Annotated in this window: 47 protein-coding genes and 3 pseudogenes (2 of these 50 only partly in view); 33 read left to right on the top strand and 17 right to left on the bottom strand. The window is 64.0% G+C overall.

The window, feature by feature from the left end:
• From BXE_RS33375 to BXE_RS33360, 4 genes are all read left to right on the top strand, one after another.
• Positions 1 to 520, top strand: partial view of an efflux RND transporter periplasmic adaptor subunit gene (locus tag BXE_RS33375; protein WP_011492540.1) — the 3' portion only. Its footprint begins 956 nt before the window's first position; 520 of the gene's 1,476 nt are visible here — the last part of the coding sequence; its start codon lies off the left edge, out of view; it ends in the stop codon at positions 518 to 520.
• An 88-nt stretch (positions 521 to 608) separates the two neighbouring features.
• On the top strand, positions 609 to 3,860 hold the full coding sequence (locus BXE_RS33370) for an efflux RND transporter permease subunit (RefSeq protein WP_011492539.1): 3,252 nt from the start codon (positions 609 to 611) through the stop codon (positions 3,858 to 3,860).
• An 11-nt stretch (positions 3,861 to 3,871) separates the two neighbouring features.
• Positions 3,872 to 4,552 (top strand): heavy metal response regulator transcription factor IrlR, encoded by a 681-nt coding sequence (gene irlR, locus BXE_RS33365; RefSeq protein WP_011492538.1) that lies wholly within the window; start codon positions 3,872 to 3,874, stop codon positions 4,550 to 4,552.
• A complete protein-coding gene (locus BXE_RS33360) occupies positions 4,549 to 5,994 on the top strand; it encodes a heavy metal sensor histidine kinase (protein WP_011492537.1) in 1,446 nt (481 codons plus the stop codon). Before irlR ends, BXE_RS33360 begins: the two co-directional genes overlap by 4 nt.
• 83 nt (positions 5,995 to 6,077) lie before the next feature.
• On the opposite strand, the gene BXE_RS33355 is transcribed toward BXE_RS33360, so the two are convergent.
• Complete coding sequence (locus tag BXE_RS33355) at positions 6,078 to 6,350, bottom strand: DUF4148 domain-containing protein (protein ID WP_011492536.1); 273 nt, start codon at positions 6,348 to 6,350, stop codon at positions 6,078 to 6,080.
• A gap of 233 nt (positions 6,351 to 6,583) precedes the next feature.
• Between BXE_RS33355 and BXE_RS44745 the strand changes: the two genes are divergently transcribed.
• On the top strand, positions 6,584 to 6,802 hold the full coding sequence (locus tag BXE_RS44745; RefSeq protein ID WP_081435614.1) for a hypothetical protein: 219 nt from the start codon (positions 6,584 to 6,586) through the stop codon (positions 6,800 to 6,802).
• Positions 6,803 to 7,011: 209 nt separating this feature from the next.
• Positions 7,012 to 7,320, top strand: coding sequence for a DUF4148 domain-containing protein (locus BXE_RS33350; protein WP_011492535.1), 309 nt, complete (start codon positions 7,012 to 7,014; stop codon positions 7,318 to 7,320).
• A 123-nt stretch (positions 7,321 to 7,443) separates the two neighbouring features.
• Here the strand turns inward: BXE_RS33350 and BXE_RS33345 are convergent.
• A pseudogene (locus tag BXE_RS33345) lies at positions 7,444 to 7,707 on the bottom strand (hypothetical protein); the annotation flags it as partial.
• Between BXE_RS33345 and BXE_RS33340 the strand changes: the two are divergent.
• Positions 7,687 to 8,292 (top strand): annotated as a pseudogene (locus BXE_RS33340) (MFS transporter); the annotation flags it as partial. The pseudogenes BXE_RS33345 and BXE_RS33340 overlap by 21 nt on opposite strands.
• A 94-nt stretch (positions 8,293 to 8,386) precedes the next feature.
• Positions 8,387 to 8,818, top strand: a complete 432-nt coding sequence (locus BXE_RS33335) for a response regulator (protein WP_011492534.1) — start codon at positions 8,387 to 8,389, stop codon at positions 8,816 to 8,818.
• Positions 8,819 to 8,968: 150 nt separating this feature from the next.
• Here BXE_RS33335 and BXE_RS33330 read toward each other — a convergent pair whose 3' ends face one another.
• The gene (locus tag BXE_RS33330; protein WP_011492533.1) at positions 8,969 to 9,298 is read right to left on the bottom strand and encodes an ArsR/SmtB family transcription factor; all 330 of its coding nucleotides are present in this window, start codon (positions 9,296 to 9,298) and stop codon (positions 8,969 to 8,971) included.
• Between the two features lie 88 nt (positions 9,299 to 9,386).
• Between BXE_RS33330 and BXE_RS33325 the strand changes: the two genes are divergently transcribed.
• Together BXE_RS33325 and BXE_RS33320 are read left to right on the top strand one after the other, a co-directional pair.
• The gene (locus BXE_RS33325) at positions 9,387 to 10,484 is read left to right on the top strand and encodes an NADH:flavin oxidoreductase/NADH oxidase (RefSeq protein WP_011492532.1); all 1,098 of its coding nucleotides are present in this window, start codon (positions 9,387 to 9,389) and stop codon (positions 10,482 to 10,484) included.
• Between the two features lie 199 nt (positions 10,485 to 10,683).
• The gene (locus BXE_RS33320; RefSeq protein ID WP_011492531.1) at positions 10,684 to 11,361 is read left to right on the top strand and encodes a dihydrofolate reductase family protein; all 678 of its coding nucleotides are present in this window, start codon (positions 10,684 to 10,686) and stop codon (positions 11,359 to 11,361) included.
• 85 nt (positions 11,362 to 11,446) lie between these two features.
• Here BXE_RS33320 and BXE_RS33315 read toward each other — a convergent pair whose 3' ends face one another.
• Positions 11,447 to 12,214, bottom strand: coding sequence for a DUF4410 domain-containing protein (locus tag BXE_RS33315; protein ID WP_011492530.1), 768 nt, complete (start codon positions 12,212 to 12,214; stop codon positions 11,447 to 11,449).
• Between the two features lie 853 nt (positions 12,215 to 13,067).
• Between BXE_RS33315 and BXE_RS33310 the strand changes: the two genes are divergently transcribed.
• The 3 genes from BXE_RS33310 (at position 13,068) to BXE_RS33300 (ending at position 15,813) form a co-directional block, all read left to right on the top strand.
• Positions 13,068 to 13,490: a phasin family protein gene (locus tag BXE_RS33310; protein WP_007178010.1), complete on the top strand. Its 423-nt coding sequence runs from the start codon at positions 13,068 to 13,070 to the stop codon at positions 13,488 to 13,490.
• 599 nt (positions 13,491 to 14,089) lie between these two features.
• Positions 14,090 to 14,539, top strand: coding sequence for a DUF2844 domain-containing protein (locus tag BXE_RS33305; protein WP_011492527.1), 450 nt, complete (start codon positions 14,090 to 14,092; stop codon positions 14,537 to 14,539).
• Between the two features lie 11 nt (positions 14,540 to 14,550).
• Entirely contained in the window at positions 14,551 to 15,813 is a 1,263-nt protein-coding gene (locus BXE_RS33300; protein WP_011492526.1) for a DUF3443 domain-containing protein, read from the top strand.
• Positions 15,814 to 15,904: 91 nt separating this feature from the next.
• On the opposite strand, the gene BXE_RS33295 is transcribed toward BXE_RS33300, so the two are convergent.
• Together BXE_RS33295 and BXE_RS33290 are read right to left on the bottom strand one after the other, a co-directional pair.
• A complete protein-coding gene (locus BXE_RS33295; RefSeq protein WP_040124478.1) occupies positions 15,905 to 17,764 on the bottom strand; it encodes an adhesin in 1,860 nt (619 codons plus the stop codon).
• Between the two features lie 601 nt (positions 17,765 to 18,365).
• A pseudogene (locus tag BXE_RS33290) lies at positions 18,366 to 19,430 on the bottom strand (putative zinc-binding metallopeptidase); the annotation flags it as partial.
• A 323-nt stretch (positions 19,431 to 19,753) separates the two neighbouring features.
• On the opposite strand from BXE_RS33290, the gene BXE_RS33285 reads away from it, so the two are divergent.
• The 4 genes from BXE_RS33285 (at position 19,754) to BXE_RS33270 (ending at position 29,372) form a co-directional block, all read left to right on the top strand.
• On the top strand, positions 19,754 to 23,227 hold the full coding sequence (locus tag BXE_RS33285; protein ID WP_011492523.1) for a DUF2126 domain-containing protein: 3,474 nt from the start codon (positions 19,754 to 19,756) through the stop codon (positions 23,225 to 23,227).
• Between the two features lie 29 nt (positions 23,228 to 23,256).
• Positions 23,257 to 25,920 (top strand): circularly permuted type 2 ATP-grasp protein, encoded by a 2,664-nt coding sequence (locus tag BXE_RS33280; RefSeq protein WP_011492522.1) that lies wholly within the window; start codon positions 23,257 to 23,259, stop codon positions 25,918 to 25,920.
• Positions 25,917 to 26,807: a transglutaminase family protein gene (locus BXE_RS33275; RefSeq protein ID WP_011492521.1), complete on the top strand. Its 891-nt coding sequence runs from the start codon at positions 25,917 to 25,919 to the stop codon at positions 26,805 to 26,807. The genes BXE_RS33280 and BXE_RS33275 overlap by 4 nt, the downstream gene beginning before the upstream one ends.
• A gap of 351 nt (positions 26,808 to 27,158) precedes the next feature.
• Positions 27,159 to 29,372 (top strand): fimbria/pilus outer membrane usher protein, encoded by a 2,214-nt coding sequence (locus BXE_RS33270; RefSeq protein WP_049782307.1) that lies wholly within the window; start codon positions 27,159 to 27,161, stop codon positions 29,370 to 29,372.
• A 76-nt stretch (positions 29,373 to 29,448) separates the two neighbouring features.
• Here the strand turns inward: BXE_RS33270 and BXE_RS46100 are convergent, their stop codons facing one another.
• On the bottom strand, positions 29,449 to 29,841 hold the full coding sequence (locus tag BXE_RS46100) for a hypothetical protein (RefSeq protein ID WP_148223035.1): 393 nt from the start codon (positions 29,839 to 29,841) through the stop codon (positions 29,449 to 29,451).
• Positions 29,842 to 29,864: 23 nt separating this feature from the next.
• Between BXE_RS46100 and BXE_RS33265 the strand changes: the two genes are divergently transcribed.
• The 15 genes from BXE_RS33265 to BXE_RS33195 all read left to right on the top strand — a co-directional run bounded on the left by BXE_RS33265 (position 29,865) and on the right by BXE_RS33195 (position 46,364).
• Entirely contained in the window at positions 29,865 to 30,827 is a 963-nt protein-coding gene (locus BXE_RS33265; protein ID WP_040124481.1) for a hypothetical protein, read from the top strand.
• A 59-nt stretch (positions 30,828 to 30,886) separates the two neighbouring features.
• Positions 30,887 to 32,092, top strand: coding sequence for an HlyD family efflux transporter periplasmic adaptor subunit (locus tag BXE_RS33260; protein ID WP_011492517.1), 1,206 nt, complete (start codon positions 30,887 to 30,889; stop codon positions 32,090 to 32,092).
• A gap of 12 nt (positions 32,093 to 32,104) precedes the next feature.
• A complete protein-coding gene (locus tag BXE_RS33255) occupies positions 32,105 to 34,222 on the top strand; it encodes a peptidase domain-containing ABC transporter (RefSeq protein ID WP_011492516.1) in 2,118 nt (705 codons plus the stop codon).
• Positions 34,215 to 35,519 (top strand): TolC family outer membrane protein, encoded by a 1,305-nt coding sequence (locus tag BXE_RS33250; protein WP_011492515.1) that lies wholly within the window; start codon positions 34,215 to 34,217, stop codon positions 35,517 to 35,519. Before BXE_RS33255 ends, BXE_RS33250 begins: the two co-directional genes overlap by 8 nt.
• A gap of 68 nt (positions 35,520 to 35,587) precedes the next feature.
• Positions 35,588 to 36,010: a MarR family winged helix-turn-helix transcriptional regulator gene (locus BXE_RS33245; protein ID WP_011492514.1), complete on the top strand. Its 423-nt coding sequence runs from the start codon at positions 35,588 to 35,590 to the stop codon at positions 36,008 to 36,010.
• Positions 36,011 to 36,090: 80 nt separating this feature from the next.
• Complete coding sequence (locus BXE_RS33240; RefSeq protein ID WP_007177996.1) at positions 36,091 to 36,507, top strand: MarR family winged helix-turn-helix transcriptional regulator; 417 nt, start codon at positions 36,091 to 36,093, stop codon at positions 36,505 to 36,507.
• A 91-nt stretch (positions 36,508 to 36,598) separates the two neighbouring features.
• On the top strand, positions 36,599 to 37,726 hold the full coding sequence (locus BXE_RS33235; RefSeq protein ID WP_011492513.1) for an HlyD family secretion protein: 1,128 nt from the start codon (positions 36,599 to 36,601) through the stop codon (positions 37,724 to 37,726).
• Between the two features lie 7 nt (positions 37,727 to 37,733).
• The gene (locus tag BXE_RS33230) at positions 37,734 to 39,305 is read left to right on the top strand and encodes a DHA2 family efflux MFS transporter permease subunit (protein ID WP_011492512.1); all 1,572 of its coding nucleotides are present in this window, start codon (positions 37,734 to 37,736) and stop codon (positions 39,303 to 39,305) included.
• Positions 39,306 to 39,315: 10 nt separating this feature from the next.
• On the top strand, positions 39,316 to 40,749 hold the full coding sequence (locus BXE_RS33225; RefSeq protein WP_011492511.1) for an efflux transporter outer membrane subunit: 1,434 nt from the start codon (positions 39,316 to 39,318) through the stop codon (positions 40,747 to 40,749).
• Between the two features lie 46 nt (positions 40,750 to 40,795).
• Complete coding sequence (locus tag BXE_RS33220; RefSeq protein WP_011492510.1) at positions 40,796 to 41,983, top strand: thiolase family protein; 1,188 nt, start codon at positions 40,796 to 40,798, stop codon at positions 41,981 to 41,983.
• Between the two features lie 193 nt (positions 41,984 to 42,176).
• Positions 42,177 to 43,454, top strand: a complete 1,278-nt coding sequence (locus BXE_RS33215) for a NupC/NupG family nucleoside CNT transporter (RefSeq protein ID WP_011492509.1) — start codon at positions 42,177 to 42,179, stop codon at positions 43,452 to 43,454.
• Positions 43,455 to 43,469: 15 nt separating this feature from the next.
• Positions 43,470 to 43,859, top strand: a complete 390-nt coding sequence (locus BXE_RS33210) for a cytidine deaminase (protein WP_007177990.1) — start codon at positions 43,470 to 43,472, stop codon at positions 43,857 to 43,859.
• Positions 43,856 to 44,821 (top strand): nucleoside hydrolase, encoded by a 966-nt coding sequence (locus BXE_RS33205; RefSeq protein ID WP_011492508.1) that lies wholly within the window; start codon positions 43,856 to 43,858, stop codon positions 44,819 to 44,821. Before BXE_RS33210 ends, BXE_RS33205 begins: the two co-directional genes overlap by 4 nt.
• A 244-nt stretch (positions 44,822 to 45,065) precedes the next feature.
• Positions 45,066 to 46,001, top strand: coding sequence for a 2-dehydropantoate 2-reductase (gene panE, locus BXE_RS33200; RefSeq protein WP_011492507.1), 936 nt, complete (start codon positions 45,066 to 45,068; stop codon positions 45,999 to 46,001).
• Between the two features lie 63 nt (positions 46,002 to 46,064).
• The gene (locus tag BXE_RS33195) at positions 46,065 to 46,364 is read left to right on the top strand and encodes a hypothetical protein (RefSeq protein ID WP_011492506.1); all 300 of its coding nucleotides are present in this window, start codon (positions 46,065 to 46,067) and stop codon (positions 46,362 to 46,364) included.
• 86 nt (positions 46,365 to 46,450) lie between these two features.
• Here BXE_RS33195 and BXE_RS33190 read toward each other — a convergent pair whose 3' ends face one another.
• Genes BXE_RS33190 through BXE_RS33160 form a run of 7 tightly spaced genes read right to left on the bottom strand, consistent with a single transcriptional unit; the run spans position 46,451 to position 53,327 of the window.
• On the bottom strand, positions 46,451 to 47,497 hold the full coding sequence (locus tag BXE_RS33190) for an ABC transporter substrate-binding protein (RefSeq protein WP_011492505.1): 1,047 nt from the start codon (positions 47,495 to 47,497) through the stop codon (positions 46,451 to 46,453).
• Between the two features lie 41 nt (positions 47,498 to 47,538).
• Positions 47,539 to 48,666 (bottom strand): NAD(P)/FAD-dependent oxidoreductase, encoded by a 1,128-nt coding sequence (locus tag BXE_RS33185; protein WP_011492504.1) that lies wholly within the window; start codon positions 48,664 to 48,666, stop codon positions 47,539 to 47,541.
• The gene (locus tag BXE_RS33180) at positions 48,659 to 50,092 is read right to left on the bottom strand and encodes an NAD(P)/FAD-dependent oxidoreductase (protein ID WP_011492503.1); all 1,434 of its coding nucleotides are present in this window, start codon (positions 50,090 to 50,092) and stop codon (positions 48,659 to 48,661) included. The genes BXE_RS33185 and BXE_RS33180 overlap by 8 nt, the downstream gene beginning before the upstream one ends.
• A complete protein-coding gene (locus tag BXE_RS33175) occupies positions 50,089 to 50,460 on the bottom strand; it encodes a (2Fe-2S)-binding protein (RefSeq protein WP_040124489.1) in 372 nt (123 codons plus the stop codon). Before BXE_RS33175 ends, BXE_RS33180 begins: the two co-directional genes overlap by 4 nt.
• A gap of 23 nt (positions 50,461 to 50,483) precedes the next feature.
• Positions 50,484 to 51,278: an ABC transporter permease gene (locus tag BXE_RS33170; protein ID WP_011492502.1), complete on the bottom strand. Its 795-nt coding sequence runs from the start codon at positions 51,276 to 51,278 to the stop codon at positions 50,484 to 50,486.
• 50 nt (positions 51,279 to 51,328) lie between these two features.
• The gene (locus BXE_RS33165; protein ID WP_011492501.1) at positions 51,329 to 52,243 is read right to left on the bottom strand and encodes an ABC transporter permease; all 915 of its coding nucleotides are present in this window, start codon (positions 52,241 to 52,243) and stop codon (positions 51,329 to 51,331) included.
• Positions 52,236 to 53,327, bottom strand: coding sequence for an ABC transporter ATP-binding protein (locus BXE_RS33160; RefSeq protein ID WP_011492500.1), 1,092 nt, complete (start codon positions 53,325 to 53,327; stop codon positions 52,236 to 52,238). The genes BXE_RS33165 and BXE_RS33160 overlap by 8 nt, the downstream gene beginning before the upstream one ends.
• Positions 53,328 to 53,630: 303 nt before the next feature.
• On the opposite strand from BXE_RS33160, the gene BXE_RS33155 reads away from it, so the two are divergent.
• Positions 53,631 to 54,509 carry an IclR family transcriptional regulator gene (locus BXE_RS33155; protein WP_011492499.1) on the top strand — a complete coding sequence of 293 codons (879 nt, stop codon included), beginning with the start codon at positions 53,631 to 53,633 and terminating at the stop codon, positions 54,507 to 54,509.
• A gap of 55 nt (positions 54,510 to 54,564) precedes the next feature.
• On the opposite strand, the gene BXE_RS33150 is transcribed toward BXE_RS33155, so the two are convergent.
• From BXE_RS33150 to BXE_RS33140, 3 genes are all read right to left on the bottom strand, one after another.
• Positions 54,565 to 56,145, bottom strand: coding sequence for an OprD family outer membrane porin (locus tag BXE_RS33150; protein ID WP_040124491.1), 1,581 nt, complete (start codon positions 56,143 to 56,145; stop codon positions 54,565 to 54,567).
• Positions 56,146 to 56,299: 154 nt separating this feature from the next.
• Positions 56,300 to 57,346, bottom strand: a complete 1,047-nt coding sequence (locus tag BXE_RS33145) for an ABC transporter ATP-binding protein (protein WP_011492497.1) — start codon at positions 57,344 to 57,346, stop codon at positions 56,300 to 56,302.
• Positions 57,343 to 57,671, bottom strand: the 3' end of a protein-coding gene (locus BXE_RS33140; RefSeq protein WP_011492496.1) for an ABC transporter ATP-binding protein. The gene runs 670 nt beyond the window's last position; only the last 329 of its 999 coding nucleotides appear in the window; its start codon lies off the right edge, out of view — the gene reads right to left on this strand; its stop codon occupies positions 57,343 to 57,345. The genes BXE_RS33145 and BXE_RS33140 overlap by 4 nt, the downstream gene beginning before the upstream one ends.

The following is a 57,671-nucleotide window of genomic DNA, read 5'->3' as shown; positions in this document are numbered from 1 at the left end:
GCCCGGTGAGGCTGTCGCGGCCGATGCCCGGCTCTTCGTGCTCTCCGATCTCTCCTCCGTATGGGCCGAGATGGCGGTGCCGGCCCAGCGCCTGAACGACGTGCGGGTCGGCCGCGCCGCCACCGTCAGCGCCACCGCGTTCGAGTCGAAGTCCAGCGGCCCGATTGCCTATGTCGGCGCGCTGCTCGGCGAGCAGACCCGCACTGCGCCGGCGCGGGTGGTATTGCCCAATCCCGACGGAGCGTGGCGGCCGGGCATGTTCGTCAATGTGTCGGTAGACGCCGGCAGACAGAGCGTGCCGCTTGCCGTGGCGGCCGACGCGCTGCAGGACATCGACGGTTCGCCCGCCGTCTTCGTGCGCTCGCGCAGCGGTTTCGTCGCGCAGGCCGTGCAGACCGGGCGCCGTGACGACAAGGTCGTCGAAGTCGTGACAGGACTCCGGCCGGGGCAACAGTATGCCGCCTCGAACAGTTTCGTCCTCAAGGCCGAGCTCGGAAAGGGCAGTGTCGAGGAAGAGTAGCCGTTCGGCGCCATGAAGCGCATGGCACGTGCCGCAGGCAGGCTGCATTCCCCGGTTTCGATTTAGCCGGTTTCCAAGGACCATTTCCATGTTCGAGACTCTGATACGCTTCGCCATCGCGCACCGCTGGCTAGTCATGCTGGCGATTGCCGCGGTTGCGGCCGTGGGCGTGACCAGCTATCAGAAGCTGCCCATCGACGCCGTGCCCGACATCACCAATGTCCAGGTTCAGATCAATACGTCCGCGCCGGGCTATTCGCCGCTCGAAGCCGAGCAACGCATCACATACCCGGTGGAAACGGCGATGGCCGGCCTTCCCGATCTGGCGCAGACGCGTTCCATCTCGCGCTACGGCTTGTCCCAGGTCACGGTGATCTTCAAGGACGGCACCGACATCTACTTCGCACGCCAGCTCGTCAACGAAAGGATTCAGGAAGCCAAAGACAGGCTGCCGCCCGGCGCCACGCCGGCAATGGGCCCGACTTCCACGGGTCTTGGCGAGATTTACCTGTGGACGGTCGAAGCCGACGCGTCAGCCGTCAAGCCGGACGGAACCCGCTACACGCCGGTGGATCTGCGCGAACTTCAGGACTGGGTCGTCAAGCCTCAGCTTCGCAACGTGCCGGGGGTGACCGAGGTGAATTCCATCGGCGGTTTCGTGAAGGAGTTCCGGGTCGCGCCGAATCCCGCCAAGCTCATGTCCCACGGCTTGACGCTGGCGGACGTGGTGCGCGCGCTCGAGCGCAACAACGACAATGTCGGCGCCGGCTACATCGAAAAACGCGGCGAACAGTATCTCGTGCGGGTGCCCGGCCAGGCTCGCTCGGCCGACGATATCTCCAATATCGTGCTGACCAACGTGAGCGGCGTGCCGGTGCGCATCAAGGATATTGGGCAGGTGGATATCGGCCGTGAACTGCGCACGGGCGCCGCGACCTCGAACGGCGAGGAGGTGGTGCTCGGCACCGTGTTCATGCTGATGGGAGAAAACAGCCGCACGGTGGCCAAGGCTGTCTCCGTCAGGATGGACGAGGTGAATCGCACACTGCCTCCCGGCGTGCGCGCGGTTCCCGTGTACGACCGCACGGTTCTGGTTGAAAAAGCCGTGCAGACGGTGAAGAAGAATCTGCTCGAAGGCGCGGTGCTGGTGGTCGCGGTGCTCTTTCTTTTTCTCGGCAACATGCGTGCGGCGCTGATCACGGCGCTCGTCATTCCGCTGTCCATGCTGATGACGTTTACCGGCATGGTCAACGCGAAGGTGAGCGCCAACCTCATGAGTCTGGGCGCGCTGGACTTCGGCATCATCGTCGACGGCGCGGTGGTGATCGTCGAAAATTGCGTCAGGCGGCTCGCTCATGCGCAGGCGCTCGCCGGCCGGCCGCTGAGCCGCGAGGAGCGTTTCGCCGAGGTGTTCGGCGCGTCGCAGGAAGCGAGGCGCGCACTGATATTCGGTCAACTGATCATCATGGTGGTCTACCTGCCGATCTTCGCGCTCACGGGCGTCGAAGCGAAAATGTTTCACCCGATGGCGATCACCGTCGTGATGGCGCTGGCCGCCGCGATGCTGTTGACAGTCACCTTCATTCCGGCTGCCATCGCGCTGTTTATCGGCAAGCGCGTCGAGGAAAAGGAAAACCGCTTGATGGGCTGCGCGAGACGGCTCTACGAGCCGTTGCTGGCCACCTTCATGACGCGCCCGAAACGCGTGTTTCTCGGCGCGGCGGTGATCGTCACGTTGAGCACGGGGCTGGCGGCGCGCCTCGGCAGCGAGTTCGTGCCGAGTCTGAACGAGGGAGATCTGGCCGTCGCCGCACTGCGCATTCCGGGCACGAGTCTCTCGCAGTCGGTGGACATGCAGAAGTCCATCGAGACAACGTTGAAGCAGCGCTTTCCTGAAATCGAGCGCGTGTTTGCGCGCACGGGCACGGCGGAAATCGCGGCGGATCCGATGCCGCCCAACCTCTCCGACGGCTACATCATGCTCAAGCCGACGGACCAGTGGCCGGAGCGGAACAAGCCGCGCGAGAAGCTCGTGGAGGAAATGGAAGCGGTGCTGGCCGAGTTGCCAGGGAATACGTACGAATTCTCCCAACCCATTCAACTCCGCTTCAACGAATTGATCTCCGGCGTGCGCAGCGACGTGGCGGTGAAACTCTTTGGCGACGACATGGCCGTGCTCAACGGCACGGGCGAGAAAATCGCAGCGGCGTTGCAGAAGGTGCCGGGCGCCGCCGAAGTGAAGATGGAGCAAACCTCCGGCTTGCCGGTTCTCACCATCAACGTGGACCGCGACAAACTGGCGCGCTACGGCGTGACGGTGGGCGATCTTCAGGACACGGTCGCGGCCGCGGTGGGCGGGCAGAAAGCCGGCACGCTGTTCCAGGGCGACCGGCGCTTCGATATCGTGGTGCGCCTGCCGGATGAGCTTCGCTCGGATATCGAAGCGATCAAGCGGCTGCCGATTGCGTTGCCGTTGGCTTTGCCGCTTGCCTCACCGCTCGCTTCACCGCTCGCTGCGGCGGGCAGCGGCGGCATGCCCGTCGCTCAGGCGCCGTACGTGCCGCTCGCCGAGCTGGCCACGGTCGAGGTCGCGCCGGGGCCGAACCAGATCAGCCGGGAAGACGGCAAGCGGCGCGTCGTCGTGAGCGCGAATGTCCGCGGGCGCGACGTCGGTTCCTTTGTGGCGGACGCGCGCGAGCGGATACGTCAGGACGTGCAGGTGCCGCCGGGTTACTGGTTGTCGTGGGGCGGACAGTTCGAGCAGTTGCAAAGCGCGAGCGAGCGCCTCAAGCTGGTGGTGCCGCTGTCGCTCTTCATGGTGTTTGTCCTGCTCTTCATCATGTTTAATAATGCTAAGGATGGCCTGCTGGTATTCACTGGCATTCCATTTGCATTGAGCGGCGGCGTGCTGTCGCTCTGGTTGAGGGACATTCCGCTTTCCATTACCGCGGCCGTCGGTTTCATCGCGCTCTCGGGCGTCGCGGTGCTGAACGGGCTCGTCATGATTTCCTTCATCAGAAATCTGCGGGAAGAAGGCATGGAGCTGGACGCGGCCGTTCGCGAAGGCGCCGTGACGCGGCTGCGGCCGGTGCTGATGACAGCGCTGGTGGCGTCGCTCGGGTTTCTGCCAATGGCATTCGCAACCGGCACCGGCTCGGAAGTGCAGCGCCCGCTGGCCACGGTGGTGATTGGCGGGATCCTGTCGTCCACGGCGCTGACATTGCTGGTTTTACCCGTGCTTTATCGGGCCGCTCATGCTTCATCGTGGCGTGCCGTTGCCGCGGGCCGGCTGGCGAAAGCTTCGCCGGGTCGGATACTGCGCTGGCCCGGCTTTTTCTAGAGGTAGTTTGCATGCGGATTCTGTTAGTGGAAGACGAGCCGAAGACCGGCGCCTATCTTCGCAAAGGCCTCTCGGAGGCGGGATACGTCGTGGATTGGGCCGAAGACGGCGTCACGGGTCAGCACCAGGCGGAAACGGAAGACTACGATCTGCTGATCCTCGACGTGATGCTGCCGGGCCAGGACGGCTGGACGCTGCTGCACAATCTCCGCCGCACGCGCTCCACGCCCGTGCTGTTTCTCACCGCGCGCGACGACGTGGGCGACCGCGTCAGAGGACTGGAGCTCGGCGCCGACGACTACCTTGCGAAGCCGTTCGACTTTGTCGAACTGGTCGCACGCGTCAGGTCGATCCTCAGGCGCGGCAAGCCGCGTGAAACCATGTCGCTGAAAGTCGCCGATCTCGAACTGGATCTGACGCGGCGCAAAGCGACCCGCCAGGGCGACGTGATCCTGCTGACCGCCAAGGAGTTCACGCTGTTGTGGCTGCTCATGCGCAAGGAAGGGGAAATCCTGCCGCGCGCCACGATTGCGTCGCAGGTGTGGGACATGAACTTCAACAGCGATACGAACGTCGTGGATTCGGCAATCAGGAGGCTGCGCTCCAAGGTCGACGACGCCTACGAACCCAAGCTCATTCACACGGTGAGAGGCATGGGATATGTGCTGGAAGTCAGGAGTGGCGGCAATTGATAAAAGACGCGGTCCCACGAACGCTGCAGGCGAGGCTGACCGTCCTGATCATTCTGTCGACGTCGGCCATCCTCGCGTTGAGCGGCCTCGCGCTGCATGAGGCGCTGCGAAGCCGCCTCGAGTCCGCTTCGACCGATCTCATGTCCGGCACGTTGGCCACGCTGCAGACGCATCTGGCCGGGAGCCGGAACACCGAAGATATCGTCAGCGACGCGCAAACGTGGATCGACCTGCTGCATGGGCATCAGAACATGGCGCTCGCCGTCTACGATGCAGCCGGCCAACGCCTGCTGGGTACGCCCGGCTTCCAGTCCTACGAGCCGATTCTCGCCGCCCCCGCGAGCCGGGTGCCGACGAATCTCACGCGCGCCGGCTCGAATCTTCGATACCTCGTCGCGCTCGTGCCGCTCGATGACGCGAGCGGGCGCTCGGTGCGAGCCGCCATTCAGTACGACGGAACCAACGACCGGGTGCTGTTGCGGGCGCAGGCCTATACGGCGGTCATCATCGAAGTGTTCGGCGTGATTCTCGCCGCCGCGTTTGCCTACGGCATTGCCACGCTGGGCCTGCTCCCGCTGCGCCGGCTGGCGGCCCAGGCAGAGGCGATGTCCACCAGCCGCCTTGCGCAGCCGTTGCCCGAACTCGACGCGACGGGCGAATTGAAGGAACTGGAGCACGCCTTTAACGGCATGCTCGCGCGGCTCGACGAATCGTTCACCCGGCTGAGCCAGTTCTCCTCCAATCTTGCGCACGACATGCGCACGCCGCTGACCAATCTGCTTGCCGCTGCGCAGGTCGCGCTGTCGCAGCCGCGAACCGCGGAGGACTATCGCGACGTGATCGAATCGAGCGTGGACGAATATCAGCGACTGTCGCGAATGATCGAAGACATGCTGTTCCTCGCGCGCTCGGAGCAGGCCGACGCGGCCTTGTCCTTGCGTTCGCTCGACGCAGCGGCGGAGGCCGAACGCGTTGCCGGCTATTACGAGCCGATGGCCGAAGACGCGCAGGTCAGGATCGAGGTCACGGGGCACGGTACGGTGCAGGCCGACTTGCTTCTCTTTCAGCGCGCGCTCAGCAATCTGCTTTCGAATGCGCTCGTGCAGGCGCCGAAGGGCAGCACCATCACGATCGACTGCAAGGAAGAGCCGAATTCAACCACACTGACCGTGTCGGATTCGGGGCCGGGAATCGAGGCTCACCATCTCAAGCGCATATTCGAGCGGTTTTATCGCGTCGACCCATCGCGGCAATGCTCGGCATCGGGCACGGGGCTTGGCCTCGCCATCGTGAAGTCGATCATGAACATTCACGCCGGGCATTGCGGATGCGAAAGCCGGCCTCACGTGTGCACCCGCTTCTGGCTGCGGTTTCCGCGGCGCGATTGCCCGGCTAACGGCGCAGGCACGCCCATGACCCGCGGCGCCGTACGCAAAGACTGAAGCGCCGCGTTCACCAACCGTTCGCCGGCACCAGACGCAGACACATAGGCCGCCGGGCGTGTCGCTCCCGGCGGCGCGTGCCGTTAGCGGGCCGCGAGGCTGTCATGGTGATCGAGCGGCGGAGCCGTTTCGCCGGCATGCCACGTAATGGCGTGCAGTTCCTTGTTGCGGGCAATCCGGTCGGCACTGGGCGGGTATTGCGTCTTGCTGTGTGGGATCACGCCGTCGTGCTGGGCTTGAACGAGTTCCTGATTCACCTGCGCGCGGGACTTGCCTTGCGCCTGCGCAATCTGCGAGGCCGAAGCGATCATCGTCAGCGCGACGACGGACAGTGAGATGAGTTTGGCAGCATTCATGTTAAGCGCTCCTTCGTAATGACCGCCGGTCGGCGATTCATGAGCCCAGTATGGTTCGCAGGCGGTGTGCCGTCGTGACCGCAGTATGAGAAAAATGTCAGGTCCGACGGCCTTGGGGAGCGGCAACCTGCATGAGATTTTTGTCATTTCGGCGTGAGGTTGACAGCGGCTTTCGTGGAGCAGGATGACTTCTCCATCCACGAACGACCGGGCGGCGACACATGCGCGCATTCATGCTGAAATCTTCTCTCGCGGCTATCGTTGCTGCGTGTCTCGCCGGATGTGCGGGTCCGGGCAGCAAGCCGTCGGCGCCTGCCAGTACGTCGAGCCCGACACCAGCGGCGCCTCTAGTGGACCTCGCGCCGGGCGAGCAGGTGGATTACGCGGGCCATCGTTGCGGCAATCCGAATTTGTATGTGAAGACGCATCTGTGTGTTTTTCCGCGTCGATAGCGCGGCATGCGCGTCCAGCTCTCCGGCGAATGCACCGTTCGTTGTCGTTGCGTTGCAGGTGGCCCGTCAGCGGTTTACCCACATTCGGCAACAATCCTCCCCACGTGCGGTACTTATTCTCAAGGGCCTACCTTTCTAGACTGTCATTACCGAGTTACGAACAGGGTTGTTCGTAGCAGGACAAAGCAAAATCTGGAGGTAGAGTCATCATGAAGTCCCTTATTCAAGCCGTTGTGGTTGCCGCTGCTCTTGCAGCGCCGGTTGCCGTGTTCGCTCAATCGAATCAGCCTCTCACGCGTGCGCAAGTGCGCGCCGAACTGGTCGAACTGGAGCAGGCGGGTTATAGCCCGGCACGCGGCGAAGATCCGACCTATCCGGCCGATATTCAGGCTGCCGAAGCCAAGGTGGCGGCACGTCATGCCGCGTCGGGTTTCGGCGGTGCGCCTGGCGGGTCGTCGGATGCGGGTCATCCGTCGGTGTCCAAGGCGGACTGGAATGCGATGTACAACCATCCGTGATGTGTGATGCGTGATGCGTGATGTGACACGCGACGCATGGTGCGTGAAGCTGCGAACCCGCGCTTGTTTACGCCGGGATCGCAGTCATCCTGAACAGCACGCCGTTTTCAGCGGCGTGCCCGACTAGACAGCCTCGTCGACCGGTTCGGCGATGTCGTGAACATCCACCGTACAGCCGGCCTTGTTCTTCACGCCGCGTCCCCATGCCCGTACATGCACGCCCGGCGTCAGATACGCGGCGAGTTCGGCTGCGGCATGCGACGGCACGCGCAACGAGGTGCCGTCTTCCAGCAAGGCGCCGCGCAATTCCCCCTTGGGCCCGTGGAGCGGCATGACGACTTCGCCTTGCACGTCCATTGGTTTGCCCTCGTGCTCATGGCCGTGCTCGGCCTGTTCCACCTCGGCAACTCGGCCATGCTACCGCCTTACGGGCTGGCCATCGTCGCGGCCCATCCGGGTGAACCGGGCGCGTTCACCGCGCAGACCATCGTGATCGCGCAACTCGTGATGGTGGTGGCCGCAATGCTGGCGAGCCGGCTGATCCGCTGGCGCGGCTACTGGTGGGTGATCCTGCTGACCTTCCTCGCACTGCCGACGCGCGGGCTGATCGCCGCGTCGGTGATACATGCGTGGGGCGTGTGGCCGGTGCAGGCGCTCGACGGCATCGGCGCGGGATTGCAGAGCGTCGCCGTGCCTGCGCTGGTGGTCAGGTTGCTGGAAGGCAGCGGACGCGTGAACGTGGGGCAGGGTATCGTGATGACCGTGCAGGGCGCCGGCGCCGCGTTGAGTCCGGCTTTGGGCGGCATTCTCGCGCACCGCTTCGGCTATCCCGCGGCGTTCATCGCGCTCGGCGCGGTGTCGACCGGTTCGCTGGTGCTGTGGCGGGGTTTCGGGGCATCGCTCAGGCACGCCTGCGCCGCCGACGGCAACGCGGCGCGAGGTCTGGTCGACGCGCCGTCCGCGGCGTCCTGACGCCGGTATCCGCTCCCGGTGACGTTCCTCGAGCGCACCTGTTGATGGTACGGGGCTTGCTGAGCGCTGGTGTTCTTATCGCAAGCTGCTACCTATGCCTCGAACTCCGACTACCTGCCAGCGGTGGAGCGCCCGCGAAATCCGGATATTGCACGAAATGCCGCGCGTCCTCGTCGTGGACGACAACGTCGGCGCCGCGGAAGCGCTCGCCACCTATCTCTCCTACGAAGGCGTGGACGCTCGCGCCGTCAATGGCTGCGAAGAGGCGCTGCGCTGCGTGCGCGACTGGGTGCCGGACGTGGTGGTGCTGGACATCATGATGCCGGAGCGCGACGGCTATGAAACCGCGAGCGCGCTGCGCAGCTATCTGCCGACGCACAGTCTCGGCATTGTCGCCTTCACGTCGCTCGATGAGGATCACGTCAGGGAAACGGGCAGAGCACGTCACAATTTCGACGGCTATTGTCAAAAGGGCACTCCGCCGACCGCGCTGCTCGCGCTGATGCGCAAGTTCTGGCGCGAATAGCGGTGCCCTTCGCCGGGGAATAGGCGCGCACGAGCGCGCCGCCATGATTCGCGCCGCCGTGGCCTGCGGCGATGCGTGCGCCGGCTTGACGCTGGCCGGCTCGCGCCGCGCCGGAACCCGCGTCAACGACAACGGGCCAGTCCGAAGACCTCAAGCCGGCTCGTGCAGCGCCGGTTCCGCGACGATCTGCTTGAGAATCGCGTCCATCAGGCCCGGAAAGCGGGCGTCCAGTTCCGCGCGCCGCAGCGAATTCTGATGCACGGTGCCGGCCACGCGCGTGCGCACGAGGCCGGCCTCGCGCAGGATCCGGAAGTGATGCGATACGCTCGACTTCGGGCGGCCGCCGTCCAGATCGCCGCAAGTGGCTTCCTCGACCGACGCCAGCCGGCGGACGATCTCCAGGCGGACCGGGTCGCTCAGGGCATGGAAGAGCCGTCCGAGCGTGAAATCCTCAGCGGCGGGGTGGTTATAAGTGCGCATCCTGCAAATGATAAAGGTTTCTGCGATACTGCGTTATTCGATGTTTATCGAACTATCGTACAAGTAGGCCTAAAAGGAGTTTCGCCCGATGTCCGCATTGTTCCAGCCCTACAAGCTCAAAGACGTTTCCCTGCGCAACCGGATCGCCGTTCCGCCCATGTGCCAGTACTCCGCCGAAGAAGGCCTGATCAACGACTGGCATAGCGTGCACCTGGCCGCACTGGCTCGCGGCGGCGCGGGGCTGGTGATCGTCGAGGCGACGGCCGTGTCGCCAGAAGGCCGTATCACGCCAGGCTGCGCCGGCATCTGGACCGACGAGCAGGCTCAGGCTTTCGCGCCGGTCGTTGCGTCGATCAAGGCGGCCGGCGCGGTGCCGGGCATCCAGATCGGCCACGCGGGCCGCAAGGCCAGCGCCAACCGTCCGTGGGAAGGCGACGATCACATTGCCGCCGACGACAGCCGCGGCTGGCCAACCATCGCGCCGTCAGCCATCGCGTTCGGCGCCAATCTGCCCAAAGTGCCGAAAGCCATGACGCTCGACGACATCGCACGGGTTCGCGAAGACTTCGTTGCCGCCGCGAAGCGCGCGCGTGACGCGGGCTTCGAATGGCTCGAACTGCACTTTGCGCATGGCTATCTCGGCCAGAGTTTCTTCTCGACGCACTCGAACCAGCGTGACGACGCGTACGGCGGCAGTCTCGAAAACCGCAGCCGCTTCCTGCTCGAAACGCTGGCGGCGGTACGCAAGGTGTGGCCGGAGCATCTGCCGCTGACGGCGCGTTTCGGCGTGATCGAGTACGACGGCCGCGATGAGCAAACCCTCGTTGAATCGATCGAGCTGGCAAAGAATTTCAAGCGCGAAGGGCTGGACATGCTGAGCGTCAGCGTGGGCTTCTCCACGCCGACGGCGGCGATTCCGTGGGCGCCGGCGTTTCTCGCGCCGATCGCCCAGCGCGTGCGCCGCGAGGCCGGCATCCCGGTTTCGTCGGCATGGGGCATCGATACGCCGGAACTGGCGGACGGGGCGGTGAAGAGCGAGCAGCTGGATCTGGTGATGGTCGGCCGCGCGCATCTGGCCAATCCGCACTGGCCGTACTATGCCGCGAAAAAGCTCGGTATCGAGCGTCCGTCGTGGACGTTGCCGGCGCCTTACGCGCATTGGCTCGAACGTTACGCCGTGGCTTGAGGTTCGGCTTCACGCTTCTGCTTTTGTGTTTGCCGATGTGCCGTGCGCCGCGGGTTGATCCGCCGGGGCGGGCGGCATTTTCGGGGCATCGTGTCGCAGCTGCCTTTGAGCGGTGCCACGATCGATCGCGTTCGGCGGACTGGCGGAACGCCACTTGCTGCAAGGTCTTCTCATTGACCCGAACACGGAGGCTTCACGCATGAAACCCTATATCGTCGCTCACATGATGTCCTCGCTCGACGGCCGCAGTCTGACTGACGGCTGGCACCTCGACTATGCGTCGGACCTGTACGAAACCACCGCCGCCACCTTCGAAGCCGACGGCTGGATCTGCGGACGGGTGACCATGCAGGAGATTTCGCACGGCAAGGACTATCCGGCAGGGCTCGCCAGTGGCGCGGTGCCTCGCACCGATCATTTCGTCGAGCGCAACGCGGATCAATATGCGATTTCGATCGATCCGCAAGGGCGCGTGGCATGGAAGAGCAACACGGCGCTCAAATCGCACGTAATCGAAGTACTGACCGAGCAGGTTGCCGACGATTACCTCGCTTACCTGCAATCGATTGGTGTGTCATACGTGTTCGGCGGCAAGACCGGAATCGATCTCGACAAGGTAGTGCAAACGCTGGCGCGCGAACTCGGCGTGAAGAAGCTGATCGTGGAGGGCGGCTCGCACGTGAGCGGCGCGTTCGTCAACGCCGGCCTCGTGGACGAAGTGAGCGTGCTGATCCTGCCGCTGGTGGACGGCCGCAGTGAACACCCTTCCTCGTTCGAAGTGGCGATGGAGAAGTGGCAAGCGCCGGCGTATCTGAAGCTCACGTCCGTTGAAAAAACGGACCACGATGCAGTGTGGCTGCGCTATACGAAGGCTTGAAAGCGACGCGGCAAAGCTCCTTCGGAGTTCAGTTGCCGCGCTCGCGCCGTTGATGTTCTTTTCGGTTCACGCCGATGACTTGTCATCAACCGTGGCTGTGCTGCGTCGAGAGCCAGCCGCCGCTTACGCCGATCTCTCCAATCTGCCTCGCCACCGCGTCGGCGAGGCGCTTCGCATCCGCTGAAACACCCGCGCGCTGAGTTTCGGATACGGCGTGCAAGCCGCCGCCCGCCGCCGCCGAAGTCGCGACACTGCCGGCCGCGGCGCCCACGCCCGCCGTTTCGACCATGCCGGGCGCCTTGCCGCTGTCCGCGCTGGCGTTGAACGTTTGCACCAGTCGCGGTGCGCCGCCCGCGGGCTTGTACAGAATCCGCACCGAGCCGCTCACCTCGCTCTTCCCGGCGCCGAGGCCGATCAGCATGCGGCGGCGGCGGTTGCCCGAGTCGATCGTATCGAAGCTGCCTTGCACGAGCAGCACGTTCTGATCGGCGGGCGCGGGAATGTCCGAGCGGATGGCGCGCAGCCCCATCGATTGCAATTGATGCACGATTTCATCGGCGACCTGCTCGCGGACTGCGGCGGCGTCGGCGGCTTGCTTCTGCGCCGCGGACGAACCTTCGAGCTGCGTCTTCACTTTCTGCATCATGCCGCCGTCCAGTTTGACCTGGTCCGCACTGGCGCTGAACGTGTAGACATAAATGTTGTCCGGCCGCACCTGGAGCGGCGCGCTCGTCGCGCTTGCATTCTCGATGCGGCCGCTGGCGCAGCCGCTCCGCAGCGCGCTCGCGCAGACCAGCGCCATGCAGGCAAAACGGGCGGCATTCTGTTTGAGGAATTTCACTGAAGTCAACATGTTGATCCTGTCGTCGGCACACGCGGTGCCGGTATGGCCGAACGGTTCCGCCGATGATCGGGCAACCGTAGGATCGTCGATCATCGGCGAAACGTCTCGCACGTGAAGCACTCTTGATCTCATGCGTTCTGTTTCGTACGCACCGGCAGCGAAACGAAGTATGGGCAAGTCGCTTGCCGAACTCCATTCAACAATTATTTCGTCCTGTGTCACGACGGAAAGCGGCGTCGCGCGCGGCTCTCATCCGCCGCGAATGTGATCGGGGCGTGTCAGAAAAAATGACGATGTGGGTAAGGATCGAGCGCGCCGGCAAGCGGCATGAAGGCGTGCAAGGACGCTCGCGGCGCCCTGTTTATCGACATCAACTCAGGGCGAGCTTGATGATGCAGCCAAGGACGAAAATCAGCAGGACGGCGGCGACTGCCATGTTCAGCGGATAGCGCATTCTTCACGAGGACACCAGTGTTGCAGTGCTCATATCCTAATCACCTGACGGAAGATGAACAGGGGGCAGTGAAGCGCCAATGTGGGACAGCCAACGCAGCATGCCGAATGCCCGCGCGGCGCGCCGGCGGGAGCGCTTCCAGTCGCAGGCGAGAGTGGGAATTGCCGCGCGGCTCGCGCGCGCCGCAAGTGCCGCAAGTGCCGCTCATGCTGCGCGGCACGAGCCAGGGTGTGTCCGCTGGCGCATTGTTTCCGGATGGCGCATGATTGAGCGATGTGCCGTCCGACCCCAGAACCCGTAGCCTCTGCGGAACGCGCGGCGCACGCGAAGCCGCCGCTGCATGCGTCACGGAAACACAACGCGGCAATGCACGGCCGGTGGGTACTCAACCGTTAAGGAGGATTTCGCATGGACCGACCTGACGCCGCCAATCCGTTTGGCGATTTCACCAAAATGCTGGAGCAGTTCAAGCTCCCCGGCTTCGACGTACCCGCCATCATGGAAGCGCGACGCAAGGACATGGAAGCACTGGTTCAGGCGAATCAGACAGCCTTCCAGGGAATGCAGTCGCTCGCGCAGAAGCAGGCTGATATGTTGCGCTCGACCCTGAGCGAATTGCAGTCACTAACGGGCCAGCTATCGGCCGGTGGCGCCGCGCCTTCGGGCAAAGCCGCCGAGTTGATCCAGCAGAGCCTGCACAAGTCGCTGGCCGATATGCAACAGCTGGCGCAAGCGGCCTATCAGACACAAGCCGAATCGTATGCGGTGATCGCAAAACGCGTAGAAGAAAACGTCCAGGAGCTTAAGTCGCTCTTGCAGCAGAAAAAGTAGCGGGCCCGGCGCGTCGATTCGCTGGAATCTTTCGAATCGAGCCGGACGCGTTACGTTCGAACAACCAATGCCGCGGCTGACCTTCGGGTCATCCGCGGCATTTTTTTGTGCTGTGAATGGCGCTTGCGCCACCATTTTCCGTTCATACGAACAGCCTTTCGACGTGTCGTATCGTCAGAGGAAAACGGTGGTGTGACGCGATCTTTTCAGTGTTCGCTTACATCGATCCCGTAATGCCACGCGGATGAAATTTTTTATGCGCGGCGCCACGGCAAGTTGCACCGTCGTTCGCTTTAAACGGGCAGCGGCGCGAAAAGACACTCTCAAGCGGCGCCCATCGGCGATCTGGTCCCGAAAAATCAAACGCGCTTAAACGTCACCGCGTGGCGCAAAGGTTTAAATCGTTCGGCAAACGATTGCAGCGCGTCGCCGCGATCCCTAAAGTTTCGCGCCGCCACTCCGTAGACGCATTCACGCAGCTTATCCCGCGTGAATGCCGCACCGGTACCACCGGCGAGGCGCGCCCCTAGTTTTCCGTTCGTGGCCGGCTCGACGCGTGGCCATGAGCGTTTCACCTCGAAGGAATTCTCTTGAAACCGATGCTCTATTCCCGCATTGCTCGCGCAATGCTCGGGGCCGGCTGCGCGCTGTCGTTTGCCGCGCACGCGACGCTCGGCCAGAACGTCAGCACCGTCGACAGCGATCAGTCCCGGTTGCGCGCGGTGGCGCATACGGCCACTACGCAAAGCGCGTATTCGGTCCACCTGATGACGCTGCCTTCCGGCACGCAGGTGCGCGAGTATGTCGCGCATGACGGCATGGTGTTCGGCGTCGCCTGGGAAGGCCCGACGCTGCCGGATCTGAAATCCATGCTGGGGAGTTCGTTCGACACCTACGTCGCCGCCACCGCGACGCGCTGCGGTACGCCGCTCGCGGTTTCCAACAGTGATCTGGTGGTCTACTCGGGCGGGCATCTGCGTGCGTTCGCCGGTCATGCGTATCTGCCGCAAGCGGTGCCTGCGGGCGTCGATGCCGGCGTCATTCAATAACGGAGCGGATCATGCGTGATACGTCTTCGTTCAAAACCCTGTTGTGCGCGGCGCTGCTTGCGTTGCTCGTCGGAGCCTGCGGCGGCGGGGGCGGCGGCTCCGGCGGCACGGCCAGCTCTGCCGGTTCGAACCCGGCCGGTCCCACCGTGATCAACACCTCGCCGTCATCGCAGGTGCTGGCCGCGAACGCGGTGCGCGTGACGGTCGACTCCGGCGTGAGCAACGTGCCGAACATGCCGTTCGTCAGCATCACGATTTGCGCGCCGGGTACGAGCCAGTGCCAGACCATCGACCACGTGCTGGTCGATACCGGATCGTGGGGCGTGCGCCTGTTTGCCTCCCAGTTGCCCGCCGCGATGACGCTGCCGCAACAGAAAGACGCCTCGGGCAATCCGGTCGCCGAATGCATGCAGTTCTTCGACGGCTACACGTGGGGCGCGGTGAAGCTCGCCGATCTGCAGATCGCCGGCGAAAAAGCCGCTTCGCTGCCGATCCAGGTGATCGATCCGAACTACGCGTCGCTGCCGGCCGATTGCGCAAGCTTCGGCGCATCGCGCAACACGCCGGCCACGTTGCAGGCCAACGGCATTCTCGGTATCGGCGTGTTCAAGCACGACTGCGGCGCGAACTGCGTGCAGCAGGCGCTGGCCGGCACGTATTACGGTTGCAACGGCGCGACGTGCACGTCGATTCCGCTCGCCGAAGAACTCCAGGTCGCCAATCCGATTCCGTATTTCGCCACTGACAACAACGGCTCGATGCTGAGCTTGCCGACGGTGTCGGGTGCGGCGCAGTCGGTCAGCGGGCAACTGGTGTTTGGCATCGGCACGCAGACCAACAATACGCTGGGCGGCGCGCAGGTGATCGGCGTGAGTCCGTCGAACGGGACCTTCACGACCGTGCAGAACGGCATCACGTATTCGCGCAGTATTCTGGACAGCGGCTCGACCGGCCTGTTCTTCCAGACCAGCGCGTTGCCGGTATGCGCGAGCCCGAACAATTCGTACTACTGCCCGGCCTCGACCGAGCAATTGAGCGCGATGATCGAAGGCATGAACGGGACCACGAGCGCGGTGAATTTCAGCGTGGGCAACGCCACGGCGATTGCGCAGACATATATCGGCAACTCGGCGCTGCCGCTGCTGGCGGGACCGGCGTTCGTCAAGTCGACGATCTTCGATTGGGGGCTGCCGTTCTTCTACGGCCGCAACGTGTACGCCGCCGTCGAACAGCAGCCGACGCCCGGCGGCACAGGGCCTTACGTCGCGTATTGAATTCGCGTATTGATTCGGCCTCGCCGGATGTGAAACGGGCCGCGCCGGAAAGTGTTCCGTCGCGGCCCGCCAGTCGATGCAGGATAGCTTTCTAGTTGTTGTCGAGACCATTCAGCGCCGCCAACACGGCTTCGCCGAACGCTTCGGGGCGTCCCGTGAAGATGCGCTCGACTGCTTTTGAGTCGATCAGGTGCCGGCGCAGCGCTTCGCGCTCGTCGTGCTGTTCGGCGAGGCGCGCAGCGGCGCGCACGTACTCGCCGGTCGAATGGGCGGTCAGCCATGACGGCAGACCGGCGCGTTCGAAGAGGCCGCTGTCGATATGCTCGAACACTTCCCGTCCGCACAGATTGACGCCGGGCAGGCCCATCGTGAACGAATCGACGATACCGTTGGTGTTGCCGAACGGGAACGGGCTCACGAACATGTCCATCGTGTTGAGCACCTTCAGATACGTCGGATAGTCGAGCGAGCCGTACACGTCCACGCTCGGTTCCGGCAACGTCGCGTGGATCGACTTTCTGACATACGCCAGATCGATGCTTTCGCTCCAGCATGTCATGAAGTGGAATTTGACCGGCACGCGAGCGGTATGAACGATCGCCTTGCAGGTTTCGAGAAAGTGCGGATTGATCTTCATCGCACTCGCGGTCACACCAATGTTGACGACGTCGCCGCGCGCGGGAACGGAAGGCACGATCCCGGTGAGCAGTTTCGACGGCACGTACGGTTGGCCGTCCTTCGGCAAACGCAGCATTTTTTCGCTGAAGCACGCCGGGTCGCCGACGAAATCTTCTTCCACGCTTACATAGTCCATATGCGCCGCGTGCATCGTAGCGGGATGGCCGAGGCCTGCGATCTGCAACGGCGCGACGCGCAGGTTCGACAGAAAGATCGTGTGCGAGAACATGCCGACGCTCGGCATATAGAGCACCTCGGGCTGCTCGCGCGTGGCGAATTGCTGGATCTGGCGAATGCAGTCGCCGATGTATTCCGGATGCTCGAATTCGACGAAACGGTCGAAAATCGCGCGCCCGGTTTCGTCCACGTGCTGCGCCTCGCCGAACGCGACGACTTCGAAATGGCGGCGCGCGGCGAGCATGGTGCGTGAATGCGTGCGATAGATCGAGTGGCCGCCCGTGAACCATTCGAGGACCACGAGCATCACCGGCTTGCGGCCCGGCTCGCGCCGGACGGCCGGCGGGCGTGCGGCATCGGCCTCATGGTCGAGCAGGCCGAGCGTATCCAGCTTCCTGCGAACCAGCTTGTTGATGCTGCGCTTGATCGCGTGCCGCTCGGGCGAGATCGAATAGCTGCAATGCATGTAGGCGCCGCACACGGCGGCGGTCGGCAGGTCGTCGAGGTCTTCGATGGCGTCCAGTGCGCCCGGCAGCCAGGCGAGCAGCCGTTCGCGTTTCGCGTGCGCGGCGGGCGAGATATGCACGGCCGCGCTGACGATCGAAATACCGAGGCTTGTCGCGAGCACCGGGTCGCACCGGTGAAGGTCGGCGAAGTCGATATCGTATTGCGAGCCCGACGTGTAGAGCACGAGTTGCTTGCGGGTGAGTGCGTCGCGCGTGGCGGCGTCGTTGCTCTGCCGCGCGGTGTCGAGGAGCGTGCGTACGATGTGATCGGTCGATCCGTACGACGTCACGGCGAAGATCATGTTGATCCACGGCCGCCCCCAGAACATGATGTTCATCTTTTCCGCGGCAAGCGTGTACTCGGGTGCCGAAAACAGCGCCGTGAAGCCGTCGGCGATGCGCTGCAAGGTACGCAGCGACGCTTCGTCGGCGGGCGAGTTCGGACTGCTGCGGGCAAAGCGCTCGCTGCCGAGCGTGCCGCGCTTTTCGGACAGCGTTCTGAGCAGCGCGCAGAACTCCTCGTGGGCGGCGTCGTAGTCACGGGACTGGATCTGGGATTCGAATCGATCGAGGGAGAAATCTGTGCTCATCGCTAGGGTCGGGGGTGAACGGCGTGCGTCGTTGCGCATGCGCGTTGTGTTCAATGACAGGAAGGCGGGCGGCGGGCACGCGTGACGCCCTCGGCGGGGTGCGACACGTGGCAAACAACGCGTCGGGCCGACCGGGGCGATTGCCACATGCTGCGTGTGCCGCCAACGGAATCCGATTGTCAGAGAATTCGACCGGGCTGCATCTAGGAAGAGTCTTATTTTGAGAAAGGCTTTTGAGACCGATCGCGATGCGAGACAGCGCTCAGCGCCGCCGCGTGGCCCGCTTGGGCGGGGCTGTCGGGACGACGGCCGGCGCCGGCTGCGGAGGGGGTTCGGCTGCCACCGGTTGCAGCGGTGGTGGCGGGGCCTGGGTGGCCTTGGCCGGGGCTGCCGGCTGCGCCGAGGGCCGCGGCGGTGGCGCGTCCGCCGGTAGTGGCGGAACCTGAGAAGGCACAACTTGGGCTGCCGGCTGTGCCACAGGCTGCAGCGGCGGCGCGTCCACCGGTTGCGGCGTAGCCGTTGAAGCCTCAACCGCGGCCGGTTGCGCCCCACCTTGCGCCGCGGCGGCCTGCCCTGGCGGCGTCGCCGCTTCGCGCGGCATGGATTTGTCGCCAGCCGCCTCGATTACGCGATGCACGAAGCGCAGCTTCTCCACTACCGGCGCGGCGAGCGTGAACGGATAACCGTCCGGCATGCCGAGACTCCGGTTCAGGCTGTTCAATGCGTAGGTGAGCGGAAACCAGCGCTTCATCAGATTTTCGAAGCTGGCGTCTTCAACGGGCGTGCGATCGGTCAGCGTCGGCTCGCTGGGGTCGTCGGGCAGCAGCGCAACGCCGTACGAGGTCGAGGTATCCAGCACGTCGACGATCAGCATGTAGTGCGCCCACGTCTCGGCCCAATCTTCCCAGGGATGCATCGTGGCATACGCGCTGATGAACGACGCCTGCCAGTCCGCCGGCGCGCCGTCCCGATAGTAGGCCTTCAGCGCCTCGCCGTAGTCGGCGCGTTCGTCGCCGAACAGTTTGCGGAACGGCTCCAGCCAGCGCGGGTTGTTTTCCACCAGCTGGCTGAAGTAGTAGTGCCCGGTCTCGTGCCGGAAGTGGCCGAGCAAGGTGCGGTAGGGCTCGCCCATCGCGGTACGCACTTTTTCGCGGTAGGCGTCGTCCGCCTCGGCGATATTCAGCGTGATGAGGCCATTATCGTGGCCCGTCATGACGCGCGAACCGTCGCCGCCGTCTTCCAGGAATTCGAAGGCGAGGCCATGCTCTGGATCGGCCTGGCGCGACTTCACGTCGAGGCCGAGTTCGGCGAGGGTGTACAGCAGGCGCCGTTTGGCCATCTCCAGCCGGTACCAGTAGAGCCGGTTGTCCGGCGCGCTCAGATTCGGAATGGTCAGGGTCAGCTGGCAGGCGCGGCACAGCACGTCCGGCGACTCGGCAGGGATCATCCAGTTGCAGACGTTCTCGACGGCGTAGTTATGGCATTGGCGGAACAGCGCGCCTCCGGCGCCCGGATGCAGGCTGCGCCAGCGTCCTTCGCCGGCGTCTTCGAACGCGCTGATTTCCGCCAGTTCAGGCACATAGCCGAGCAATGACTCGCAACGTTCGCAACGGACGTTTTCGTAGAACACAAGGTGCGAGCAATGATTGCAATGGAAGGTTTTCATCGGTCGAGCCTGGGAGGTGGAATGGCAAACATGGGCGAACAGTGCCGCAATCTTCGTGCCGCATTTGCCAGACGTCACTGGTTTAACGCACATTACGTGCATGATCGTGCATGAGCTTTGCGCCGCTTTGGTGCGCGGCCACGGAAATGGCCGGGGAAGGGCGCTCTGTTCGGCCAACCGGACCGCAGCCCAGACGCGGCAAACTTCACGGCACGCGATGATCCGGGCGGTACGGGCGCTTCACACGGTTTTCCGCGCTTCTTCAATAAACGGCATGAAGCTTGCTTTTTGGCGGGCTGCCATCCTTCGTCCAGGAGTCCGGTGTGTCCATACGCGTCGCGTTGCATCATGTCACACATTACCGCTACGACAGGCTGGTTTCACTGTCGCCCCAGGTCGTGCGTCTCAGGCCTGCGCCGCATTGCCGCACCCCGATCCTCGCGTATTCGATGCGGGTCGAGCCGGCTGAACACTTCATCAACTGGCAGCAGGACGCGTTCGCCAACTATCAGGCACGGCTCGTCTTTCCCGAGAAGACGCGCGAATTCAAGGTGACGGTGGATCTGATCGCCGAAATGGCCGTCTACAATCCGTTCGACTTCTTTCTCGAGCCCTCGGCCGAGCAATTCCCATTCGACTATTCGCCCGGCCTCGCGCTGGAACTCGCGCCGTACCTCGTCAAGCGGCCCATGACGCCGCGCTTCGCCGAGTTCGTCGCGAGTATCGACCGCACGCCGGCCGCCACCGCCGACTTTCTCGTCGCGCTGAATCAGCGGCTGCAACGTGAGATCCGCTACCTGATCCGCATGGAGCCGGGCGTGCAGACGCCCGAGGAAACGCTCGTGAGCGCGGCGGGCTCGTGCCGCGATTCGGGCTGGCTGCTGGTCGAGACCTTGCGGCAACTGGGGCTGGCGGCGCGCTTCGTGTCCGGCTATCTGCTGCAACTCGCGCCCGACGTCAAATCCATCGACGGCCCAAGCGGCACCGAGGTTGACTTCACCGACCTGCACGCGTGGTGCGAGGTCTATCTGCCGGGCGCGGGCTGGATCGGCCTCGATCCGACCTCCGGGCTGCTGGCGGGCGAAGGGCATATCCCCGTCGCCTGCACGCCCGAGCCGGGCAGCGCGGCGCCGATCTCCGGCGCCGTCGACGAGTCCGAGGTCGAGTTCGAACACACCATGTCGATCGAACGGGTGCTGGAGACGCCGCGCGTCACCAGGCCGTACAGCGAAGCGGTGTGGGCCGACGTGCTGAACATGGGCGCTCGGGTCGATCAGAAACTCGCTGACATGGACGTGCGTCTGACGATGGGCGGCGAGCCGACCTTCGTGTCGGTGCGCGATCGCGACGCCGCCGAATGGAACACCGACGCGCTCGGTCCGACCAAGCGCGGCTACGCGGTCGCGCTGATGGAGAAACTGCGCGCGCGTTACGGCGCGACCGGTTTCCTGCATATCGGCCAGGGCAAGTGGTATCCGGGCGAGCAATTGCCGCGCTGGGCGATGTCGCTGTACTGGCGCGCCGACGGCGAGCCCTGCTGGCACAACCCGGCGCTGTTCGCGGACGAGCGCGAGCCCGGCACCTACACGGCGGCCGACGCGCGACGCTTCCTCGCGCATCTCGCGGCCAGGCTGGCGCTCGACACGGACTGCATCCAGCCCGGTTTCGAAGACGTCTGGTACTACCTGTGGCGCGAGCGCCGTTTGCCGGTCAACGTCGATCCGCTCGACGCACGCCTCGACGACGAACTGGAGCGCGTGCGTCTGCGCCGCGTGTTCGACGCGGGGCTGGGCGGCGCGACCGGCTACGTGCTGCCGCTGGCGCGCGAACGCGACGTGCCGCACGAAGCGCCGAAGTGGGTCAGCGGCCGCTGGTTTTTCCGCGACGAGCGCATGTTCCTGATTCCCGGCGATTCGCCGATGGGTTACCGCCTGCCGCTCGATTCGCTGCCGTGGGTGTCGAAGACCGACTATCCGTATCAGCACGCGCACGATCCGTTCGCACCGCCCGTGCCGCTGCGTTCGGCCGCGCAGTTGCGCATGCAATACGACGGCCAGCAGCCCGGCATGAGCCCCGCCGATGCGCGGCGCGCGGCGGCGCTGTCGTCTTCGGCGGCGGACTTGCTGAGCGGGATGCCCAGTGGCGGGGTGGTGGGCTATGCAGGTCAGCCCGGCGATCAGGCGGCGCCGGCGCGCGGGCAGTCGTCGAAGGAAACCATTCGCACGGCGATTTGCGTCGAAGCGCGCGACCCGAAGCGCGCGGCCGGTCCGAAGGCCGAAACGGAGGCGTTCGGCAGCGGCCGCACGCTGCTGCATGTGTTCATGCCGCCGCTCACCGAGCTCGACGACTATCTGGACCTGCTCGCCGCCGTCGAAGCGACGGCCGCCGAGTTGCGCATGCAGGTGGTGCTCGAAGGTTATCCGCCGCCGCGCGACGCGCGCCTGAAAATGCTGCAGGTCACGCCGGACCCCGGTGTGATCGAGGTGAACATCCATCCCGCGGCAAACTGGGATCAGCTGGTCGACCACACGGAGTATCTGTACCAGTCGGCGGCGGAAAGCTATCTCAGCAGCGAGAAGTTCATGACAGACGGCCGCCACACCGGAACCGGCGGCGGCAATCACTTCGTGCTCGGCGGCGCGACGCCCGCCGACAGTCCGTTCCTGCGCCGTCCCGATCTGCTGGCGAGCCTGATCGCCTACTGGCACAACCATCCGTCGCTGTCGTATCTGTTTTCCGGGCTGTTCATCGGGCCGACCAGCCAGGCGCCGCGGGTCGATGAAGCGCGCAACGACCAGGTCTACGAGCTCGAAGTGGCGTTCCGCGAATTGCAGCGGCAGATCGACATGCTCGGCGGCCGCGAAAGCGCGAGCCTGCCGGCGTGGATGATCGACCGGTCGCTGCGCAACATCCTGATCGACGTGACGGGCAACACGCACCGCGCCGAGTTCTGCATCGACAAGCTCTATTCGCCGGACGGCCCGACCGGCCGGCTCGGCCTGCTGGAATTGCGTGGCTTCGAAATGCCGCCGCACGCGCGCATGAGTCTCGCGCAGCAACTGTTGCTGCGTGCGCTGGTGGCGCGCTTCTGGCACACGCCGTACACGCAGCGGCTCACGCGCTGGGGTACGGAGCTGCACGACCGCTTCCTGCTCGGCACCTTCGTGAAGATGGATTTCGACGACGTGCTCGACGAGCTGAACCGCGCGGGCTTCGCCTTCGACAGCAACTGGTTCGCGCCGCACTTCGAATTCCGCTTCCCGCTGGTCGGCGAGACCACGGTGAACGGCGTCTCGCTGACGATCCGCAACGCGCTCGAACCGTGGCACGTGATGGGCGAGGAGGGCTCGGCGGGCGGCACGGTGCGTTACGTGGATTCGTCGGTGGAGCGGCTCGAAGTGCGCGCGCTGGGCCTGAACGACAACCGCCATGTGCTGACCGTCAACGGTGTGCCCGTGCCGTTGCAGCCGACCGGCCGCGTCAGCGAGTATGTGGCCGGCGTGCGGTTTCGCGCGTGGTCGCAGCCGTCGGCGCTGCATCCGACCATCGGCGTGGACGCGCCGCTCACTTTCGATCTGGTCGATACATGGAGTAGCCGCTCGGTGGGCGGATGCCAGTATCATGTCGCTCATCCGGGCGGGCGCAATTACCAGACCTTCCCGATCAACGCCTATGAGGCGGAAAGCCGGCGGCGCGCGCGCTTCTTCGCGTCGGGACATACGCCGGGGCCGCTCAAGGTCGATGCGCCGCAGCGCAGTCTGGAGTTTCCTTTCACACTGGATCTGCGCTACTGGTAAAACCAGCACACTCTTAAAACGACACGACCTTGGCCTTTCAATCGACTTTTCCCTTCGAAACGTCCGCGGCGCGCGCGGACGCTTCGTCCCTGCTGCGCCTGCTGCCGGCCCACGAGGGACATTGGGACGAGTTACGCGACGCCTCGGGCGCATTGCGCGAGCCGTGGCGGCAATTCTTCGAACGGCTCGGCGAAGTCGGCATCGCGCGGCTCGACGATCATCTCGCCTCGGTCGCGCAGCAGATCCGCGACAACGACATCAGCTACAACGTCTATGCGGACAACGGCGAGCCGCGGCCGTGGGCGCTCGACTTGCTGCCGTTCCTGATCAGCGAGGACGAGTGGGCGCATATCGAGCGCGGCGTCACGCAGCGCGCGCATCTGCTCAACGCGATCGTCGCCGATATTTATGGGCCGCAAACCTTGCTGGAGCGCGGGCAACTGCCGCCCGCGCTGGTGTTCGGCCATCCCGGCTATCTGCGCTCGGTGAGGGGCTTCACGCCGCCGGGCGGCCAGTATCTGCAAGTGGTCGCGGTGGATCTGGCGCGCACGCCGAACGGCGACTGGACCGTCATGGCGCATCGCACCGAGGCGCCGTCCGGGCTCGGTTACGCGCTGGAAAACCGCCTGATCGTGTCGACGCTGTTCGCCGATCCGTTCCGCGCCCTGCGCGTGAGCCGGCTCGCGCCGACCTACTCGCAACTGATCGCGACCCTCGTGCAGGCGGCGCAGGCCACGATGCGGGACGACAGCGACGATGTCGACCGTTCGCCGCATATCGCCTTTCTCACGCCGGGGCCGTTTAGCGAAACCTATTTCGAGCACGTATTTCTGGCGCGCTATCTCGGCGTGACGCTGGTCGAGGGCAAGGACCTGACCGTGCGCGACGACAAACTCTATCTGAAGACGCTCGCCGGTCTCGAACGCGTGCACGTGGTGCTGCGGCGTCTGGACGACGCGTTCTGCGATCCGGTCGAACTGCGCGCCGATTCGAGCATCGGCGTGCCCGGCTTGCTACAGGTGATGCGCGCGGGCAATGTGATCGTCTCGAATGTGCCGGGCTCCGGCTTTGTCGAATCGCCGGCCTTGCATGGCTTCCTGCCGGGCATCGCCGAAGTGCTGCTCGACGAGGACCTCGTATTGCCTAGCGTGCCGACATGGTGGTGCGGCGAAAAGGCGGCGCGCAACCATGTCTTCGCGCGTCTCGACGAAGCGCTCATCGTGCCCACGTGGCCGGTCGCCGCGCGCGATGCGCCGCCCGGCATCGAGCACGGCCGGCAGCGGCTGTCGACGTGGCGCGAGCGTATCGAAGCCATGCCCGACACCTACACGATCCAGCAGGCGCAGCGCTTTTCCTGCACGCCGCGTTACGAAGACGGCACCATTGGCCGCCGTCCGTCGGTGCTGCGCGTCTACGCGATCGCGGACGTCAACGGCGGCTGGCATGTAATGCCCGGCGGCTTCACCCGCATGGCCGCCGAACGCCAGACCACGGTCTCCATGCAGTACGGCGGCAGCAGCGTCGATACGTGGGTGCTGTCGAGCCAGCCGACTTCGACCTTCACGCTGCTGCCTTCGCCCATGCAGCCTGCCGACCTCGCGCGCAAACACCGCACGGTGTCGAGCCGCGCGGCGGAAAACCTGTTCTGGGCCGGGCGTTACGGCGAGCGGGCCGAAAACAACGTGCGGCTGCTGCGTCTGATTCTAGGCTCGCTGGAAGGCAACGACGCCGACGCGATGTTTCCGACCCTCGTCGAACTCGCCATGCATTGCGGGCTCGTGCAGTCCGGCGACATGTTCTCGCCGCATTCGCCGCAAGCCTTCGAGCGTGCGCTGGTCGCCAATCTGAGCGAGAGCACGGGCGCCGCGAGCATCGGCCAGAACCTGAACTGTCAGGCGCGCTCGAACGGGGAGGTGCGCGGGCGTCTGTCGAACGATCACTGGCGCACGATTCTCGCGGCGCGCAACGACTTCCGCGACGCGTTGCAGACGCTGATGCCGGCGCCGGGGTACAGCGGCGGGGCATCGCAGGGCAATGGCGGCGGTAATGGCAATGGCAACGGCGGCAACGGCAACGGCCGCGGCGAGCGCTACGAGCGTTACGATCGCGTCACGTTGATGAACGCGCTCGAACGCCTGTCGGTGCAGTTGTCGGCAATCAGCGGCGCGCAGGGCGACCGCATGACCCGCGACGAAGCATGGCGCCTGCTGTTCGTGGGCCGTCACATCGAGCGCGTCTCGGCGATGAGCTCGTTCCTGCGCGTAGTCGCCGATAAAGGCCAACTCTCCACGCCCGCCGGTTTCGATCTGCTGCTGCAATTGTTCGACAGCACGCTCACGTACCGCTCGCTCTATCCGGGCCGCTTCGAAGTGCCGGCGTTGCTCGATCTGCTGGTCATCGAGCCGACCAATCCGCGCGGTATTTACGGCGTGTACGAGCGTCTGCGCAAAAAGCTCGACGAGATCGCCGTGGCGGCGGGCGGCTCGCGGCATCGTCCGTTCGCCGAATTGATGGTGCCGGCCGCTTCGTTGCCGTCGCTCGAATCGCTGTGCGCCGTCGACGAAGACGGCGCCTACGGCAATCTGATTGCGGTGTGCGATCAGATCGGCGGTTTTGCCGGTGCGGCCGCGCATGAAATCAGCGCGCGCTATTTCAGTCACGCCAGCACGGTCGCCTCGCAGGTGTGGTCATGAAGAACGCGCCGACCGTGCTGTCCGTCTCGCATCGCACCACTTACCGGTACTCCACTTACGTGGAGACCGCGCAGCATCTCGCGACGATCCGGCCGATCGCGTGCTCGTGGCAACGCGTGGTCTCGCACAGCGAGAAGATCGAACCCGAACCGTCGTATCTGAATAGCCGGATCGACGCATTCGGCAACGACGTTCTGTATTTCGCGCTCGATGCGCCGCACGAGCGCCTGCAACTCGTCAGCGAAACCACCGTGTCGCTCACGCCGCGCTGGACCGACCTCGATCCCGAGGCGACACCCGCATGGGACGACGTGGCCGACGCGCTGCGGTTTCGCGTCGGCGGCCAGTTCCGGCCCGAGGTGGAGTTCTGTTTCGCGTCGCCGAACATCGTGCCGCGGCCGTCGCTGCGCGCTTATGCACTGCCGAGCTTTCCGCCGGGCATGCCCATCGCCGCCGGCGCGATCGATCTGATGCACCGCATTCACGAAGACTTCGCGTACAAGCCTTCCGCGACCATGTTCGATACACCGGCCGAACGCGCGTTCGAATTGAAGAGCGGCGTGTGTCAGGATTTCGCGCAGGTGATGATCGGCTGTTTGCGCTCGCTGGGTTTGTCGGCGCGCTACGTGAGCGGCTATCTGCGCAACGACCCGCCGCCGGGACAGCCGCGTTTGATTGGCGCGGACGCGTCGCACGCATGGGTGTCGGTGCATTGCCCCGGCAGCGGTTGGATCGATCTCGATCCGACCAACGACGTACTCGCCGATGTCGATCACGTCACGCTTGCCATTGGCCGCGATTACAGCGACGTGTCGTTGCTGCGCGGGATGATTCTCGGCGGCGGCGCGCATCGGGTGGAAGTGGGGGTGACGGTTCTCGCGCTTTAGGTGCGGGCCGCGCAGGCCGTTTCCAGCGGATAGCGGGTGTAGTTCTTCCAGTGTTTCATAACGTTCAGGCCGCGAACCGGCGTCGCGGCTGTTTCCGTCACCACTCCGCCCTCGCTTCTGAGAGGCGCGAATCTCCGCTCGGCAGGTGTCGTTACTCGACACGGTGTCAGTTCCATTCAACGTCAATGTCTGACATCAATCTTGCGGCATCTTTGGGAAAGTTCCGACGCTTTCTCGGTGAAATCGTATAGCCGGCGAGACCGCCGACGCAGATACTTTCACCCATTGCCTTAGGCAACCTGAAACGAACCAACCTGAAACGAACGTCCCGGAGCCGACTAAACCTGCTGCATGTTCTTTGCGTGGGGCGTCGTGAGCATCGTGGTCATGCGGGGCGGCGTGCATATCGTCACGCGCGGAACGAACATTGATAGTGTTGAGATGGCGGCAAAAAGACAGTCCGAATTCACGCGGGGATTGAGCAGGCAAGCGCGGCGGCGCACCCATGCGCTGATGTTCGGTGCGCTCGGCGCCTGTGTCCCGGCGGCGGCGCACGCGCAGGCCGTGGCGGACGCCGGTGCGCAGTTCAACGGTCAGCGTGACGATGGCGCGAATGCCGTGGAGTCGGAGCAGGCAACCGTCGCGAGCGAACATCTGGTGAACCCGGGTGCGGACGGTCCGTCGGCGGCGCTCGGCTACGCTTTCAATACGTTCCGTACGTCAGGGCAAGGGGCGGCGGATACGCAGAATTATCTCGGCTTCACTGCCGGCGCCAATATCGGCAATTGGCAAGTGCGCGAGCGGGGCGCGCTCCAGTCCATGACGGGGCGAGGCACGTCGTATCAGAATATCGCGGCTTACCTGCAGCGCGACATTCCGTCGTTGAAAAGCCAACTGGTTCTCGGCGACCAGTTTACGGACGGCGCGGTGTTCGACAGCATCGGCTTGCGTGGCGTAAGGGTGGAGAGCATCGATAGCGCAGGGTCCGCGGCGGTGGCCGGTTATGCACCGGTGGTGCGCGGCGTGGCGATGTCGAATGCGCTGGTCACGGTCACGCAGAACGGCAACCTCCTCTACGAAGCGACGGTTGCGCCCGGACCGTTTGAGATCAACGACGTCGCGGCAACGGGTTACGGCGGCAATCTGCTTGTCACCGTGACCGAGGCAGATGGCAGTCGGCACAGTTTCACCGTGCCGTACACCTCCGTCGTGCCGCTTTTGCGGCAGGCTTCAACGCGGTTCAGCGTGGCCGGCGGCGTGATCCGCGACCCGCGGATCAAGCGCCACCGCGCGCTCGTGCAAGGCACGCTCCAGCACGGTTTCAACGGCATGGTGACGGGCTACGGCGGGGCGGTTGCCGCGGACGGCTATCTGTCCGGCCTGCTCGGTGTGGCGGTCGGTACGCCGATCGGCGCGCTGTCGGCCGATATCTCGGCGGCGCAGGCGGACGTGCCGCAGGCGCGAAGCACGCGAGGTACGAGTCTGCGTATCGGCTATAGCAAGTTCATCGAGCAGACGGATACGAACGTTTCGATCGCCGCGTATGGCTATTCGTCCGGCGGCTTCCTTTCGTTACGCGACGCCATGCTGGGGCGCGACGCGGCGCCGGCAGACTCTGGCGCGAACGGCGCAGGACGCCGCCGCAACCAGCTGCAGATCTCGCTGAACCAGCGCCTCGGCGCTGCTGGCGGAACGCTGTATGTTGTCGGCTCGACATCGGACTATTGGAACCGTTCGGGCTCCGACATGCAGTTTCAGATCGGCTACAGCGGTGCATTGCGGGTGGCCGACGCCAATCTGAACTACACGGTATCGGTATCCCGGCAGCGCACCGGGTTGACCGGGCCAATGAGCAACCAGGTGTTTGCCACCGTTTCCGTGCCGCTTGGCAAGGCAGAGCATGCGCCGGTTCTGTCTGCGGGCTTGATGCATGACAGTCGTGCCGGCTGGTCGGAGCAGGCAACGCTTGCTGGTTCCGCGGGCGCTGCGGACGAGCTGGGTTACGGCCTGTATGGAACGCACTCGGACCGGTCGGCCACAGGTGGCGGCAATGTCCAGTACCACGGTCCATACGCGAATTTTGGTGGAAGCGCGAGCGGTGGTTCCGGTTACTCGCAGGTTTCGGCGAACATTCGAGGCTCGGTGTTCGCCCGCAGGGAAGGCATCACGCTAGCCGGAACACCGGAAGACGGAACGGACACTGTCCAGCCGAAGCACAGCGCAGGCGCTTCTGAATACCCGGGAGCGGGCGCGAGCAGTCCCGGCTATACGGCCGTGCCGCATCTGTTGCCCGGCAACGTCGATCCGATCGAGGTCGGTCCGCAACGCGCTCTGCCCGACAGCAAGGTCCAGCCGTCCAGTCTGGAGATGGCGCCGCAGGTAAATGCGGCAGTCGTCACGCATCACTCCGCGGACGACAGCATCGCTTCGAATGTCGCAACCGCGAACCAGACGGAAGGGGCCGAACGCCTGATGCTGTTCATGAATGCCGTGCCCATGAAGGTGTACGCGCGCAATTCGGTTGTCTCATGGTCGGATGTGGAGCGCGGGAACGGGCATCACTAATGTTGCCCGGCGTTGGCCAACGGGATTTGAAGTGGCGATCTTCAACGACTCCACATCGAGCGGCCCGATAAAAGATTCAGGAAGGATTCGAGAATTGGCCGAGTTTCGCAAGAAGAAGAGCCATGTTTTGCAGGTGGTAGTTTGTAGTCGTAGTTTGTGGTTGTAGTTGTACTAACTTTAATTCTTTCAATAAAAGGCAAGAAAATGCAAAAGATCGATCGTAACGCACTGGCTCAATCGAAAATTGCCGGCGGCTGCTGCAAGTGCTGCTGCGCACCGGCGAACCCGCCGAAGGCTGCAGCGCCGACCGCAGCTCCGGCAGCACAGTCGGGCGCACGTAGCTGAGCAGCGTCGCAATAACGGTGTAAGAGCGGACTGATTGTCCGCTGGCAGTCTCGCGAAGCCCAAACGTGAACGATTGGGCTTCGCGTTCAGAAGACGAATCATGGCGTTCCCGTGGAACGGCCATGTCACCGTGACGAAGGAACAAGCATGGAGTTATTCAAAGCGTTGCGTGCATTGCGTACGTTGCCTGGCGCTTTCAGGCGCGGCGCGAGGTACAGCCGCGACCGGCTCCACGGCGCTTGCCTCTCGCGCATTCCTTTGCGCGCGATCGAGCCGCTTGCAATTTCCGCATGGTATTTGAGGAGTCGCTTCAACGCGAGGCTCCGCTGGAGCGGTATCGAGCGGCGCGAAGTCGGGCGCGACGTGTTGAAGCTCGAACATATCGACGCCCGCCGGGTGCTGCCGGGCAGGGTGCTCGAGAGACTGATCGATCAGCGGCTTCATTTCGGGCGCCAGCGCAACCGCGCGGAAGCGTGGCCGGATTTGCAGCGCGCGGCGAGCGCGCTGGCTCAGATCATCAGGAAGGTGAAAGCAGCGACGCCGGGGCGGCCGGTCATCGTATCGCCGTTTCATTACGTCTCTCAATACGCAAACATTTATCTGATCGACGAACTGCGCAAGCAGCTCGGTCTCGCATCCATTGGTGTCGTATCGGGCGTGCCGCAGAATATCTACGGAAGCGATGAGGCGATGATTCCGCACATCGACATCCTCCACACCTATAGCGAGACGAATCGCAGCGGGCTGGGTTTGCGCGCAGCGCGCTCGCTCAAACGCAACGGTGTGGTCGTCCTGTTCTCCGATGCGCCGCCGTTCACGCTGAGCGGCTATCCGATGGAGACGGTCGGCGTATCCCTTTTCGGCCGCCCAGCGCGGATTCATAACGGCGTATTTCGCATGGGCGCGCCGCTCGACGCGCTGCTGTTGCCGTTCTATCTGCGCTTCGAGCATGGGCGTTTTGACGCCGTCGTATTCGATCCGCTCGAACTGGCGCGCAGCGACGCGCCACAGCGCGTTGCCGATTGTATAGAGAAGGGCTTGAGAGACAACTATTCGCGCTCGCTGGTTGCCGGACATCCTTCTATGTACGCATTTGCGCCGGCCCGATAACTCCCGGTTGGCGCAGGAAACACACATCCCGTCTTCAGAACGGAGACGGCAGGACAGTCATGGACCCAACCAGTATTCCGCAGTACAAGGACATTTCCTGGCGATGGATCGCCTATGCCACATCGGCGATCGTGGTCGTCGCGATCGGCTTTGGCTTTCTGCATGAAGTGGAACTCAAGCAGGACGTGCAGTGCGAAATCGTATCGCCATCCGAAGTGAAGGTACGCGGTTTGAGCGGGCTGGTGACGTCGGTGTACGTGCGTCCTTCGGAACGTGTGGCTTCGGGGGCGCCCTTGTTCACCCTGCAGCGCGACCTGTCGTTGTCGAGCGACGGCCGGCAGCGCACCCAGTTCGACTCGCAAATGCGCGACGAGCAGATTCGTGTGGCCGACGCGCAATACGCGCAGCGCAAGGCGCAGCTCACGGCGCAGCGGGATGCTTCGCTGCTGACCGGGTCGAGTCGTAAAGCGGAACTCGTCGCGCTGGATGAACAGATCAACCAGAACCGCCAGCTTTCCGGCGAATCGCAGCAAAAGCTCGTGCGGCTCAGGTCGGTGTCGGACTACGTCACCGCCGACCGTATCGAGCAGGCGAGTGCCGACGAACATCAGGTCAAGGTCGCCATTGCCCAGGGCGTGGCGCGCCGCGAACAGTTGCGCGGCGAGATTGCCACGCTCAGCGGCGCGCTGCTCGACCTCGACGCACAACTGAAAGAGAACGACGCGCGGCACGAACAGAGCGTTCAGGAAATCCAGATGCGCTTCGAACAGTCGCGCCAGGACGCAACGATCTCGGCGCCGCACGAGGGCGTGGTCACGTTTTCGAGGCTCGTAGCGGGCCATACGCTGGAAGCCTCCGACATTGCGCTCGTCATTGCAACAGACGACAAAGGCGCATTGCGGGCGGCGCTGCGCATTCCGTCGCGCCGTCGGGGTTTCGTCGAGAAAGGCCAGACCGTACGGCTCAAATTCGACGCGTTTCCCTACGCGAAATTCGGCAGCTACGAAGCGCGTATCGACTCCATATCGGACACGACCATGCAGTCGTCTCCCTCACTTCCGGGCATGCCAGGCGCCCTTGCCGCTCAGGCGGGCGGAGACGGCGACTACCTGGCATGGGCCACGCTGCGGGGCAAGACATTCGACTACGGCCAACAGCATTTCGACATTTTGCCTGGCATGCGGGCCACGGCGAGCATCGTCATCGAGCGTAGAACGATTGCCGAATGGGTGCTGGCGCCGCTTTTCCGCATGATCAGAGGCTAATCAGGGGGCCTTGTGCGAACGATTTTTCAGAACGAAGTCGCGGAATGCGGCTATGCCTGCCTGGCAATGGTGCTCTCGCACCTGGGCCGCGCCACTGAAGTGCGCGAGCTCTCCGCATTCAGGCCGATATCGGCGAACGGCCTGTCCTTGATGGACCTGTACGACGTGGCGACCGAATTCGGCCTCGCCGTGCAGGCTTACCGGTTCGACGTCGCGGATCTGCCGTCGGTGAAGCGAGGCTCGATTCTCCACTTTGGTGGCGCGCATTTCGTGGTGTTCGAGAAGTGCGGTCATGGCTATGTTCAGGTTGTCGATCCTGCCAGCGGCCGGCGGCGGGTTTCGATGGACACGTTCGTGGCGAGCGTGTCCGGCTATCTGCTCGAATGCTCGGCCACCCCTGCAATGCCGCGCATTCGCGCGAAATCGCAGGTGCCCGGCGCGTTGGCGCGCGTGCGGGCGTTGAATCCCGCACTGCGCAAGCAACTGGCGAAAGTCATGTTCGTCGCGCTGGGCAGCCAGTTCGCGATCCTCGCCATGCCCTATCTGGGCAATCTCGTACTCGACTACGTGGTCTCGGCTGACAACATGAATCTGCTGGGCGTGCTGGTGCTGACATTTGCCGGCATCTTCGCGGTCGGTGCGCTCAGTCAGTATGTGGAGACGCGTCTTGTCGAATTGCTGCATCAGCTTACGCAGATCAACATGACCGAGGGGCTGCTCGGCCATCTTCTGCGCAATCCCATGTCGTGGTTCGAGAAGCGCCATGTCGGCGACGTGTTCGCGCGCATCAAGGCGCAGGACGAAATCAGCGTACACGCTACCCGAACCGTGACGTCGATGTGCATCGACATCGCCGTGGGGTCGCTCGCACTCGTTCTGATGCTCGTGCAAAGCCGCATGCTGACGGCCGTCGCGGTGGGCATGTTCGTCGTCTATCTTGCGGTCGCGCTGGGTATGTTCGCCCGCATGCGGGACAACCATGCACTGGTGCTCGAAACGTCGGCGCGTTGCGACGATGCATTGATCGAGACGATCCGCGCGGCGAGCCTGATCAAGCTCGCCCAGGGCGAGACGCGCCGCACGGCGCTTTTCATGATCAAGTACAAGGAATATGTGAGCGCGCTGCTGGCGAGTAACCGGCTGACCAGCGCGCGCGACGCAATCCTCAAGCTGGTCCAGTACGCGGACACGATTGCGATCACCTGGTTCGCCGCGCGGCTGATGCTGGCCGGCACCGTTTCCGTGGGCGTTTTCTATTCGTTTCTGATCTACAAGTCGCTGATGTCCGAGCGCTTTGCACACGCGGTCAACGGTGCGTTTGCCTACTTCATGCTGAGTGTGCCGACTGCGCGTGTGGCGGATATCGTCGAGTGCGAAGAGGAGCGATACACGCCGCTGGCCGACTGCAACCGCGTGACCGAGATGCGCAAGTTCGAGCGGGTCGAAGTGCGGAATGTGACGTTTCGCTACGGCGTGTCCGACCAGCCGGTTCTGCGGGATGTGAGCATCGATATCCGGCACGGCGACAAGATCGCCATTACGGGGCCGTCCGGCGCGGGGAAATCGACGTTGTTCAAACTGCTGTCGGCTTCCGAACCGCTTCAGGAAGGCCAGATAGCACTGAACGGCATTGCATGGCCCAATCTGACCGTCGACGAGATCCGGCGGCATGCCGCACACATGCGTCAGGGCGACCTGATTCTGCACGGCTCGATTGCCGAGAACATCACCCTGTTTGCGGCCAGCATCGACGAAGACCGCGTGCACGCGCTACTCGAAGACGTGGGCTTACTACAGGACGTCATGCGTCTGCCCATGCGCACACGAACCGTCATTAGTGACACGATCGCGAACATTTCGGCGGGCCAGCGGCAGCGCTTGCTATTGGCGCGCGCGCTCTATCAGGGCCGCAGTCTGCTGCTGCTCGACGAACCGACGTCCAATCTCGATCCGGCTTCGGTGCAGCACGTCGCCGCTTTGCTGCGCCGGCTGGATTGCACGGTTGTTGTGATTACACACGACCGGTCACTGGCCGCCGCGTTCGACGTTCGCTATCGCCTGATGGACGGCGCACTGGTGCCGGAGATGCCCGATCATCCGCATCGGTTGCGGGAGCCGGCCCATGTTTGAGTTCCGCTTCGCGCGCGTTGCGATCAGTCTGTTGTGCGCCATTGCGAGTCCCGCGTTTGCGACCGACCTTCTCACCGTGACGCAACAGACGCTCGGCCGCGACTCCAGCTTCGCCCAAGCGCGGGCCGGCTACGCGGCGGCACAGCAGGCGGTTCCGCAGGCGCGCGCCGGCCTGCTGCCGCAGATTTCCGCGGGTTGGGGGCGCACCTATAACAGCATAGCGACAGATGGCTTCCCGAAGACGACTTACTGGCAGTCGGGATGGACCATCAATATCGCGCAGCCGTTGTTCGACTGGACGAAATGGAGCAACTACCGGCAAGCGGATTTTGTCGAAGCGCGCGGCACGGTCGAAATGAATGCCGCGCAACAGGCTGCGATTCTGCGCGCCGTGCGCGTGTATTTCGAAGCGCTCGTTGCCGAAGACGAATTGAGGCGCGTCAGCGAATACGCGAGCGCCGTGGATCAGCAACTTCAATTGATCAATCGGGGCAAAGCGGGCGGTGAAGCGACGCTGATCGATCTGCGCGACGCCCAGACCGCGCGTGAGAAGGTCGCGCTGGAACAGATGGATGCGGAAAATGCCCTGCGTGCGAAGCGCCGGGCGTTCGAGCAAGCCACCGGCGTGCCGTTCGAAACGCTCGCGCGTTTGCCTGACTCGTTGCCGATGCCGCGCCTGCAACCCGAAGACATCGATGCGTGGGCCGGCCAGGCCAGGGATCACGCGTTTGAGGTTCAACTGAAACAACTGGACTGGCAGATTGCGAAAATGGAGGTGAGCAAGGCCACGTCGGCGCATCTGCCGTCGGTTTATCTGACCGGAAGCTATACCCCGGCCGGCGCGGCGTCCGGCTACTCGCGGCCCACCACCACGACAACGGGTATGCTCGCCATCTCGATCCCGGTTTTCTCCGGCGGTGAGACGCAGGCCAAGGTGAAGGCGTCTTCCGCGCTGGAAGACAAGGCGCAAGAAGGCCTTGCAGGCGCGTCGCGCGACGCCGAGACCGCGGCGCGCGACGATTACAGCCGCTACCAGTATGGACGCACGCGAATCGATCTGCTCACGCACCTCGTGGCCTCTTCGCAGGAGGTGCTGGCGGCAACCCGGATCGGCTTTCGGGTAGGGAGCCGCACGGCCAGCGACGTACTGCGAGCGATCGATGCGCTTTATTCCTCGCAACGCGATCTGCTGGCCGCCCGCTACGACGCCATCGTCGCACTGATGCAACTCAAAGGCGACACGGCCGCCCTGAGCATCACCGACGTGGTCCAGATCAACGACATGCTGGTGCACTGAATTACGCAACAGAGTGTTCAAACCGGCGAAACTTGACTCTGTGCGTATGCACATATAGACTGCGTTTTATGAACCGTCCTCTCTCTTACGACGAATGCAACTGTTTCGCGCTGCGTCAGGCGGCGCGGCACGTCACGCAAATCTACGAGCGCCATCTCGGCGCCGTCGGGTTGACGGCCGCACAGTTCACGATTCTCGCCAAGCTCGCGCGCACGCCGAACCTGCCTATGGTGGATCTGGCGGATGCGATGGTGATGGAACGCACCACGCTGGTCCGCGCCATGAAGCCTTTGCAGCGCGACGGTCTGGTGGTGGCGGAATCCGCGGAGCATGACGGCCGCACGTTGCTGTTCAGCCTGACGGAGAAGGGCGAAGCAACCTTCGACCAGGCCGCGATTGCGTGGCGTGCCGCGCAGGACGAGTTCGAAAAGAAGTTCGGCCATGCACGCGCCAAAACGCTGCGCGCCGAGCTGTTCAGCATCACCGGCTAGTTGAGGCGTCCGCGCTCGTTCACTCGGGCATTCGTGCGTCTGTTTATGTGCATACGCACTCACTCACAGGAAGTGCAGCAATGGAAGGGCTGATCGACGACGACTGTTTTGCCATCCGCCAGGCCGCGCGTTATGTCTCGCAGATTTACGACCGGCATCTGGGCAACGTTGGGCTGACCATTACGCAGTTTTCGCTGCTGGGGCGGCTCAAACGCACCGGTCCCATGACAATGAAGCAGATGGCCGAGGCCATGCGCATGGAACGCACCACCCTGGTCCGCACGATCCAGCCATTGCGCCGCAATGGACTGGTGTCGAGCGAGGCACTCGGCGCCGACGCACGGGCGCTGACGATCGCGCTCACCGCCGCAGGTGAAGAACGGCTGAAGGCAGGCCGCGAACACTGGTATGCCGCGCAAGCCGAATTCGAGCACCGTTTCGGCGAGCGGCGCGCGGCCGCACTGCGTAGCGAACTGTTTGCAATGACACGGGATTGAGTCCGACGCCGCGAGTGCGGCAACGGATGGCCGGCGCATTCGACGCGCCATTTTTTTCAACGTAACGAGTGCATACGCACATACCGACAACATGTCCACTACTCCATCGACTATCGCCCCGCCGAGCGCGGCGCAGACCGCCAAACCGGCACGGCGTATTCCGTGGATGCTGCTCGCGGTCATCACGGTCCTCGTCGTGCTGGCGCTGGCGGCGTCGTACTGGTTCTTCGTCGGCCGCTTTGTCGAAACGACGGACGATGCCTACGTGGGCGGCGATGTCACCGTGATGGCGCCGAAGGTGAACGGCTTTGTCACGGACGTGCTGGTGCGGGACAACCAGTTCGTCCACGCAAACCAGGTGCTGATCCGGCTCGATGCGCGCGACTACGACGCGCGGCTCGCGCAGGCCACGGCGGAAGTGCAGAGCGCGCAAGCGGCGGTGATCGAATTGCAGGCGAAGAAATCCCTGCAACTCGCCACGATCAACGAGCAGGCCGCGGAAGTCCGTGCGTCCGGCGCCGAATTGACGCGCAGCGCCGCGGACCAGACGCGCTACCGTGAACTGGTGAAGGACGAAGCGGTATCGAATCAGGTGGTCGAACGCGCGGACGCCGATCTGACGAAAGCGCATGCCGCGGTCGATCGCAGCAATGCGGCGCTGGTGGCCGCGCAACGCCAGATCGCCGTGCTCGACGCGCAGATCGGCGACGCCGAGGCGCGCATTGCCACCGCGCAAGCTGCCCAGCGCGTGGCGGCCCTGAACGTGGAGTACACCACGATCCGCTCGCCGATCGACGGCTATGTCGGCAATCGCACCGCGCGAGTCGGCCTGCTGGCGAACACGGGTGTATCGCTGCTGACGGTGGTGCCTTCGAGTGGATTGTGGATCGACGCCAACTTCAAGGAGGACCAGTTGAAGAAGATGCGCGTCGGCGACAGTGTCGACGTCGATCTCGATGCGTCGAGCAGGCGCATTCACGGAATCGTGGAAAGCCTGGCGCCGGCCACGGGAGCGACCTTCAGCGTGCTGCCCGCCGAGAACGCCACCGGTAACTTCACGAAGATCGTGCAGCGCGTGCCGGTGCGCGTGCGCCTCGACGTGCCGAAGGACATGCAAGGCGTGTTGCGTCCCGGTCTCTCCGCCACGGTGAAGGTACATCTGGATGCCCCGCAGGGGGACGCCCCTCGGAACGCCGAAAACACGCCGGCGCGCGGTTGAGCCGATCATGACCCAAGTTCTCGCCAACCCCGCCGACCTGCCGACGCGAACCAAAGTTCTGGCGTTCACGTTGATGTGCATCGGTTTTTTCATGGCGACGCTCGATATCCAGATCGTTGCGTCGTCACTCAAGGATATTGGCGGCGGCCTGTCCGCGAGCCAGGACGAACTCTCGTGGGTGCAGACCTCGTATCTGATCGCTGAGATTCTGGTGATTCCGATGTCCGGCTGGCTTACCCGCGTGTTCTCGACGCGCTGGGTGTTCGCGTTTTCCGCCCTCGGCTTCACGCTCACCAGCATGTTGTGCGGTCTCGCGTGGGACATCAACTCGATGATCCTGTTCCGCGGTTTGCAGGGCGCGCTCGGCGCCGCGATGATCCCGACGGTGTTTACCACGGCATTCGTGCTGTTTCCCGGCAAGCAGCGCCTGATCGCCTCCACCACCATCAGCGCGCTCGCTACGCTTGCGCCGACCGTTGGTCCGGTGATCGGCGGCTGGATCACGTCGCAATGGTCGTGGCACTGGCTGTTCTATCTGAACCTGGTGCCCGGCGTCGTCGTCACGCTGATGGTGCCGAAGTACGTGCACTTCGACAAGGTCGACCTGTCGCTGCTGAAGAAAGGCGATTACCTCGGCATCCTGCTGATGTCCGGTTTTCTCGGTTGCCTCGAATACGTGCTGGAGGAAGGGCCGCGCAAGAACTGGTTCGGCGACGACGTGATCGTGACGTGCACGTGGATAGCGGCGATCTGCGGCTTTCTGTTCATCGTGCATGCGTTCACTGCGAAAGAGCCGATCGTCGACTTGCGCGCGCTGGCGATCCGCAATTTTGGCATTGGCAGCCTGCTGTCGTTCATCACCGGGATCGGCATTTTTTGCGCGGTGTTCCTGACGCCCGTGTTTTTATCGCGTGTACGTGGCTTCGATTCGTTGCAGATCGGCGTGGCGTTGCTGTCGGTCGGCTGTTTTCAGTTGGCCGCGATGGTGGCGTATTCGGTGGTCGCGCGCTTTGTCGATATGCGGCTGCTGCTGGTGTTCGGCCTGGTGCTGTTCGGCATGGGCTGTTATCTGTACGTGCCGCTGACCAATCAATGGGGCTGGCAGGAGTTGCTGATCCCGCAGGCGTTGCGCGGTATCGGCCAGCAGTTCTGCATTCCACCCATTGTCACGATGGCGCTCGGTTCATTGCCGATGTCGAGGCTTCGTTCCGCGAGCGGCCTGTTCAATCTGATGCGCAACCTCGGCGGCGCGATCGGTATCGCGGTGAGCAGCACCATGCTCAACGACCGCCTGAACCTGCACTACGAGCGGCTCGACGAACATCTGAACGTAGGCCGCCCGGTGGTCGAGTCGATCTTGCAGCAACAGGGTGCGCATTTCGCGGCCGTGGGCGGCAACGTGCTGAACGCGGCAAACGCCGGACTCGGCGAACTGCACGCGCTGCTGATGCGCGAAGCACTCGTGCTCACGTTCTCCGACACCTTCTTCGCCCTGTCGCTGTGTTTCGTGGTCGGCCTGCTGAGCGTGCTGTTCTCGCGGCCGTTCGGCAACAACGCTCCGCCACCCGATGCCCATTGAGGATTTCCCCATGAAACCGATCCTTCTCAAAGTACTGGCGAGCGCCGCCCTGCTGACGCTCGCGGCGTGCGCGGTGCAGCCTGCAACGCATGCGGATTTGCCGCAGACGGTGAAGACCGTCGCGCCCGCTGCGTGGAATGTCGATGCGCCGCAAGACAGCGTGAGCGCGGATGCGTGGTGGGCGCAATTCGGCGACCCCGTCATGCATCAACTGGTCGAATCCGTGTTGACCGGCAATCTCGACGTGCAGGCGGCCGTGGAACGCGTCAAGCAGGCGCAGGATCTGGCGACGCAAAACCGCGCGGCCCTGCTGCCCGAGCTGAACGCGAGCGCGAGCGCGTCCGACTCGCGCCAGAACGCGCCGCCGCCGCTCGGTTATGTGCGTCAGGCCGGCTTCGGCGTAACGGCCAGCTGGACGCCCGACGTGTTCGGCGGCGAGCGTCTTGCGGTGCTCGCGGCGCAGGCGCAGGTATCGGGACGTCAGGCGGCTTTGAATCAGGTGCGCCTCGCGCTCGCGGCGAATACCGCTGCGGCGTACATCGATCTGCGCTGGGCTCAATCGCAATTGCAGATTCTGAACGACAACGAGCAGATTCGCGCACGCGCGTTGAAGCTCACGCAGGCGCGTCTGCATTACGGGCTGTCGACGCAACTGGACGTTGCCCGCGCGCAGAACCAGCTGGAGGATTTGCAGGCGCAGATTCCGCGTGTGCAATCGGCGGTGCAGCATCAGTTGAGTCTGATCGCGGTGTATTCGGGGCGCACGCCGGAAAGCGTGGACAGTTTGCTGCTTGCCCATGCACGCGATATTCCGGTGCCCGCGCAAAGCGTTCCGCAGATGCTGCCTTCGCAAGCGCTCCTCCAGCGCCCCGACGTACGCACCGCATACGCAACGGTCGAACAGCGCGCGGCGGAAGTCGGCGTGTCGAAAGCGCAGCGCTATCCGCAATTCAGGCTCAATCTCGCCGATGGTTTGCTGGCCTCGTCCTACCTCGGCTTGCCGACACTGACCGACAACCTCTTTAGCGCCGCCCTGAACGCAACGAGTCCGATTTTCAACGCGGGCCGCATCACCGCGAATATCGACGCGAGCGAAAGCCGCATGCGCGAATCGCAACTCGGTCTGCAGCAAACCATGCTGCAAGCGCTCAAGGAAATCGAGGACAACCGCAGCGATCTGGTGAGCGGCGCAGTGCAGGTCCAACGGCTTGGCGGCGCGCTCGATGCGTCGGACCACGCACTGCGTCTGTCGACGGAACTGTACAAGGGCGGCGCGTCGAGTTTCCTGGACGTGCTCGCGGCGCAGGAAGCCTATCTGCGCGACGCCGAGTCGTTGAACCAGGCCAAACGCGAGCACGCGTTGTCGGCGGTCGCTTTGTACCGCTCGCTCGGCGGCGGCTGGGATGTACCTGACGCGGTCACGGCGGTATCGGCGAACAACTGATGCAAGCGTGTGGCCAGTGAGTTGTTGATCCAACTGGAGAGAAACGATGACGAATCAGCGAGAAGTAGTGATCTGCAATCCGGTGAGAACGCCGATCGGCGCATTCGGCGGATCGCTGAAAGAGGTGCCCGCCACCGAACTCGGCGCGATCGCCGTGCGTGAGACATTGCGTCGCAGTGGGCTCGACGCGGCCGCGCTGGGCTCGGTCGTGATGGGCAACGTGATTCAGGCCGGCAACAGGATGAATCCGGCGCGCCAGGCGTCGATCGGCGGCGGCGTGCCGGTGAGCGTGCCGGCGTTGACCGTCAATCGCGTGTGCGGCTCGGGGGCTCAGGCCATCGCGTCGGCGGCGCAGGAGATCCTGCTCGGTCTCGGCGATGTGGCAGTCGCAGGCGGCATGGAGAACATGGACCGCGCCCCGTATCTGCTCGACGGCGGCCGTTGGGGCTACCGCATGGGTAACGCGCAAATCCACGACAGCCTGCTGCGCGACGGTCTGAACGACGCGTTTTCGGGCGAGCACTCCGGCTGGCACACCGAAGACCTCGTCGCGCAATTCGACATCACGCGTGAAGCACAGGACCGCTGGGCGGCGCGTTCGCAACAGCGATTCAGCGAGGCACAGGCGCGCGGCGATTTCGACGCCGAACTGGTCGCCGTGGAAACCGCGGGACGCAAAGGCCCGCAGCACTTCACGCGCGATGAACAGCCGCGGCCCGACACCACGGTGGAAACGCTGGCGAAACTGCGTCCGGCATTTCGCCCGGATGGCACGATTACCGCGGGCAACGCGCCCGGATTGAACAGCGGCGCGGCCGCGATGCTGGTGGCCGGGCGCGGTTTCGCGGAAGCACACGGCATCGAGCCGTTCGCGCGGCTCGTGGCGTACGGCGTCGCCGCGGTCGAACCCGGCATGTTCGGCCTCGGTCCCGTGCCGGCCGTAGAGATGGCGTTGGCGCGAGCGGGTTGGCAATTGCACGATGTCGAGCGCTTCGAGATCAATGAAGCGTTTGCCGCCGTGCCGATCGCGGTCGCGCGCAGACTCGGCATTGCGGACGAATTGATCAACGTGCAAGGCGGCGCGATTGCACATGGCCATCCCATTGGCGCGACCGGTGCCGTGTTGACCACGCGCCTGCTCCATTCCATGCGGCGCGACGGTCTCAAACGCGGCATTGTTACGCTGTGCATCGGCGGCGGGCAGGGAATTGCGCTGGCGTTGGAAATGCTCTGATTCTGAATCGATCGCGGCGGAGTGCATCGGCGTGCGAAATACCTCGACACACCCCGTCGCTATTGTTCAAATGCGCGGCGCATCAATCCTGACTGAATCTTCGGCAATGGTGCGTGCGCCTCTATTTAAAGTTTTTCCTCCAGTACGAGTTTCGTTTAGCATCATTGCCACTTTCACAAGAACACGAAGAGACATGGCACTGATCGCTCGAAACATTCTCGGTATTGCCGTACTTCTGCTTATCGCTTTCATCTTTTCGACCAACCGGCGTGCGATCCGCTTACGGACTGTAATTAGCGCATTACTGGCACAGATCGGTATCGGCGCGTTCATTCTTTTCGTCCCGGTCGGCAAGTCGATTCTTTCGGGCGCGGCCTCCGGTGTGAATCATGTACTCGGCTACGGCAATGCGGGCATCGAGTTCCTGTTCGGCGGCCTCGTGCAGGCGAAGATGTTCCAGGTTTTCGGCGACGGCGGTTTCGTGTTCGCCGTGCGCGTGCTGCCGGCCATCATCTTCGTTACCGCGCTGATCTCCGTGCTGTACTACATCGGCGTGATGCGCTGGATCGTGATCGTGCTCGGCACGTTGTTCCAGAAGCTGCTCGGCGTGTCGAAGCTCGAATCGTTTTCCGCGGTCACCACGATCTTTCTGGGTCAGAGCGAAATGCCCGCCGTGGTCAAACCATTTACGCGCGACATGACCGGCGCCGAGCTGTTCGCGGTGATGTCGAGCGGCATGGCGGCGGTCGCCGGGTCGGTTCTGGCGGGGTATGCGGGCCTCGGCGTGCGAGTCGAGTATCTGCTCGCGGCCTCGTTCATGGCGGTGCCGGGTGGCTTGCTGTTCGCGAAGATCATTCACCCATCCACCGAACCGAGCCGGGTTCATCTCGACAATCTCAACTTCGACGAGAAGCGCCCAGCCAATGTGATCGAAGCGGCGAGTTCCGGCGCGACCGTGGGCCTGAAAATCGCGGTGATGGTCGGCGCGATGCTGATTGCGTTCGTCGGGCTGATTGCGCTGCTCAACGGGATCGTGGGCGGTATTGGCGGCTGGTTCGGCCATCCGCAACTGTCCATGCAATCGGTGCTCGGCATGGTGTTCGCGCCGCTTGCTTATCTGATCGGCGTGCCGTGGAACGAGGCGGCGATTGCCGGCAATTTTCTCGGGCAGAAGGTCATTCTCAACGAGTTCGTTGCCTATGCGTCGCTGTCGCCGTATCTGAAAGACGCCGCGAGCGTGACCGCGGCCGGTTTGCAGGCGCTCGATCCGCGTACCATTGCTATCCTGTCGTTTGCGCTGTGCGGCTTTGCGAACTTTTCGTCGATTGCGGTGCTGACGGGCGGCTTTAGCGCCGTCGCGCCGGAGCGCCGTGCCGAAGTCGCGCGTTACGGCCTGCGTGTCGTGCTCGCCGCCACGCTCTCGAACCTGATGAGCGCCACGATTGCGGGCATGTTCATTACGCTGAATTGAAGCGAGGATCGCTGTATGAATATGGAACAACTGCTGGAACGCGCCGGTGCCGCGCGAGAAAAGGCCTATGCGCCGTATTCGAAGTTCAAGGTCGGCGCGGCGCTGCTGACCCGGGACGGCAAGGTGTTCGACGGCTGCAACGTCGAGAATGCGTCGTATGGTTTGTGCAATTGCGCGGAACGTACCGCGTTTTTCAGCGCTATTGCGGCGGGCTATCAGCGTGACCAGTTTGCGGCGCTCGCCGTGATCGGCGACACGGAAGGTCCGATCGCGCCGTGCGGTGCGTGCCGCCAGGTGATCATTGAACTGGGCGGACCGGATTTGCCGATTCGCCTCGGCAATCTGCATGGCGCCACGCGTGACACGACCGCGCGTGAACAATTGCCGGACGCGTTCTATCTATGAGCATGCACAAGGTCATCTACGACACCGACCCGGGTGTGGACGATGCAATGGCGCTCGTGTTTCAGGCGCTGCATCCGGATATCGAACTGCTCGGTCTGACGAGCGTATTCGGCAACGCAACGATCGAAACGACCACGCGCAATGCGCGCTTTCTCGCCGGGCGGTTTGCCGCGGGGGTGCCGGTCGCACGAGGCGCGGCAGCGCCGCTCAGGCGCGCCGCGCCCGAACCGCTCGCATGGATTCACGGCGACAACGGGCTCGGCAATATCGCGCTGGATACAACGGAGCAGGCCCCGCTCGACGCGCGCCCCGCGCACCGCTTCATCATCGACACGGTGCGCGCGCATCCCGGTGAAGTGACGCTGCTGGCGGTAGGGCCGCTCACGAATCTTGCTCTTGCGCTCGCCGGCGATCCGCAGATCGCGCCGCTCGTCAAACAGGTGGTGATCATGGGCGGCGCGTTCGGCACGGACGGTGTGCTCGGCAACGTCACGCCCGCTGCGGAGGCCAACATTCTGGGCGACCCGGATGCCGCGGACATCGTGTTCGGCGCGGCGTGGCCGGTCGCGATCGTCGGTCTCGACGTTACGCAGCGCACTATCATGAGCCACGATTATCTGGCGTCGCTGCGTGCTCGCGGCGGCGCGGCGGGTCGGTTCGTATGGGAAGTGTCGCGGCACTACGAGGCGTTTCACGAGCAGAGCGCGCAGCTTGCGGGCATCTATGTGCATGATTCGTCGGCGGTAGCCTATGTATTGGCGCCGCATCTCTATACGACGCGCAGCGGCCCGGTGCGCGTGCTGACCGACGGTATCGCGGTGGGTCAATCCATTCAGAAACCGTCGGCCATGCCCGTGCCCGCGCCGGACTGGGACAGCCGTCCCGACTGCAAGGTATGTATGGCGGTGGATGTGCCGGGCATGCTCGCGCTTTACGAGAACACCATTTGCGGCACGCTTTGAGAAGGAGGACGCCGTATAGCCGACATAGCCGACACCGGAGGTAAAGAGCGAAAGACAAAGACGGCATGGCGCGGATTGATCTGACCTGAGCCGCTGTGCAGTGCAGCACGCCGGGCCACGGTAATCGTGGCGGATGTCGATCTTCAATCTTTGCTACATTCCTGCACACGCACTGCCTGTGCGTTCCCGAAGCCTTTGCTCACGGACGCGGCGCGCGTGACCGAAATCTATCAAGAGGCCAAAGATGCGAATTCTAGTAGTAGGGGCGGGTGCCGTGGGCGGCTATTTCGGCGGACGTCTCGCGGCGGCGGGACAGGACGTGACCTTCCTCGTGCGCCCCGGCCGGGCGGAGAAGCTCAAGCGCGACGGGCTCGTGATCAGCAGCGTGCGCGGCGATCTCACCTTGCGCGACCCTCAAACCATTCTCGCCGGTGTGAGCGCCGAGCCGTTCGATCTGGTGCTGCTGAGCTGCAAAGCCTACAGTCTCGACGACGCCATCGACTCCTTCGCGCCGTTCGTGGGCGAATCGACGCTGGTTCTGCCCATGCTCAACGGCATGCGCCATATCGAGGTGCTCAACGAAAAGTTCGGCGCCGCGCGCGTGCTGGGCGGTCAATGCGTGATTGCCGCGACGCTCAACGGCGAGCAGCACATCGTGCATCTGAACGACACCCATGCGATCACTTTCGGCGAGCAGGCGGGCGGCACGTCCGAACGTGTGCAGGCCATCGCCGAGGCAATGAGCGGCGCGAATTTCGACGCGCTGGTCAGCGACAACATTTTGCTGCGCATGTGGGAGAAGTGGGTGTTCCTCGCCACATTGGCGTCCGCCACGTGCTTGATGCGCGGTTCGGTCGGCGATATTCTGACGGCGCCGGACGGCAAACGCGTGATCGAAAATCTGCTGGGCGAGGCGCGGGCCGTGGCCGAGCACAACGGTTTCACAATGGGCCCCGACTTCGACGCACGCGCCACGCAGACGCTCTTTACGCCTTCGCCGCTCACCGCTTCGATGTTGCGCGATGTGGAAAACCACTCGCATACCGAGGCGGATCACATTCTGGGCGACCTGATTTCGCGCGGCGGCGACGCGCAAAAGGGCGAGCACGGCCTGTCGTTGCTGCGCATCGCCTATAGTCATCTGAAGACGTATGAAGCGAGGCAGACCCGCACGTCCTGAATGAAGCCGCAGCGCGGGACCCGGCAGGCATGACCATGACAGCCCAACGATCGGAGGTGAAGCATGCCGAGTCCATCCGGATCAGTGCCCGCGCTGAGCTCCGCGTCGGCCACGATCTTTTCGATCGGGATCGTCTTTCTCGGCTATTGGGGCATGTATGAGCCGACCGGCTGGCGAGTCGCCGATGTCTTCGTGTTCGTGTTCGCGCTGATCGGCTTTGGCTGCCTCGGGCTCGTGCCGTGGGTCGCAACGAGCCCTGTCGAACCCGAAACCAGCGACCGCCGGGTGCGCATTGCGCGGCATCTGTTCCTGGCGGGCGTGACGGCGATCTGGCTGGCGGTGGCCATGTCGGTGGTTTTCTAAAGCCACCATTCCTGCAAGCCCACAAAAAACGCGCGCGTTGCAACTCTGCAAGGCGCGCGTTTTCGTTGCAACCGCAGCAGACCGGCTTAGCGTTCGATCTGCTGGTTCCAGCGCGTATCCCACTGCGCGCGGTGCGCGTTGATCGCGTCCCAATCCACCACCGTCACCTTGCGCACCAAGTCTTCCACGTTGCCGAGGCTTTGCTGCATGGACGGCGTCATCTTCGCCGTGCGGTTGGTGGGGATCTGACGGCCGGCCTCGGCGGCTTTGGTTTGCGCGGGCGCGGACAGCAGGAACTGCGCGAGCTTCTGCGCCAGTTGCGGATCCGGGTTGTTGTTGACCACGCACAGATCGACCAGCAGCAACACCGGACCTTCCTTCGGATTCACATAGCCGACCGGAATGCCCTTGTCCGCCAGATCGCCCACGGCGGTCGGCGTCAACGGGAACAGGCCCGCCTCGCCGGTCTGAACCATTTCGGAAATCTTCGCCGAATTCGGCACGTACTCGACCACGTTCGGTCCCACCGTGCTCGCCCATTTCGTGAAGCCCGGCTCCACGTTCTGCTCGCTGCCGCCCATCAAACGGTTGATGGCGAGAAAGCCATGCAGGCCGAAAGTGCTGCTCGACGCCGACTGGAACACCACCTTGCCCTTGTATTTCGGATCGGCGAAATCCATCCACGAGGTGGGCGGCCCCCAGCCTTTCTCAGCGAACAGCTTCTTGTTGTACGCAATGCCGGTCATGCCGAGTTGCACGCCCGCGCCCATGTCGTCCTTCATGCGCGCGAACGGATAGAGTTCCTTGAGCACCGGCGAATCGTCGAGCTTCCTGCACACACCCATGCTGACCGCGCGCGCCATCACGCCGTCGTCGAGAAACACCACGTGGATCTGCGGGCTGGCCTTGTTGGCCAGCAGCTTGGCGAGAATGTCCGACGACGTGCCCGGCACCACGACCACCTTCACGTTGTTGGCTTTCTCGAAGTCGGGCAGCACCTGGCTCGTATAGGCTTTTTCCATCGGACCGCCATTCATGCCGATGTAGATGGTTCTGGTTTGCGACCACGCTGGCGCGGCCGCGCCGAATGCACATAATGCGGCCAGCGCCGCGAGCGTTTTGAACAGTTTCATTGAGAAGCTCCGGGGTTCACTAAAGTTCACTAAACGATGACTCAGGCGACTGGAGAGGTCGCCACAGCAGCAAAGCGGCCAATCGAAAAAGCGTCGAGTGGCGTGGCGGTGGCGCCGTCGAGCACGAGATCGGCGAGCACTTCGCCGACGCCCGGCGCGAGCAGAAACCCACCGCCCGAAAAACCGAATGCATGCAACAGACGCGGCGCGGTGCGGCTCGCGCCGATGATCGGATTGCTGTCGGGCGTTTCACCTTCCACGCCGCTCCACGTGCGGATCAGCAACGCCTCGCGCAACGCGGGCAGCAGCGCGCACGCGTCGCGCATCACCGCGCGCGTGGTTTCCGTCGACGGCTGGCCGTATTCGCCGTCGCCATGTCCGCGTCCGCCGCCGATCACGCAATTGCCGCGCGCCACCTGCCGTGCGTAGATGCCGCCGCCATATACGCCGAGGTTGTGGGTGATGAAGAGCGGCAGCGGCTCGGTGACCCACATGTTCGGGTAGATCGGTTTCATCGGCACGGTCTCGCCGAAATAGCCCGCCACGGTATTCGCCCACGCGCCGGCCGAATTGATCAGCCAGTCGGCGCTGACGCGCAGGTCGCCGGCGCGCAATTGAAAACGCGTGCCGTCGTGCTGAATGTCGGTGAGTTCGGTTTGTTCGCGCACGTCCGCGCCCGCGGCCCGCGCGGCACGCGCGAAGGCGGGCGACACCAGCCGTGGATTCGCATGACCGTCCGTCGCGCACAGCGAGCCGCCGACGGCCGCTGCGCCGAGCCAAGGATAGCGCTCGCGGAACGCCGCGCCGCTGATCAGTTGCGCGTGCACACCGTAGTCGCGCGCCATCGCGGCCCACGCTTGCAGCGCGGCCAGCGCGCTTTCGCTGCGGGCGAGGCGCAAATGGCCCGACACCGTGAATTCGCCGTCGATGCCGATCAACTCCGGCAAGTGGTCCCAGATACGCCGTGCGCGGATCGCGAGCGGCATCTGTTCGACCGGGCGTCCCTGGCAGCGCACGCCGCCGTAGTTCACGCCGCTCGCCTGTGCGCCGCAATAGCGTCGCTCGAACAGGCCGACGCGCAAGCCGCGCTTTGCCAGCGCCAACGCCGCTGATGAACCGACCAGCCCGCCGCCCGCGATCGCGACGTCGTAATGCAGGGTGTCACTCATCGCGCGCCTCCACGGGGATTTCAGCGACGTCGTCGGCATACATGGACGGCGAGAGCGGAATGGGTTTGACGGGCGGCTGGCTGCGCAAGCGGCCCACTGCGTCGAGGGGTTTGCCGGTTTCTTCGGCGAGCAGGCTGAGCGCGGCTTCGCCGCACATGCGCCCCTGGCAGCGGCCCATGCCGACGCGCGTGAGCGCCTTCAGCCGGTTGATCTCATTCGCTTCGCCGCCACGGATGCAGCGCCTTAACGTGCCTGCGTCGATTTCTTCGCAGCGGCACACGGTCATGTCGTCGGGCCATTGCGACGCGCATTTCGCGGGCGGCGCGAACGCCGTTTCGATTCCCTCGCGAAACACCGCGATACGTTTCAGGCTGCGTTCGATCGATACGGCGTCGGGCATGTTCGGGCCACGCGGATGCGCTATGCCGAGATCGTCGAGCAAGGCGAGCGCGGCGCGTCGGCCGGCCAGTTCGGCGGCGTCCGCACCGGCAATGCCCGCGCCGTCGCCGGCAACATACAGGCCGCGCACGGAAGTGCGTCCCGCCGGGTCCGTTTCAGGCAGCCAGCAGCGGTTGGCCGAGTCGAAACGGAAGCGGCAGCCCGCGAGATCGGCGAGTTGCGTTTCGGGCTTCAGGCCGAAGCTCACGCCAACCGCATCGCACGCGATTGTTTCGGTTACCGAACCATTACGCGCGGCGCGCCATTCGAGCGCTTCCACACCCTCTACGCCGCGCATGCCGACCAGCGTCACATCGCGCTCGATCCGCACACCATGCATTTTCAGCCAGCCGACGTAATAGAGGCCTTTGGCGAACGTGGACGGCAGGCGCGCGAGTTTCGGCGCCGCCGCGATCTGCTGCGAGAACGGACTCGTGTCGAGCACGGCCATGACTTGCGCGCCCGCTTTCACGTACTGGTACGCCACGAGGTACAACAGCGGACCGGTGCCGGCCAGCACGACGCGCCGGCCAATCGCGCAGCCTTGCGCCTTCAGTGCGACCTGGGCGGCGCCGAGCGTGTAGACGCCGGGCAGTGTCCAGCCCGGCACCGGCAGCACACGGTCGGTCGCGCCGCTGGCAATGATCAGATGCGAGAACGGCACGCGCCGCTCGCGTCCCGCGTGCAAGGTGTCGAGGTGGCCCGCTTCGCACGCCCACGCAAGCGTGTCGGGGCGATAGTCGAGATGAGGCAGAAGTGCGGACATGGTCGAATGCAGCGCATCGGCCTTGTGCGCTTCGAAACCGTAGAGCGTTTTTTTCGAGCGCTGAAATCCGCCATTGGCGGGCGGTTGCCGATAGATCTGGCCGCCCCAGCGCGCGTTTTCATCGATCACGACCGGCTTCACGCCCGCCGCCACCAGCGTCTCGGCAGCGCGTACGCCAGCCGGTCCGGCGCCGACGATCACGATGCGGCGTTCGTCGCTCATCGCGCGTCTCCGTTTCTATTCGCGGTGCCGGCTTCGACAGCGGCGGCGCGGCGCGTGAGCACCCGCATGCCCTCGGTCACGAGCGTCGAGCACGCGCGGACGCGCTTGCCGTCTTCGGTGCGCATCCAGCAGTCCTGACATGCGCCGATCAGGCAGAAACCCGCGCGCGGCGCGCCGCTGAATTCGCTTTCGCGCACGCGGCGTTGCTGCATCAGCACGGCCGTCAGCAGCGTGTCGCCTTGCAGCGCGGCGACTTCCTCGCCATCCAGAAAGAAGTGCAGCGGTTCGCGCCGCGTTTCCGCGATACGGATGAATTGCGGCTCGCGGCGCGGCGCGGTGGCATGAGTAGACGGCGTTGTGGACGGCATGAGAGCGTGGTCGGAAGAAGACATCAATGCTGGCCGATCAGAATGCGATTGAGGCCATACACGCGGTCGAGCAGCAGCATCGCGCCGCCCGTGATGAAGATCACCAGCGCGGACACGGAAGCCATCATCGGGTCGATCGATTCGGTGGCGTACATGTACATGCGCACCGGCAGCGTGACGGTTTGCGGCGAGGTGACGAAGATCGACATGGTCAATTCGTCGAAGCTGTTGATGAAGGCCAGCAGCCAGCCGCCGGTTATGCCCGGCAGAATCATCGGGAAAGTGATGCGGCGAAACGTGGTCCATGCATCGGCGCCGAGCGAGTTGGCAGCGTGCTCGACGCTGCGGTCGAGTCCGCTTACCGAAGCCAGCACGAGCCGCATGACGAACGGCGTGATGATGATCATGTGCGCGAGCACGAGCCAGGCGAACGAGCCGGTCGCACCGATCAGCGCGAAAAAGCGCAGCAGCGCGATGCCGAGTACGAGGCCGGGAATCACGAGCGGCGACAGCAACAGGCCGTTGAGAAAGCTGCGGCCGGGAAAGCGCGCGCGGCCGATGGCGAGCGCGGCGGGCAGCGCCACGATCAGCGAGAGCGTTGCCGAAGCGAACGCCAGCTTCAGGCTATTGAAAAACGCGCTGATGAAATCCGGGTAATTGAGGATCGCGCGGAACCAGCGCAACGAGAAGCCGTGCGTGGGCAACGTGAGCGTTTCGTCGGGCGTGAAGGCGACCAGCACGACGATCACGAGCGGCGCGAGCACGAACGCAATCACGAGCGTGTGGAAAATCAGCGCGATGGGGCCGTTTTTTCTCATGGTGTTTTCACTGAGTGAGCCAACGAGTGAACTGTAAGTGCGCCGATGAACTAGCCGAGGCTTCGGGTGTATCTGCGTTCCAGAACCCGGTAGTACGTGAGCATCACGATCAGGTTCGCAACCAGCAGCAGGAGCGCGATGGTCGCGCCGAGCGGCCAGTTCAGCGAACCGAGGAACTCGTCGTACACGGCAGTGGCGGCCACTTTCAGGCGCCGTCCGCCGAGCAGGCCGGGAATCGCAAAGGCGCTCGCCGACAAGCCGAACACCATCAGGCTGCCCGACAGAATGCCCGGCGTGAGTTGCGGCAGAACGATGCGGCGCAGCGTGGTGGCGGGCGATGCCATTAGCGAAAGCGCGGCGTTTTCCGTTTGCGGGTCGAGCTTTTGCAGCGCGGTCCAAACCGGAATCACCATGAACGGCAGCATCACGTGCACGAGTGCAATGACGATCGCAAAGGTGGTGTACTCGAGCTTGTAAGGCCCGAGTCCGACCAGGCCGAATGCCTGATTCACAAGGCCGTTGGTGTTGAGCAGCATGCTCCAGCCGAAGGCCCGCACCACTACGGAGACCAGCAGCGGCGCGAGAATCACCAGCAGGAACATCGAGCGATACGGGTCGCGCATGCGCGACAGCACGTACGCTTCCGGCGTGCCGATCACGACACACAGCAGCGTGACCAGAAACGCAATGCCGAAGGTGCGCAGAAAGATGGTGTGGTAATACGACGAGCTCAGCACTTCCGTGTAATTGCCGAACTGGAACGCGGCGATCGGACCGCTGGCCGGATCGAAGCGATAGAAGGTCAGCACGAGCGTCATCAGAAGCGGCACGAGCACGAGCGCCACGAACAGCAGAAAGGCCGGCGCGCACATCAGCCATAGCGGCAAAAATGCCTGCCAGGGCGCGCGGCGGGCGCCGCCGGATTTCACGTCGCGCTTGTCGGTTGCGGGCAGCGTACTAGCCATGATGCGCGTCCCGTTGAATGAAGCGGATCGCCTCGCTGTTCCAGTCCACACCCACTGCCGCGCCTTCGGGCAGCGGCTCCGTGCCTTCGTTCTGGCAGCACACCAGCACTTCGCCGAGCCGGCTGTCGAGCCGGTACAACCATTGGCTGCCGAGGAAAAAGCGGCTCGTGACGGTTGCCGGCACACGTCCCGTGTCCGGTGCGCACAGGCGCAGCTTTTCCGGGCGGATGCACAAGGTCACCGCGTCGCCCACGGCGACTACGCGCTCGCGCGCCGGCAACTGTGCCGTGTGCCCGGTTTCCGCGAGGTCGTGGCCGAGATCGATGCGGATCGCGTCGCCCTCGCGCGCCACCACGATGCCAGGCAGCATGTTGGCCTTGCCGATGAACTGCGAGACGAAGCGATTTTCCGGGCGCTCGTATGCTTCGTACGGCGTGTCGATCTGCGTAATGCGGCCGGCTTCCATCACCACCACGCGATCGCTGATAGAGAGCGCTTCGGACTGGTCGTGCGTCACCATGATGGTGGTCGTGCCGATCTTGCGTTGAATGCCGCGCAGTTCGAACTGCATGTCTTCACGCAGTTTGGCGTCGAGATTCGACATCGGTTCGTCGAGCAGCAGCACGGGCGGCGCGATCACGATCGCACGGGCAATCGCCACGCGCTGCCGTTGACCGCCGGAGAGTTCGCGCGGAAAGCGATGCGCGAGCGTGTCGAGCCGCACCAGCGCCAACGCTTCGCGAATGCGCTCCTTGCGCTCGGCTTTGTCGATGTTGCGCATTTCCAGCCCGAAGCCGACGTTGTCGGCGACGCTCATGTGCGGAAACAGCGCGTAGCTCTGGAACACGATGCCGAGGCCGCGCCTGTTCGGCTTCATGTGCGTGATGTCGCGGCCGTCGAGCGTGATGCGTCCGCGCGTGGTTTCGACGAAGCCCGCGATCATCTGCAAGGTGGTGGTCTTGCCGCAGCCCGACGGCCCGAGCAATGAAACGAACTCGCCTTTTTCCACCGACAGGTTCACGTCGGCGACTGCGTGCAGATCGCCGAACGATTTCGTGACGTCGGTAAGTGTGAGGAACGACATGATCTGGCCTTTGGATGGTTCGACACCGGTTCAATCGACTACTGCCTCGATGACGCCGACTCTAGCCAGCCAAATTACCGTCAGTCAATTTCAAATTCCGATTACCGGTATAAGATTGAAAAAAATTCCACTGTATGAAAGATATTCGCGAAAAGCGCGCTCCGTTATTCCGCTGCGTGACGTCCGGAAAATCCCTATGAATCATCGACACAACGTCCTGGGAAGCGGAACGTTCAAGGATTCCACTTGCGGATAAAACGCTTTATAGTGTTCCGGTCAATGAAATAATCAAGAGCCAGAAAGATGAAAGTTGCCGCCAAACGAGATGCCGACACCGCCGTGGCCGAACCGGGCGGCACGCCCGGCCCCGGCATGCTGGAACGTGCGTTCGCGGTGATTCGCGCGTTGTCCGAGGCGCAGCCCGACGGCGGGCGTGTCACGCGTCTGGCGAAAGCGGTCGGACTGACGCAGGGCACGGTGCACCGCATCCTGCATGCGTTGATCGCCGAGGGCATCGTCGAACAGGACGAAAACTCCAAACTGTACCGGCTGAGTGTGGATTTTTTCGCGCTTGCGGCGCAGGCCGGCAACCCGAGCGGCATGCGCACGCTATGCCGTCCCGCGTTGCTGCGCTTGTGCGCCAGTCTCGGCGACACGATCTTTCTGCTCGTCAAAAGCAGTTTCGACGCGGTGTGCCTCGACATCTGCGAAGGGCCGTTTCCGATCCGCTCGTTCACCGGCGATATAGGCGGGCGGGTGGCGTTAGGTGTCGGGCAGGGCAGTCTGGCGATTCTCGCGTTTTTGCCCGAGGCGGAGCGTGAGGAGATCATCCGTTTCAACGTGCCGCGAATTCGCGGCTACGGCGTGCTCGACGAGGTGTATTTGCGCACGGAGATCGAACGCGTGCGCCAGTTCGGCTACGCGGGGCGCAATAGCGGTGTGCTCGACGGCATGGCGGGCGTGGCGGTGCCGATTCTGGATCGCACCGGCGTGGCGGTCGCCGCGTTGAGCGTCGGCACGCTGGCCGCGCGTCTCGCCGACGACCGTCTGCCGATGGTGGTCGAATTGCTGCGCCGGCAAGCCGATGCAATCGGCCCGCAAACCAACCCGTTCGATGTCGCGTTACGCAGGCCGATGCATGGCCTGTCGCGCGCCATGACCACCGAACGGATCACGGGATAAGCGCAGGCGCGCTCAACGAGGCGACGCGCAAGTCGCCTCGAATGTTTGCAACCGCCTAGAACACCTTTACCGGCACATTCACCACCAGCCGGTATTCCATGTTGTTGCCATCCGAGTAGTGGTACTGGCTGTTATGCCACATGGCGATGAACGTGACCTTCGTATCCTTGAAGCGTCCGCTTTGCAGCGTATAGCTCGGAATGAAGCCGAACTCGTGGTGATGCCCATGCACCGGTTCGCCGTTCTTCCAGTAGAGATCATGCAGCGGCGCCGAAGGCGAAGCATTCTCCGCCGCGCCCGCCGACGCATCCGCGCCCCAGCCGTATTGCCCCCAGAACATCGCCTTGAGTCCCGGCACGCCGGCGTATTTGCCGTCGAACGTATAGCGCAATTGCAGCGACTGTTCGTGCGGCGCGTTGTAGTCCACGTCCATCGAGTTGGTCAGGTAGATACCGTTGGTCTCGTTGACGTAGTCGAAGAACTGGTCGCCGAGCACCTGCTGGTAGCCGAGCAGCAGCGCATGCGCGCCGTGCTGCGCGGAAACCGACACGCTGTAGGCGTTGCTGTTGATATACCCCTGACGTGACGCGCCGGTGTCGTGCGTCGAGTAGATGTTCGCGAGCCCGCTCCACTTTATCGTGGCGGGATCGCCGAACGACTGCGCGACCGAGCCGTAATACTGACGCCAGACGTCGTCGGCCTGATCGACATACAGGGCCATCTCGCCGTTCTTTGCATAGTGCCATGTGCCGCCCACATAAGTGAGGCGATCTATGCGCGTGCCGCCATACGAAGTAGTGAGATTGCTCAGGTTCGTGTGACCGCGCGCGTCGACCCTGGTGAAACTGCCGGCCTGGAGCTCGGTGTGCGCGAGATCGTTGCTGACCATCGAGACGCCGAGGAAGGTTGGCGGCAGCGCGCGATTGTCGTGAGGTTCGAGGAACGGGTTGGTGACGATCTGCAACCCGTATTTCACGACCGTTTCCGAAATGCGCCCCTTGATGTCGTACATGCCGGGATATGCCCACGCAAGTTGTTCCGAACCGCCGCCGCCCTTGCCCACGTGCACCATGTTGCCCGCGCCGTTGCCGCCGTCGAGCTTGAGCGCGCCGAACAGCGACGCGTCCACACCGAAGCCGACCGGCCCTTGCGTGTAGCCGGATTCATAGTTGACCTGCATGCCCTGAACCCACGCGTGACGGTAGATCGTGTCCGGTGCCTGGAAGTAGTCGGCATAGTTGCGAAACTGCAGATTCAGATGGCTGTCGGCGATGAAACCCTTGCTCGCTGCCTGGCTCGACAGGGGTACTGGCGGTAAGACCGTCTGATCGGCTTCGGCGTTGACGATGGCATTGGTGGTGTCCGGCTGGTCGTTGCGCACCTGGCCGCCCTGGTCCGCGCGGCGCTTGCCGGACGGATTGCTTTGCACCGCCGACGAATCCGCGGCATGCTGCGCGGGGGACGACAACGTTTGCGAGAGCGTCTGAGCTTTGGGCGTTCTGGAGGTGGGCTCCGTCACGCTGTCATCGGCATACGCGTTCGTGGCTAGCGTCAACGCGGGAAGCGTGAACGCGCAGTAAAAGAAAGTCGCGGCTCCGGTTTTTTTTGACCGCTTTTTTGATCGGGTATCTTTCATTGAATACGTCTCTGATTATTGTGGTGAATCTTTGGCTGGCGGTTAGCCAGTCCGCGCTTATCGTTCGTCATGCTGATGAAAGGACGAACGCATCCGGCGGCGCGACGGCCCGCCGCGCCGGGAATATGGTTTCTAACTTCTCAGGTTCGTTGCTTTAGCGGTTGGCCGACAAGGCTTCCTGCGAGGTGTCCACCACGCGAATGCAGGCGACGCGTGTCGCATTGGCACCGTGCGTGACAGGCTGTGGAATCTCTTGGGCGCAGGCTTCGATCGCATCCGGGCAGCGCGTGCGAAACGCGCAACCGGAGGGCGGATTGAGTGGCGAGGCAATCTCGCCGCGCAACAGCAGATGACGGCGCGCCCGTTCCACCACCGGATCGGGCACCGGCACGGCCGAAAGCAACGCCCGCGTGTATGGGTGGCGCGGCGTGCTGTACACCTCGCGCTTGTCGCCGAACTCCATCACACGTCCCAGATACATCACCAGCACGCGGTGGCTGATTGCTTTCACCACGGCCAGATCGTGCGCGACGAACAGAAGCGACAGCGACAACTCGCGTTGCAGATCGCGCAGCAGGTTGACGATCTGCGCCTGGATCGACACGTCGAGCGCGGACACCGGTTCGTCGCAGATCACCAGTTGCGGCTCGCCGATCAATGCGCGCGCAATGCCGACGCGCTGGCACTGTCCACCGGAAAACTCGTGCGGATAACGGCGCAGATGCTGCGCGTTCAGGCCGACGCGTTCGAGCATGGTCAGCACGCGCCGCTGCACGTCGGCGCGTGCAATGTCCTGACCGTGTGTCGTCAACGGCTCGGCGACGATCTGTTCGATCGTCATGCGCGGATCGAGCGAGGCAAGCGGGTCTTGGAAAATCATCTGCACGTCGCGGCGCAAACGGGACGTATCGCGGCGCGCGCCCGGCAGCACGGTTTCGTCTCCGAGCCAGCGCACGCTGCCGCTCGCCACGGGCGCGAGACCGATGATCGCGCGCGCGAGCGTGGACTTGCCGCAACCCGATTCGCCGACGAGTCCCACGGTTTCGCCGCGCCGCACGTTGAACGACACGCCGTCCACCGCGCGCAGCGTGGCTTTGCCGGACCACGGAAAGCCGCCGCGCGGCACGCCGAATTGCACCTTGAGATTGTCGATGCGCAACAGCGTTGCCGCGTCCTGATTCGCGATAGGTGTTGCGTTCATACGTGTTGTGCCTCCAGAATTTCGCCTGCCGGCCTGAAGCATGCGCGCAGGGCGTCGGGATAGCCTTCTTCAGCAACAAGGGAGGGGCGCGATTCGCGGCAGCGCTCGGTGCAGTATCCGCAACGTGGGGCAAAAGCGCAGCCCGCGCCGACTTCGCCGGGCAACGGCGGATTGCCCGGAATGGTTTGCAGCGGACGCTCGTCGTCATCGTCGGTCAGACGCGGCAGCGCGTTCAGCAGGCCGAGCGTGTACGGATGCGTCGGCGCGGCAAACAGCGCGGCGGCGCTCGCCTGCTCGACGGTCTGGCCGGCGTACATCACCATCA

It is taken from the genome of Paraburkholderia xenovorans LB400, assembly GCF_000013645.1.
Classification (GTDB): Bacteria; Pseudomonadota; Gammaproteobacteria; order Burkholderiales; family Burkholderiaceae; genus Paraburkholderia; species Paraburkholderia xenovorans.
This window is presented reverse-complemented; position numbering and strand designations above follow the sequence as displayed.

Bases quoted from the DNA above. Each gene is read 5' to 3' on its own strand.
- BXE_RS33370 (WP_011492539.1), top strand. From the start codon at position 609: ATGTTCGAGACTCTGATACGCTTCGCCATCGCGCACCGCTGGCTAGTC.
- BXE_RS33330 (WP_011492533.1), bottom strand. From the start codon at position 9,298: ATGCGCACTTATAACCACCCCGCCGCTGAGGATTTCACGCTCGGACGG.
- BXE_RS33190 (WP_011492505.1), bottom strand. From the start codon at position 47,497: ATGAAACTGTTCAAAACGCTCGCGGCGCTGGCCGCATTATGTGCATTC.
- BXE_RS33265 (WP_040124481.1), top strand. From the start codon at position 29,865: ATGGAGTTATTCAAAGCGTTGCGTGCATTGCGTACGTTGCCTGGCGCT.
- BXE_RS33305 (WP_011492527.1), top strand. From the start codon at position 14,090: ATGCTCTATTCCCGCATTGCTCGCGCAATGCTCGGGGCCGGCTGCGCG.
- BXE_RS44745 (WP_081435614.1), top strand. From the start codon at position 6,584: ATGCTGAAATCTTCTCTCGCGGCTATCGTTGCTGCGTGTCTCGCCGGA.
- irlR (WP_011492538.1), top strand. From the start codon at position 3,872: ATGCGGATTCTGTTAGTGGAAGACGAGCCGAAGACCGGCGCCTATCTT.
- BXE_RS33160 (WP_011492500.1), bottom strand. From the start codon at position 53,327: ATGTCGTTCCTCACACTTACCGACGTCACGAAATCGTTCGGCGATCTG.
- BXE_RS33195 (WP_011492506.1), top strand. From the start codon at position 46,065: ATGCCGAGTCCATCCGGATCAGTGCCCGCGCTGAGCTCCGCGTCGGCC.
- BXE_RS33215 (WP_011492509.1), top strand. From the start codon at position 42,177: ATGGCACTGATCGCTCGAAACATTCTCGGTATTGCCGTACTTCTGCTT.
- BXE_RS33245 (WP_011492514.1), top strand. From the start codon at position 35,588: ATGAACCGTCCTCTCTCTTACGACGAATGCAACTGTTTCGCGCTGCGT.
- BXE_RS33260 (WP_011492517.1), top strand. From the start codon at position 30,887: ATGGACCCAACCAGTATTCCGCAGTACAAGGACATTTCCTGGCGATGG.
- BXE_RS46100 (WP_148223035.1), bottom strand. From the start codon at position 29,841: ATGGCCGTTCCACGGGAACGCCATGATTCGTCTTCTGAACGCGAAGCC.
- BXE_RS33150 (WP_040124491.1), bottom strand. From the start codon at position 56,145: ATGAAAGATACCCGATCAAAAAAGCGGTCAAAAAAAACCGGAGCCGCG.
- BXE_RS33175 (WP_040124489.1), bottom strand. From the start codon at position 50,460: ATGCCGTCCACAACGCCGTCTACTCATGCCACCGCGCCGCGCCGCGAG.
- BXE_RS33240 (WP_007177996.1), top strand. From the start codon at position 36,091: ATGGAAGGGCTGATCGACGACGACTGTTTTGCCATCCGCCAGGCCGCG.
- BXE_RS33230 (WP_011492512.1), top strand. From the start codon at position 37,734: ATGACCCAAGTTCTCGCCAACCCCGCCGACCTGCCGACGCGAACCAAA.
- BXE_RS33315 (WP_011492530.1), bottom strand. From the start codon at position 12,214: ATGTTGACTTCAGTGAAATTCCTCAAACAGAATGCCGCCCGTTTTGCC.
- BXE_RS33225 (WP_011492511.1), top strand. From the start codon at position 39,316: ATGAAACCGATCCTTCTCAAAGTACTGGCGAGCGCCGCCCTGCTGACG.
- BXE_RS33275 (WP_011492521.1), top strand. From the start codon at position 25,917: ATGAAGAACGCGCCGACCGTGCTGTCCGTCTCGCATCGCACCACTTAC.
- BXE_RS33180 (WP_011492503.1), bottom strand. From the start codon at position 50,092: ATGAGCGACGAACGCCGCATCGTGATCGTCGGCGCCGGACCGGCTGGC.
- BXE_RS33335 (WP_011492534.1), top strand. From the start codon at position 8,387: ATGCCTCGAACTCCGACTACCTGCCAGCGGTGGAGCGCCCGCGAAATC.
- BXE_RS33325 (WP_011492532.1), top strand. From the start codon at position 9,387: ATGTCCGCATTGTTCCAGCCCTACAAGCTCAAAGACGTTTCCCTGCGC.
- BXE_RS33165 (WP_011492501.1), bottom strand. From the start codon at position 52,243: ATGGCTAGTACGCTGCCCGCAACCGACAAGCGCGACGTGAAATCCGGC.
- BXE_RS33350 (WP_011492535.1), top strand. From the start codon at position 7,012: ATGAAGTCCCTTATTCAAGCCGTTGTGGTTGCCGCTGCTCTTGCAGCG.
- BXE_RS33295 (WP_040124478.1), bottom strand. From the start codon at position 17,764: ATGAGCACAGATTTCTCCCTCGATCGATTCGAATCCCAGATCCAGTCC.
- BXE_RS33250 (WP_011492515.1), top strand. From the start codon at position 34,215: ATGTTTGAGTTCCGCTTCGCGCGCGTTGCGATCAGTCTGTTGTGCGCC.
- BXE_RS33355 (WP_011492536.1), bottom strand. From the start codon at position 6,350: ATGAATGCTGCCAAACTCATCTCACTGTCCGTCGTCGCGCTGACGATG.
- BXE_RS33155 (WP_011492499.1), top strand. From the start codon at position 53,631: ATGAAAGTTGCCGCCAAACGAGATGCCGACACCGCCGTGGCCGAACCG.
- panE (WP_011492507.1), top strand. From the start codon at position 45,066: ATGCGAATTCTAGTAGTAGGGGCGGGTGCCGTGGGCGGCTATTTCGGC.
- BXE_RS33220 (WP_011492510.1), top strand. From the start codon at position 40,796: ATGACGAATCAGCGAGAAGTAGTGATCTGCAATCCGGTGAGAACGCCG.
- BXE_RS33300 (WP_011492526.1), top strand. From the start codon at position 14,551: ATGCGTGATACGTCTTCGTTCAAAACCCTGTTGTGCGCGGCGCTGCTT.
- BXE_RS33320 (WP_011492531.1), top strand. From the start codon at position 10,684: ATGAAACCCTATATCGTCGCTCACATGATGTCCTCGCTCGACGGCCGC.
- BXE_RS33310 (WP_007178010.1), top strand. From the start codon at position 13,068: ATGGACCGACCTGACGCCGCCAATCCGTTTGGCGATTTCACCAAAATG.
- BXE_RS33170 (WP_011492502.1), bottom strand. From the start codon at position 51,278: ATGAGAAAAAACGGCCCCATCGCGCTGATTTTCCACACGCTCGTGATT.
- BXE_RS33145 (WP_011492497.1), bottom strand. From the start codon at position 57,346: ATGAACGCAACACCTATCGCGAATCAGGACGCGGCAACGCTGTTGCGC.
- BXE_RS33185 (WP_011492504.1), bottom strand. From the start codon at position 48,666: ATGAGTGACACCCTGCATTACGACGTCGCGATCGCGGGCGGCGGGCTG.
- BXE_RS33210 (WP_007177990.1), top strand. From the start codon at position 43,470: ATGAATATGGAACAACTGCTGGAACGCGCCGGTGCCGCGCGAGAAAAG.
- BXE_RS33205 (WP_011492508.1), top strand. From the start codon at position 43,856: ATGAGCATGCACAAGGTCATCTACGACACCGACCCGGGTGTGGACGAT.
- BXE_RS33235 (WP_011492513.1), top strand. From the start codon at position 36,599: ATGTCCACTACTCCATCGACTATCGCCCCGCCGAGCGCGGCGCAGACC.
- BXE_RS33270 (WP_049782307.1), top strand. From the start codon at position 27,159: ATGTTCTTTGCGTGGGGCGTCGTGAGCATCGTGGTCATGCGGGGCGGC.